Annotated in this window: 59 protein-coding genes (1 of these 59 only partly in view); 34 read left to right on the top strand and 25 right to left on the bottom strand. The window is 49.6% G+C overall.

Annotated features, from left to right (window positions below; translation table 11 throughout):
• The first annotated feature begins 2 nt into the window (after positions 1-2).
• The gene (locus tag RTW80_RS31285; protein WP_003032489.1) at positions 3-59 is read left to right on the top strand and encodes an IS1 family transposase; all 57 of its coding nucleotides are present in this window, start codon (positions 3-5) and stop codon (positions 57-59) included.
• Between the two features lie 10 nt (positions 60-69).
• On the opposite strand, the gene RTW80_RS07820 is transcribed toward RTW80_RS31285, so the two are convergent.
• The gene (locus RTW80_RS07820; protein WP_312718806.1) at positions 70-393 is read right to left on the bottom strand and encodes a DUF3302 domain-containing protein; all 324 of its coding nucleotides are present in this window, start codon (positions 391-393) and stop codon (positions 70-72) included.
• A gap of 536 nt (positions 394-929) precedes the next feature.
• Here RTW80_RS07820 and mtlA point away from each other — a divergent pair.
• The 3 genes from mtlA (at position 930) to mtlR (ending at position 4,808) form a co-directional block, all read left to right on the top strand.
• Positions 930-2,843 (top strand): PTS mannitol transporter subunit IICBA, encoded by a 1,914-nt coding sequence (gene mtlA, locus RTW80_RS07825; protein ID WP_000093247.1) that lies wholly within the window; start codon positions 930-932, stop codon positions 2,841-2,843.
• A gap of 229 nt (positions 2,844-3,072) precedes the next feature.
• A complete protein-coding gene (gene mtlD / locus RTW80_RS07830) occupies positions 3,073-4,221 on the top strand; it encodes a mannitol-1-phosphate 5-dehydrogenase (RefSeq protein WP_000645420.1) in 1,149 nt (382 codons plus the stop codon).
• Positions 4,221-4,808, top strand: a complete 588-nt coding sequence (gene mtlR / locus RTW80_RS07835) for a mannitol operon repressor MtlR (protein WP_000228269.1) — start codon at positions 4,221-4,223, stop codon at positions 4,806-4,808. Before mtlD ends, mtlR begins: the two co-directional genes overlap by 1 nt.
• A gap of 11 nt (positions 4,809-4,819) precedes the next feature.
• On the opposite strand, the gene yibT is transcribed toward mtlR, so the two are convergent.
• Positions 4,820-5,029 (bottom strand): protein YibT, encoded by a 210-nt coding sequence (gene yibT, locus RTW80_RS07840; protein WP_000517100.1) that lies wholly within the window; start codon positions 5,027-5,029, stop codon positions 4,820-4,822.
• A 283-nt stretch (positions 5,030-5,312) separates the two neighbouring features.
• On the opposite strand from yibT, the gene RTW80_RS07845 reads away from it, so the two are divergent.
• The 7 genes from RTW80_RS07845 (at position 5,313) to trmL (ending at position 16,583) form a co-directional block, all read left to right on the top strand.
• Positions 5,313-5,675, top strand: coding sequence for a YibL family ribosome-associated protein (locus RTW80_RS07845; protein ID WP_000665676.1), 363 nt, complete (start codon positions 5,313-5,315; stop codon positions 5,673-5,675).
• A 543-nt stretch (positions 5,676-6,218) separates the two neighbouring features.
• A complete protein-coding gene (locus RTW80_RS07850) occupies positions 6,219-6,902 on the top strand; it encodes a DUF3251 domain-containing protein (protein ID WP_001049550.1) in 684 nt (227 codons plus the stop codon).
• A 43-nt stretch (positions 6,903-6,945) separates the two neighbouring features.
• Positions 6,946-11,970, top strand: a complete 5,025-nt coding sequence (locus RTW80_RS07855) for a YadA-like family protein (protein ID WP_063119266.1) — start codon at positions 6,946-6,948, stop codon at positions 11,968-11,970.
• A 367-nt stretch (positions 11,971-12,337) separates the two neighbouring features.
• A complete protein-coding gene (gene lldP / locus RTW80_RS07860) occupies positions 12,338-13,993 on the top strand; it encodes an L-lactate permease (protein ID WP_032247779.1) in 1,656 nt (551 codons plus the stop codon).
• Entirely contained in the window at positions 13,993-14,769 is a 777-nt protein-coding gene (lldR, locus tag RTW80_RS07865; protein ID WP_000636500.1) for a transcriptional regulator LldR, read from the top strand. Before lldP ends, lldR begins: the two co-directional genes overlap by 1 nt.
• Positions 14,766-15,956: a quinone-dependent L-lactate dehydrogenase gene (lldD, locus tag RTW80_RS07870; protein ID WP_000586962.1), complete on the top strand. Its 1,191-nt coding sequence runs from the start codon at positions 14,766-14,768 to the stop codon at positions 15,954-15,956. The genes lldR and lldD overlap by 4 nt, the downstream gene beginning before the upstream one ends.
• A gap of 153 nt (positions 15,957-16,109) precedes the next feature.
• A complete protein-coding gene (trmL, locus tag RTW80_RS07875; protein ID WP_000932344.1) occupies positions 16,110-16,583 on the top strand; it encodes a tRNA (uridine(34)/cytosine(34)/5-carboxymethylaminomethyluridine(34)-2'-O)-methyltransferase TrmL in 474 nt (157 codons plus the stop codon).
• A gap of 52 nt (positions 16,584-16,635) precedes the next feature.
• Here trmL and cysE read toward each other — a convergent pair whose 3' ends face one another.
• From cysE to RTW80_RS07900, 5 genes are all read right to left on the bottom strand, one after another.
• Complete coding sequence (gene cysE, locus RTW80_RS07880; RefSeq protein ID WP_001277561.1) at positions 16,636-17,457, bottom strand: serine O-acetyltransferase; 822 nt, start codon at positions 17,455-17,457, stop codon at positions 16,636-16,638.
• Positions 17,458-17,536: 79 nt separating this feature from the next.
• Positions 17,537-18,556: an NAD(P)H-dependent glycerol-3-phosphate dehydrogenase gene (gpsA, locus tag RTW80_RS07885; protein WP_001076194.1), complete on the bottom strand. Its 1,020-nt coding sequence runs from the start codon at positions 18,554-18,556 to the stop codon at positions 17,537-17,539.
• Positions 18,556-19,023, bottom strand: coding sequence for a protein-export chaperone SecB (gene secB, locus RTW80_RS07890; RefSeq protein ID WP_000003377.1), 468 nt, complete (start codon positions 19,021-19,023; stop codon positions 18,556-18,558). The genes gpsA and secB overlap by 1 nt, the downstream gene beginning before the upstream one ends.
• A 62-nt stretch (positions 19,024-19,085) precedes the next feature.
• A complete protein-coding gene (gene grxC, locus RTW80_RS07895) occupies positions 19,086-19,337 on the bottom strand; it encodes a glutaredoxin 3 (protein ID WP_000024392.1) in 252 nt (83 codons plus the stop codon).
• Positions 19,338-19,478: 141 nt separating this feature from the next.
• Positions 19,479-19,910, bottom strand: coding sequence for a rhodanese-like domain-containing protein (locus tag RTW80_RS07900; protein ID WP_001156181.1), 432 nt, complete (start codon positions 19,908-19,910; stop codon positions 19,479-19,481).
• A 244-nt stretch (positions 19,911-20,154) separates the two neighbouring features.
• On the opposite strand from RTW80_RS07900, the gene gpmM reads away from it, so the two are divergent.
• The 3 genes from gpmM to RTW80_RS07915 are packed head-to-tail and all read left to right on the top strand — an operon-like array spanning position 20,155 to position 23,955.
• The gene (gpmM, locus tag RTW80_RS07905) at positions 20,155-21,699 is read left to right on the top strand and encodes a 2,3-bisphosphoglycerate-independent phosphoglycerate mutase (RefSeq protein ID WP_000116565.1); all 1,545 of its coding nucleotides are present in this window, start codon (positions 20,155-20,157) and stop codon (positions 21,697-21,699) included.
• A 33-nt stretch (positions 21,700-21,732) separates the two neighbouring features.
• Entirely contained in the window at positions 21,733-22,992 is a 1,260-nt protein-coding gene (gene envC / locus RTW80_RS07910) for a murein hydrolase activator EnvC (RefSeq protein ID WP_000196256.1), read from the top strand.
• Positions 22,993-22,995: 3 nt separating this feature from the next.
• Positions 22,996-23,955, top strand: a complete 960-nt coding sequence (locus RTW80_RS07915; protein ID WP_000483856.1) for a divergent polysaccharide deacetylase family protein — start codon at positions 22,996-22,998, stop codon at positions 23,953-23,955.
• On the opposite strand, the gene waaH is transcribed toward RTW80_RS07915, so the two are convergent.
• The 3 genes from waaH to kbl all read right to left on the bottom strand — a co-directional run bounded on the left by waaH (position 23,942) and on the right by kbl (position 27,446).
• Entirely contained in the window at positions 23,942-24,976 is a 1,035-nt protein-coding gene (waaH, locus tag RTW80_RS07920) for a UDP-glucuronate:LPS(HepIII) glycosyltransferase (RefSeq protein WP_032247780.1), read from the bottom strand. The two genes, RTW80_RS07915 and waaH, sit on opposite strands and share 14 nt — an antisense overlap.
• 238 nt (positions 24,977-25,214) lie before the next feature.
• Positions 25,215-26,240 carry an L-threonine 3-dehydrogenase gene (gene tdh, locus RTW80_RS07925; RefSeq protein ID WP_000646014.1) on the bottom strand — a complete coding sequence of 342 codons (1,026 nt, stop codon included), beginning with the start codon at positions 26,238-26,240 and terminating at the stop codon, positions 25,215-25,217.
• Positions 26,241-26,249: 9 nt separating this feature from the next.
• On the bottom strand, positions 26,250-27,446 hold the full coding sequence (gene kbl, locus RTW80_RS07930; protein ID WP_001213837.1) for a glycine C-acetyltransferase: 1,197 nt from the start codon (positions 27,444-27,446) through the stop codon (positions 26,250-26,252).
• A 213-nt stretch (positions 27,447-27,659) separates the two neighbouring features.
• Here kbl and rfaD point away from each other — a divergent pair, with 213 nt between their 5' ends.
• Genes rfaD through rfaC form a run of 3 tightly spaced genes read left to right on the top strand, consistent with a single transcriptional unit; the run spans position 27,660 to position 30,623 of the window.
• Positions 27,660-28,592 (top strand): ADP-glyceromanno-heptose 6-epimerase, encoded by a 933-nt coding sequence (gene rfaD, locus RTW80_RS07935; protein ID WP_000587749.1) that lies wholly within the window; start codon positions 27,660-27,662, stop codon positions 28,590-28,592.
• A 9-nt stretch (positions 28,593-28,601) separates the two neighbouring features.
• Positions 28,602-29,648, top strand: coding sequence for an ADP-heptose--LPS heptosyltransferase RfaF (gene rfaF, locus RTW80_RS07940; RefSeq protein WP_000699228.1), 1,047 nt, complete (start codon positions 28,602-28,604; stop codon positions 29,646-29,648).
• A gap of 3 nt (positions 29,649-29,651) precedes the next feature.
• On the top strand, positions 29,652-30,623 hold the full coding sequence (gene rfaC / locus RTW80_RS07945; RefSeq protein WP_001264572.1) for a lipopolysaccharide heptosyltransferase RfaC: 972 nt from the start codon (positions 29,652-29,654) through the stop codon (positions 30,621-30,623).
• Between the two features lie 69 nt (positions 30,624-30,692).
• Here rfaC and RTW80_RS07950 read toward each other — a convergent pair whose 3' ends face one another.
• The 9 genes from RTW80_RS07950 to rfaQ all read right to left on the bottom strand — a co-directional run bounded on the left by RTW80_RS07950 (position 30,693) and on the right by rfaQ (position 39,826).
• Positions 30,693-31,946, bottom strand: coding sequence for an O-antigen ligase (locus tag RTW80_RS07950; protein ID WP_044697709.1), 1,254 nt, complete (start codon positions 31,944-31,946; stop codon positions 30,693-30,695).
• 45 nt (positions 31,947-31,991) lie between these two features.
• Complete coding sequence (locus tag RTW80_RS07955; RefSeq protein WP_000064004.1) at positions 31,992-32,975, bottom strand: glycosyltransferase family 2 protein; 984 nt, start codon at positions 32,973-32,975, stop codon at positions 31,992-31,994.
• A gap of 84 nt (positions 32,976-33,059) precedes the next feature.
• A complete protein-coding gene (locus RTW80_RS07960) occupies positions 33,060-34,085 on the bottom strand; it encodes a UDP-galactose--(galactosyl) LPS alpha1,2-galactosyltransferase (RefSeq protein ID WP_000364795.1) in 1,026 nt (341 codons plus the stop codon).
• A gap of 25 nt (positions 34,086-34,110) precedes the next feature.
• Entirely contained in the window at positions 34,111-34,803 is a 693-nt protein-coding gene (gene rfaY, locus RTW80_RS07965) for a lipopolysaccharide core heptose(II) kinase RfaY (RefSeq protein ID WP_000633087.1), read from the bottom strand.
• Between the two features lie 9 nt (positions 34,804-34,812).
• A complete protein-coding gene (locus RTW80_RS07970) occupies positions 34,813-35,808 on the bottom strand; it encodes a glycosyltransferase family 8 protein (RefSeq protein ID WP_001001730.1) in 996 nt (331 codons plus the stop codon).
• A gap of 16 nt (positions 35,809-35,824) precedes the next feature.
• Complete coding sequence (waaO, locus tag RTW80_RS07975; RefSeq protein ID WP_001272730.1) at positions 35,825-36,841, bottom strand: lipopolysaccharide 3-alpha-galactosyltransferase; 1,017 nt, start codon at positions 36,839-36,841, stop codon at positions 35,825-35,827.
• A gap of 15 nt (positions 36,842-36,856) precedes the next feature.
• On the bottom strand, positions 36,857-37,654 hold the full coding sequence (gene rfaP, locus RTW80_RS07980) for a lipopolysaccharide core heptose(I) kinase RfaP (protein WP_001491387.1): 798 nt from the start codon (positions 37,652-37,654) through the stop codon (positions 36,857-36,859).
• On the bottom strand, positions 37,647-38,771 hold the full coding sequence (locus tag RTW80_RS07985; protein ID WP_000634264.1) for a glycosyltransferase family 4 protein: 1,125 nt from the start codon (positions 38,769-38,771) through the stop codon (positions 37,647-37,649). Before RTW80_RS07985 ends, rfaP begins: the two co-directional genes overlap by 8 nt.
• Positions 38,768-39,826, bottom strand: a complete 1,059-nt coding sequence (rfaQ, locus tag RTW80_RS07990; RefSeq protein WP_000360402.1) for a lipopolysaccharide core heptosyltransferase RfaQ — start codon at positions 39,824-39,826, stop codon at positions 38,768-38,770. Before rfaQ ends, RTW80_RS07985 begins: the two co-directional genes overlap by 4 nt.
• Before the next feature lie 412 nt (positions 39,827-40,238).
• Between rfaQ and waaA the strand changes: the two genes are divergently transcribed.
• Together waaA and coaD are read left to right on the top strand one after the other, a co-directional pair.
• Positions 40,239-41,516: a lipid IV(A) 3-deoxy-D-manno-octulosonic acid transferase gene (gene waaA / locus RTW80_RS07995; protein WP_000891564.1), complete on the top strand. Its 1,278-nt coding sequence runs from the start codon at positions 40,239-40,241 to the stop codon at positions 41,514-41,516.
• Positions 41,517-41,523: 7 nt separating this feature from the next.
• A complete protein-coding gene (gene coaD, locus RTW80_RS08000) occupies positions 41,524-42,003 on the top strand; it encodes a pantetheine-phosphate adenylyltransferase (RefSeq protein ID WP_001171866.1) in 480 nt (159 codons plus the stop codon).
• 38 nt (positions 42,004-42,041) lie between these two features.
• On the opposite strand, the gene mutM is transcribed toward coaD, so the two are convergent.
• From mutM to radC, 4 genes are all read right to left on the bottom strand, one after another.
• Positions 42,042-42,851 carry a bifunctional DNA-formamidopyrimidine glycosylase/DNA-(apurinic or apyrimidinic site) lyase gene (gene mutM / locus RTW80_RS08005; RefSeq protein WP_001114543.1) on the bottom strand — a complete coding sequence of 270 codons (810 nt, stop codon included), beginning with the start codon at positions 42,849-42,851 and terminating at the stop codon, positions 42,042-42,044.
• Positions 42,852-42,948: 97 nt separating this feature from the next.
• Positions 42,949-43,116, bottom strand: a complete 168-nt coding sequence (gene rpmG, locus RTW80_RS08010) for a 50S ribosomal protein L33 (RefSeq protein WP_001051798.1) — start codon at positions 43,114-43,116, stop codon at positions 42,949-42,951.
• Positions 43,117-43,136: 20 nt separating this feature from the next.
• The gene (rpmB, locus tag RTW80_RS08015; RefSeq protein ID WP_000091955.1) at positions 43,137-43,373 is read right to left on the bottom strand and encodes a 50S ribosomal protein L28; all 237 of its coding nucleotides are present in this window, start codon (positions 43,371-43,373) and stop codon (positions 43,137-43,139) included.
• Positions 43,374-43,589: 216 nt separating this feature from the next.
• Positions 43,590-44,258, bottom strand: coding sequence for a RadC family protein (radC, locus tag RTW80_RS08020; protein WP_001297375.1), 669 nt, complete (start codon positions 44,256-44,258; stop codon positions 43,590-43,592).
• A 171-nt stretch (positions 44,259-44,429) separates the two neighbouring features.
• Between radC and coaBC the strand changes: the two genes are divergently transcribed.
• The 3 genes from coaBC to slmA all read left to right on the top strand — a co-directional run bounded on the left by coaBC (position 44,430) and on the right by slmA (position 46,789).
• Entirely contained in the window at positions 44,430-45,650 is a 1,221-nt protein-coding gene (coaBC, locus tag RTW80_RS08025) for a bifunctional phosphopantothenoylcysteine decarboxylase/phosphopantothenate--cysteine ligase CoaBC (RefSeq protein WP_000050139.1), read from the top strand.
• Positions 45,628-46,086 (top strand): dUTP diphosphatase, encoded by a 459-nt coding sequence (gene dut, locus RTW80_RS08030; RefSeq protein ID WP_000976070.1) that lies wholly within the window; start codon positions 45,628-45,630, stop codon positions 46,084-46,086. The genes coaBC and dut overlap by 23 nt, the downstream gene beginning before the upstream one ends.
• A gap of 106 nt (positions 46,087-46,192) precedes the next feature.
• Complete coding sequence (gene slmA / locus RTW80_RS08035) at positions 46,193-46,789, top strand: nucleoid occlusion factor SlmA (RefSeq protein WP_000818601.1); 597 nt, start codon at positions 46,193-46,195, stop codon at positions 46,787-46,789.
• A 36-nt stretch (positions 46,790-46,825) separates the two neighbouring features.
• Here the strand turns inward: slmA and pyrE are convergent, their stop codons facing one another.
• Both pyrE and rph read right to left on the bottom strand, forming a co-directional pair.
• On the bottom strand, positions 46,826-47,467 hold the full coding sequence (pyrE, locus tag RTW80_RS08040) for an orotate phosphoribosyltransferase (RefSeq protein WP_000806177.1): 642 nt from the start codon (positions 47,465-47,467) through the stop codon (positions 46,826-46,828).
• Between the two features lie 65 nt (positions 47,468-47,532).
• Complete coding sequence (rph, locus tag RTW80_RS08045) at positions 47,533-48,249, bottom strand: ribonuclease PH (RefSeq protein WP_001247089.1); 717 nt, start codon at positions 48,247-48,249, stop codon at positions 47,533-47,535.
• A gap of 126 nt (positions 48,250-48,375) precedes the next feature.
• Here rph and RTW80_RS08050 point away from each other — a divergent pair, with 126 nt between their 5' ends.
• From RTW80_RS08050 to RTW80_RS08105, 12 genes are all read left to right on the top strand, one after another.
• Positions 48,376-49,239 (top strand): YicC/YloC family endoribonuclease, encoded by an 864-nt coding sequence (locus RTW80_RS08050; protein ID WP_000621336.1) that lies wholly within the window; start codon positions 48,376-48,378, stop codon positions 49,237-49,239.
• A gap of 200 nt (positions 49,240-49,439) precedes the next feature.
• Complete coding sequence (locus RTW80_RS08055; RefSeq protein ID WP_016244008.1) at positions 49,440-50,699, top strand: tyrosine-type recombinase/integrase; 1,260 nt, start codon at positions 49,440-49,442, stop codon at positions 50,697-50,699.
• Positions 50,700-50,814: 115 nt separating this feature from the next.
• Positions 50,815-51,738 carry a hypothetical protein gene (locus RTW80_RS08060; protein ID WP_016244009.1) on the top strand — a complete coding sequence of 308 codons (924 nt, stop codon included), beginning with the start codon at positions 50,815-50,817 and terminating at the stop codon, positions 51,736-51,738.
• 111 nt (positions 51,739-51,849) lie between these two features.
• Complete coding sequence (locus RTW80_RS08065; protein WP_016244010.1) at positions 51,850-52,068, top strand: helix-turn-helix transcriptional regulator; 219 nt, start codon at positions 51,850-51,852, stop codon at positions 52,066-52,068.
• Entirely contained in the window at positions 52,068-52,502 is a 435-nt protein-coding gene (locus RTW80_RS08070; protein ID WP_016244011.1) for a hypothetical protein, read from the top strand. Before RTW80_RS08065 ends, RTW80_RS08070 begins: the two co-directional genes overlap by 1 nt.
• Positions 52,503-52,514: 12 nt before the next feature.
• The gene (locus RTW80_RS08075) at positions 52,515-53,348 is read left to right on the top strand and encodes an antA/AntB antirepressor family protein (RefSeq protein WP_001565826.1); all 834 of its coding nucleotides are present in this window, start codon (positions 52,515-52,517) and stop codon (positions 53,346-53,348) included.
• Positions 53,341-53,523 carry a DUF4222 domain-containing protein gene (locus RTW80_RS08080; RefSeq protein ID WP_021548883.1) on the top strand — a complete coding sequence of 61 codons (183 nt, stop codon included), beginning with the start codon at positions 53,341-53,343 and terminating at the stop codon, positions 53,521-53,523. Before RTW80_RS08075 ends, RTW80_RS08080 begins: the two co-directional genes overlap by 8 nt.
• Entirely contained in the window at positions 53,510-54,235 is a 726-nt protein-coding gene (locus RTW80_RS31290; protein ID WP_016244013.1) for a host cell division inhibitor Icd-like protein, read from the top strand. The genes RTW80_RS08080 and RTW80_RS31290 overlap by 14 nt, the downstream gene beginning before the upstream one ends.
• Entirely contained in the window at positions 54,228-54,407 is a 180-nt protein-coding gene (locus RTW80_RS08090) for a hypothetical protein (RefSeq protein WP_016244014.1), read from the top strand. Before RTW80_RS31290 ends, RTW80_RS08090 begins: the two co-directional genes overlap by 8 nt.
• On the top strand, positions 54,404-54,667 hold the full coding sequence (locus RTW80_RS08095) for a hypothetical protein (protein ID WP_016244015.1): 264 nt from the start codon (positions 54,404-54,406) through the stop codon (positions 54,665-54,667). The genes RTW80_RS08090 and RTW80_RS08095 overlap by 4 nt, the downstream gene beginning before the upstream one ends.
• Entirely contained in the window at positions 54,664-55,290 is a 627-nt protein-coding gene (locus RTW80_RS08100; protein WP_021548884.1) for a hypothetical protein, read from the top strand. The genes RTW80_RS08095 and RTW80_RS08100 overlap by 4 nt, the downstream gene beginning before the upstream one ends.
• A gap of 14 nt (positions 55,291-55,304) precedes the next feature.
• Positions 55,305-57,135 carry the 5' portion of a TOPRIM and DUF927 domain-containing protein gene (locus tag RTW80_RS08105; RefSeq protein WP_021548885.1) on the top strand. Its footprint extends 929 nt past the window's final position, so the window shows 1,831 of its 2,760 coding nt (coding positions 1-1,831); it begins with the start codon at positions 55,305-55,307; the stop codon falls past the right edge of the window.

A 57,135-nucleotide genomic window follows, 5' to 3' on the forward strand; every position in this document is an offset into this window, starting at 1 on the left:
CGGTGGAGCTGCATGACAAAGTCATCGGGCATTATCTGAACATAAAACACTATCAATAAGTTGGAGTCATTACCCGAGTTGATGCTCCAGCCGGGAAATTCGGTCAGAAAGTACGGCGATTTCCGGGTCAGTCGCTTTCTCCTGCGACGCAACATGTGACTGCATGCCCCACCCGCGCTCCGGTTGATAGAGCGTCGCCCAGATCCACAGGAACGGCCAGATAACATGCAGAGTAAACAGGCTCACCCAGCCCGCCGTATGAATAGCGTCGGCATGGGGATGGTTGCGCTTTTTGGCAATCAGATAAGGGATGTCATGTATCGCGATGATTCCATAAAAAATCACCAGAAAGACGAAGATCAGCACTCCCAACGCGAAATAGTTTAGAAACATATCTGCCTCGGATTCACGTTTATCAGTGTTGTTTTTGGGCTGGCAGCCAGAAGGGAGTCAGGCTGATATTTTGACAATAATCCGGGTTCGCGATTCTCGCCATAACACCAAAGAATAATTTTTAGAGGTGATGAGTTGCTTAGTTACATAACGATTGTATGACGAAGGCATAACATGCTGTAGATCACATCAGGTGAACGCCGTAAGAAAATATCTTGTGATTCAGATCACAAAGATTCAACAAACCATCAAAACAAAAATGTGACATTACTCACATTTAAATGCCATTTTTAGCGAAAATCGCCGCCTTGTTGCTTTTTTACACAAGCGTTTTGTGATGAGCATCACGTCAATTACCTCTCTACCCCCTATATTTATGTGACTGATATCACACAAAAGGCCGTCGACTGGACAGTTAACCGATTCAGTGCCAGATTTCGCAGTATCTACAAGGTCCGGCTACCTCTGCCGCTACATTAACAAAAAACCTCGGGCTTCCAGCCTGCGCGACAGCAAACATAAGAAGGGGTGTTTTTATGTCATCCGATATTAAGATCAAAGTGCAAAGCTTTGGTCGTTTCCTCAGCAACATGGTGATGCCAAATATCGGCGCGTTTATCGCGTGGGGTATCATCACCGCATTATTTATTCCAACAGGGTGGTTACCGAACGAGACGCTGGCGAAGCTAGTCGGACCGATGATCACTTACCTCCTGCCGCTGCTGATCGGTTATACCGGTGGTAAGCTGGTAGGCGGCGAACGTGGCGGCGTAGTCGGTGCCATCACCACCATGGGCGTTATCGTCGGCGCAGACATGCCGATGTTCCTCGGTTCTATGATTGCAGGTCCGCTGGGCGGCTGGTGCATTAAGCACTTCGACCGCTGGGTAGACGGTAAGATCAAATCCGGTTTTGAGATGCTGGTGAATAACTTCTCCGCTGGCATCATCGGGATGATCCTCGCCATTCTGGCATTCCTCGGCATTGGCCCGATTGTTGAAGCCCTGTCCAAAATGCTGGCTGCGGGCGTTAACTTCATGGTTGTCCATGACATGCTGCCACTGGCATCTATCTTTGTTGAACCGGCGAAAATCCTGTTCCTCAACAACGCCATTAACCACGGTATCTTCTCGCCGCTGGGTATTCAGCAGTCCCATGAACTGGGTAAATCCATCTTCTTCCTGATTGAAGCTAACCCAGGTCCAGGTATGGGCGTGCTGCTGGCGTACATGTTCTTTGGTCGTGGTAGTGCTAAACAGTCTGCGGGCGGTGCGGCAATCATCCACTTCCTGGGTGGTATCCACGAAATCTACTTCCCGTATGTGCTGATGAATCCGCGTCTGATCCTGGCCGTTATCCTCGGCGGTATGACTGGCGTGTTCACGCTGACTATCCTGGGCGGTGGTCTGGTTTCTCCAGCATCTCCGGGGTCTATCCTTGCGGTACTGGCGATGACGCCAAAAGGTGCTTACTTCGCTAACATCGCGGGTGTGTGTGCGGCGATGGCTGTCTCCTTCGTTGTCTCTGCTATTTTGCTGAAAACCAGCAAAGTGAAAGAAGAAGATGATATTGAAGCAGCAACTCGTCGTATGCAGGACATGAAAGCTGAGTCTAAAGGCGCATCTCCGCTGTCTGCTGGCGATGTGACTAACGACCTGAGCCACGTACGTAAAATCATCGTTGCCTGTGACGCCGGTATGGGTTCCAGTGCGATGGGCGCAGGCGTTCTGCGTAAGAAAATTCAGGATGCAGGTCTGTCGCAGATTTCTGTTACTAACAGCGCGATCAACAACCTGCCGCCAGATGTGGACCTCGTCATCACTCACCGTGACCTGACCGAACGCGCTATGCGCCAGGTTCCGCAGGCACAGCATATTTCGCTGACCAACTTCCTCGACAGCGGCCTGTACACCAGCCTGACCGAACGTCTGGTTGCTGCCCAACGCCACACGGCAAACGAAGAGAAAGTAAAAGACAGCCTGAAAGACAGCTTTGACGATTCCAGTGCTAACCTGTTCAAGCTAGGCGCGGAGAACATCTTCCTCGGTCGCAAAGCGGCAACCAAAGAAGAAGCGATTCGTTTTGCTGGCGAGCAGCTGGTGAAAGGCGGTTACGTTGAGCCGGAATACGTTCAGGCGATGCTGGATCGTGAAAAACTGACCCCGACTTATCTGGGTGAGTCTATCGCGGTGCCACACGGTACGGTTGAAGCGAAAGATCGCGTACTGAAAACGGGCGTCGTGTTCTGCCAGTACCCGGAAGGCGTGCGCTTCGGTGAAGAAGAAGATGACATTGCCCGTCTGGTGATTGGTATTGCTGCCCGTAACAACGAGCACATTCAGGTTATCACCAGCCTGACCAATGCACTGGATGATGAGTCCGTCATCGAGCGTCTGGCACACACCACCAGCGTGGATGAAGTGCTGGAACTGCTGGCAGGTCGTAAGTAATCCAATCCCACCCTCTCCACATGGAGAAGGTGGGGTTAATTGCCTGATGCGCTACGCTTATCAGGCCTACAGGATGCATCACAATTTGTTGAATTTGCACGTTCTTGTAGGCCGGATAAGGCGCTTACGCCGCATCCGGCGCTGCCCCTCTCCTCACGGAGAGGGTTTGGGTGAGGGAAAAGCCTCACCCCAGCCCTCTCGGGTAAAAACATTGATGAAGGTTAATACTATGAAAGCATTACATTTTGGCGCAGGTAATATCGGTCGTGGCTTTATCGGTAAACTGCTGGCAGACGCGGGTATCCAACTGACGTTTGCCGATGTCAATCAGGTGGTACTTGATGCCCTGAATGCCCGTCATAGCTATCAGGTACATGTGGTTGGTGAAACCGAGCAGGTAGATACCGTTTCCGGCGTCAATGCTGTCAGCAGCATTGGTGATGATGTCGTTGATCTGATTGCTCAGGTTGATTTAGTCACTACCGCCGTTGGCCCGGTTGTGCTGGAACGTATTGCTCCGGCAATCGCCAAAGGGCTGGTGAAACGTAAAGAACAAGGTAATGAATCCCCGCTGAACATCATCGCCTGTGAAAACATGGTACGCGGTACCACGCAGCTGAAAGGCCATGTGATGAACGCCCTGCCGGAAGACGCCAAAGCGTGGGTAGAAGAACACGTTGGCTTTGTCGATTCCGCCGTTGACCGCATCGTACCGCCTTCGGCTTCGGCAACTAACGATCCGCTGGAAGTGACGGTAGAAACTTTCAGCGAATGGATTGTCGATAAAACGCAGTTCAAAGGCGCACTGCCGAACATCCCAGGCATGGAGTTAACCGACAACCTGATGGCATTTGTCGAACGTAAACTCTTCACCCTGAACACGGGTCATGCTATAACCGCGTACCTCGGAAAACTGGCCGGTCATCAGACCATTCGTGACGCGATTCTCGACGAGAAAATCCGCGCGGTGGTAAAAGGTGCGATGGAAGAAAGTGGTGCAGTATTGATCAAGCGCTACGGCTTTGACGCTGACAAGCATGCGGCGTACATCCAGAAAATCCTCGGTCGTTTTGAGAACCCGTATCTGAAAGATGATGTTGAGCGCGTAGGCCGTCAGCCGCTGCGTAAACTGAGTGCTGGCGACCGTCTGATCAAGCCACTGCTCGGTACGCTGGAATATGGTCTGCCACATAAAAACCTGATTGAAGGTATTGCCGCTGCAATGCACTTCCGCAGTGAAGATGATCCGCAGGCTCAGGAACTGGCAGCACTGATCGCTGACAAAGGTCCGCAGGCGGCGCTGGCACAGATTTCTGGTCTTGATGCCAACAGCGAGGTTGTATCCGAGGCGGTAACCGCTTATAAAGCAATGCAATAATGGTGGACCAGGCGCAGGACACCCTGCGCCCGAATAACAGATTGTCAGATATGCAGGCAACAATGGAACAAACCCAGGCCTTTGAAAACCGTGTGCTTGAGCGTCTGAATGCTGGCAAAACCGTGCGAAGCTTTCTGATCACCGCCGTCGAGCTCCTGACCGAGGCGGTAAATCTTCTGGTGCTTCAGGTATTCCGCAAAGACGATTACGCGGTGAAGTATGCTGTAGAACCGTTACTCGACGGCGATGGTCCGCTGGGCGATCTTTCTGTGCGTTTAAAACTCATTTACGGGTTGGGCGTCATTAACCGCCAGGAATACGAAGATGCGGAACTGCTGATGGCATTGCGTGAAGAGCTAAATCACGACGGCAACGAGTACGCCTTTACCGACGACGAAATCCTTGGACCCTTTGGTGAACTGCACTGCGTGGCGGCGTTACCACCGCCGCCACAGTTTGAACCAGCAGACTCCAGTTTGTATGCAATGCAAATTCAGCGCTATCAACAGGCTGTGCGATCAACAATGGTCCTTTCACTGACTGAGCTGATTTCCAAAATCAGCTTAAAAAAAGCCTTTCAAAAGTAAGCAACGTCTGCTTACTGCCCCTCTACCTGCTTCGGCCGATAAAGCCGACGATAATACTCCAGACGTTGTAGATATAACGGCACGCTTTCATCGGGTATTCCGGACGGAATCGCGTTACGGGGAGGAAGTTTTTTCAGATACTCCCGGAACGCCTGGCTTGATGCCATGAAATCTACGGCTTTATCGATAAGAAGCGGAACGTTTTCACCTAATTTGCCCATGATGATATCTCCGTATTACCCCGCGCCGGGAATGCGCGGCCGCCAATTTTAGTTTAGGTTCCCGGTAAAGATGACATTAAGGAAAACGTGCTGAATCCTCAATAATCATCCGCTGCTGTTTATTATCTTTTTTCTATAGATTTCTTAATTAATCAACGAATTGCGTAGTTTTTGAGCATGTTAATGATTACGTGCAGAACTATTACAATGTCATCAGTTGTGAACAAAGCACTTGGTCGCGCATACTAGGGGCTATAAATTTATCTTTATCAGAAGCCATCACATGAAAGAAGTCGAAAAAAACGAAATCAAACGTCTCAGCGATCGCCTGGACGCCATCCGCCACCAGCAGGCCGATCTGTCGCTGGTTGAAGCCGCAGACAAATATGCCGAGCTGGAAAAAGAGAAAGCCACGCTGGAAGCAGAAATTGCTCGCCTGCGTGAGGTTCATAGCCAAAAACTGAGTAAAGAAGCACAAAAACTGATGAAGATGCCGTTTCAGCGCGCAATTACCAAAAAAGAGCAGGCTGATATGGGCAAGCTGAAGAAAAGTGTTCGCGGACTGGTGGTTGTGCACCCAATGACCGCACTGGGCCGTGAAATGGGCCTGGAAGAGATGACCGGGTTTTCAAAGACCGCGTTTTAAGCCCCTCAGACGACTGGTACGATCGTATCAACCCGCATCTGACTTGCGTTAGCTGGTCAATGCGGGGACTCTCCTGTCTACTCGCCTAATGACCAAACAATTCACTCCCCTTACGTCGATTTACCGCTGGTTGATATTCTGAAAATGCATCTTTACCGAAATAACCACCTATAAACAATAAAAATATATAGAAGATATCATTTATTAATTAACAAGCAGTTACGTCTCTTTTTTTCGGATTTAATTGTGAAATTTTAATCATCATATTCATACAATCAATTATCTGTAAAATTTTTCCCATACATGGTTTCTTTCATATTTGACATTTATTAATAATCATCATTAGAATCCACGAAAAATATTATATTCATACAAACACAGACATCTTTTGAAACTAATGATACATTTTTATGATGAATGCTTAAAACAATATTTAATCGACACACATCACTGTCATTAATGTAAAGCAACATAGATCACCAATAATACAATGGACAACTCTACCGGCATTGATCGCTGGTCGGAGGCAATAAGGATTTTCACATGAACTTGAAGAAGATTTTTTTCAGTGCTGTCACTGTTTCAGTTCTCTGCGCATTAACGGGATGTGACTACATTCAAGAAGGCAAGCCAGAAAGTAGTTTACTGAAACAAGAAGAAGAACATAACAATAAAATTGTGCTACTTGAAAAACAACAAGCACAGCTAAAGAGTCAACTCGAAACTATTCAAAAACAACAAACTGGCATAATAAACAGCACAAAGACTTTAACTCACGTAATTAAATCCGTTAAAGACCAACAAAATACTTTTATTTTTACCGAGTTTAACCCAGCAAAAACGAAGTATTTCATCCTGAACAACGGTTCGGTGGCTTTAGCGGGCCGAGTGTTATCCATTGACGCCACAGAGAATGGCAGTGTTATTCATATTTCACTGGTCAACTTATTAAGTATACCAATCTCAAACATTGGCTTTAATGCGACATGGGGTGGTGAAAAACCTGTCGATGCCAAAGAGTTTGCCCGGTGGCAACAATTACTTTTCAACACATCAATGACATCCACATTGAAATTATTACCAGGTCAATGGCAAGACATTAATTTGACACTGAAGGGTGTATCGCCAAATAACCTGGGATATCTGAAGTTAGCCATCAATATGGAAAATATTCAGTTTGACAATCTTCCCGCTGCTGATAATCGGCAGAAAAGAAGCAAAAAATAAATGCAATTAGTACGCTTATAACAAGGAATAGCGAGCATCATTAATGAACAAAATATTTAAAGTTATCTGGAACCCTGCCACAGGGAATTATACTGTTACCAGCGAAACGGCAAAAAGCCGTGGCAAGAAATCTGGGCGCAGTAAGCTGTTAATTTCTGCGCTGGTTGCGGGTGGGTTGTTGTCATCGTTTGGGGCGCTGGCTGATAATTACGACGGTCAGGGCGTTGATTACGGCGATGGCTCAGCTAGTGACGGCTGGGTTGCTATCGGTAAAGGTGCAAAAGCAAATATTTTTTTAAACAACGCTGGTGCCAGTACCGCTTTAGGTTATGACGCTATAGCTGAAGGCCAATATAGCTCTGCCATCGGCTCAAAAACCCATGCTATTGGTGGTGCATCAATGGCCTTTGGGGTTAGTGCAATCTCTGAAGGTGACAGGAGTATCGCGCTGGGTGCATCGTCGTATTCATTCGGCCAATACTCAATGGCCCTTGGTCGTTATTCCAAAGCGCTGGGTAGATTGTCTATAGCTATGGGGGATAGCTCCAAAGCGGATGGAGCAAACGCCATTGCGCTGGGAAATGCCGCTAAGGCGGCTGGTATTATGAGCATCGGTCTCGGTGATAATGCCAATGCGTCACAAGATTATGCTATGGCGCTGGGAGCAGAAAGCGAAGCCGCTGAAAATGCGACCGCTATCGGCAATAAAGCGCATGCAAAAGGAGTGAATAGCATCGCGTTGGGTAATGGCAGCCAGGCTCTGGCAGATAGTGCAATTGCTATTGGCCAGGGCAACAAGGCTAACGGCGCTGATGCTATCGCTCTGGGTAATGGTAGCCAGTCGAGTGGCTTAAACGCTATTGCCTTAGGTAAGGCCAGTGTTGTAACTGGCGATAATAGTCTTGCGCTTGGGAGCAATACCAATGCCAACGGTATTAACTCTGTCGCGCTGGGCGCAGGTTCTATTGCGGATCAAGACGATAGCGTTTCTGTCGGCAGTGACTCATTACAACGCAAGATCGTTAATGTAAAAAATGGCACGATCAAGGCTGATAGCCACGACGCCATTAATGGCTCACAGCTTTATGCCATCAGCGACTCGGTGGCAAAACGGCTTGGCGGGGGTTCATCGGTAAACGTTGACGACGGTACTGTTAAAGCACCAACCTACAATTTAAAAAATGGTAACAAAAATAACGTTGGCGATGCGCTCACTGTACTCGATCAATTCACCCTGCAATGGGATCAAAACAGAGACAAATACAGCGCCGCTCATGGTAGCTCAACTGCCAGCGTAATCACCGATGTGGCGGATGGCGCAGTTTCAGATTCCAGTAAAGACGCGGTTAACGGTTCACAACTGAAAGCCACCAATGATGATGTTGAGACCAATACCACCAATATCGCTACCAATACCGGAAATATTGCAACTAACACTGCAAATATTGCTACCAACACCACCAATATCACTAATTTGACAGATACTGTTGGCGACCTTAAAGATGATGCCCTGCTCTGGAATGGCACTGCATTCAACGCCGCTCATGGTACGGAAACCACCAGCACCATCACCAACGTGAAAGCTGGTACCCTTTCGGATGACAGTACTGACGCGGTTAATGGCTCGCAACTGAAAGACACTAACGATAACGTGGCGACCAACACCACCAATATCGCTAGCAACACGGCTAACATTGCCACTAACACCAGTAATATTGCCGATAACACTGCCAACATTGCTACCAACACCAGTAATATTGCCGATAACACTGCCAACATTGCGACCAACACCAGCAATATTGCAGGTAACACTGCCAACATTGCTACCAATACCACTAATATCGCGGCTAACACCACAAGCATAAATAGCCTGAACACGTCTGTGGATGCTCTTGAACAGGATGCTATGCTCTGGAACGGCACTGCATTCAACGCCGCTCATGGTACGGAAACCACCAGCACCATCACTAATGTGAAAGCTGGCACCCTTTCGGATGACAGTACTGACGCGGTTAATGGCTCGCAACTGAAAGCTACTAACGATAACGTGGCAACCAACACCACCAATATCGCCAGCAATACGGCTAACATTGCGACCAACACCGCCAATATTAATACTCTCAATACGTCGATCGATACCCTTGAGCAGGATGCAATACTCTGGAACGGAACAGCGTATAGCGCCGCGCACGGTACAGAAACAGCCAGCACTATTACCAACGTTAAAGCAGGTACTTTATCTGAAAATAGTACGGACGCAGTTAACGGTGCGCAGCTGAACGCGACTAACGCGAATGTGGCGACCAACACCACCAATATTGCTACTAACACCGCCAGCATTAATACTCTGAATACATCCATTGACGCTCTGGAACAGGATGCGCTGCTTTGGGATGGCACTGCATTCAGTGCAGCGCATGGTGCAAACAAAGATGCCAGCAAAATCACCAATGTCCTGGCAGGGACTGTATCATCCGCCAGTACTGATGCCATTAATGGCAGCCAGCTTCATGGGTTGAGCAGTTCGATCGCCACCTATCTTGGTGGTGGTGCCACTGTGAGCGATTCTGGCGTATTTAGCGGCCCTACCTATAACATTGATGGTAATGATTACACCAATGTTGGTGCTGCACTTGACGCCATTAACACCTCACTTAGCGACTCACTCGGCGATGCCCTCCTTTGGGATAGCACGACTGGCGCATTTAGTGCCAAACACGGTTCTACCGCCAGCGTAATCACTAACGTCGCAGACGGTGCAGTCTCTGACTCTAGCTCTGATGCTGTGAATGGTTCACAACTGTACGATGTAAGCAACTCTGTTGTCGATGTTCTGGGTGGTGGTGCTGGCGTGAATACGGATGGCAGCATCAGTGCACCAACGTACACCATTGCTAACACTGATTACGATAATGTCGGCGATGCCCTAAACGCGCTTGATACCACTCTTGACGATGCGATGCTATGGGATGCTACCGCAGGTGAAAATGGTGCCTTCAGTGCCAGCCACGATGGCAGTGCCAGCAAAATAACTAACGTCGCGGCAGGAACAATTTCTGACACCAGCACCGATGCGGTTAATGGGGCTCAACTCCACGGCGTTAGCAGTTCCGTCGCTGAGGCTCTTGGTGGTGGTGCGGCGGTGAATTCTGACGGCAGCATCAGCGCACCGACTTACACCATTGCTGATACCGACTATACCAACGTCGGCGATGCGATGAATGCAATTGACTCAACCCTGGATAACGCCTTGCTTTGGGACGCTACCGCAGGTGAAAACGGTGCGTTTAACGCCAGCCATGATGGCAAAGCCAGTGTCATCACCAACGTAGCCAATGGTCAGATTAACGAAACCAGCACCGACGCGGTTAACGGTTCCCAGTTAAATGCCACGAATATGTTGATCCAGAATATTGCCGGTGATACCAGCGAAAGCTATATCACAGAGAACGGTGAAGGTATCAACTATGTGCGTACTAACGACAGCGGCTTAGTCTTTGAGGATGCCAGTGCTACGGGTGTGGGCGCTACAGCTGTAGGTTATAACTCCGTCGCATCAGGCGATAGCAGTGTGGCAATTGGACAGAACAGCAGCAGTACTATTGAATCTGGAATTGCTCTGGGCAGCAGTTCTGTGTCTAACCGTGTCATCCTTCAGGGCTCCCGTGATACCAGCGTAACCGAAGATGGCGTAGTCATTGGTTATAACACCAGTGATGGCGAACTGCTTGGCGCGTTGTCAATTGGTGATGACGGTAAATATCGTCAAATCATCAACGTCGCCGATGGTTCCGAAGCCCATGACGCCGTTACGGTTCGCCAGTTGCAGAATGCGATTGGTGCTGTAGCAACGACACCGTCCAAATACTTCCATGCTAATTCAACGGAAGAAGATTCACTGGCTGTCGGTGAAGACTCACTGGCAATGGGTGCGAAAACCATTGTTAATGGTGATGCCGGGATCGGTATTGGCCTGAACACTCTGGTGTTAACTGATGCAATCAACGGTATTGCTATCGGTAGCAACGCGAGTGCAAATCATGCAAACAGTATTGCGATGGGTAGTGGTTCCCAGACCACCCGTGGTGCGCAGACTGACTACACCGCCTACAACATGGACGCGCCGCAGAATTCTGTCGGTGAATTCTCTGTCGGCAGCGAAGACGGTCAACGTCAGATCACCAACGTCGCGGCTGGTTCAGCGGATACCGATGCGGTTAACGTAGGTCAGTTGAAAGTCACTGATGAGCGCGTAGCGCAAAATACCCAGAGCATTACTAACCTGAACAATCAGGTCACTAATCTGGATACTCGCGTTACTAATATCGAAAACGGTATTGGCGACATTGTCACCACCGGTAGCACCAAGTACTTCAAGACCAACACCGATGGCGTAGATGCCAACGCCCAGGGTAAAGATAGCGTTGCTATTGGTTCTGGTTCCATTGCTGCCGCTGACAACAGCGTCGCACTGGGTACCGGTTCCGTTGCAGATGAAGAAAATACAATCTCTGTAGGTTCTTCCACTAACCAACGCCGTATTACTAACGTTGCCGCAGGTAAAAATGCTACCGATGCTGTTAACGTTGCGCAGTTGAAGTCTTCTGAGGCGGGCGGCGTGCGTTACGACACCAAAGCTGATGGTTCTATCGACTATAGCAATATCACCCTCGGTGGCGGCAACGGTGGTACGACTCGTATCAGCAACGTCTCCGCTGGCGTCAACAACAACGACGCGGTGAACTACGCGCAGTTGAAGCAAAGCGTGCAGGAAACGAAGCAATACACCGATCAGCGGATGGTTGAGATGGATAACAAACTGTCTAAAACCGAAAGCAAGTTGAGTGGTGGTATCGCTTCTGCAATGGCAATGACCGGTCTGCCGCAGGCTTATACACCGGGTGCCAGCATGGCTTCTATTAGTGGCGGTACTTACAACGGTGAATCGGCAGTTGCTTTAGGTGTATCGATGGTGAGCGCCAATGGTCGTTGGGTCTACAAATTACAAGGTAGTACCAATAGCCAGGGTGAATACTCCGCCGCACTCGGTGCCGGTATTCAGTGGTAATGATCCATTAAGTTAGTGTGACTAAGGGCAAACGCCAAATTGCCTGATGCGCTACGCGCATCAGGCAAGATAAGGCGCTCTGGATCAACAACCTAAGGGCAATTCTCTGATGAGGATTGCCCTTTTCTTTACCAGACATCTCCCCCCACAAGAATTGGCCCTACCAATTCTTCGCTTATCTGACCTCTGGTTCACAATTTCCCAATTAAAACTCACATCAATGTTGCCAATACATAACATTTAGTTAACCATTCATTGTCATTATCCCTACACAACACAATTGGCAGTGCCACTTTTACACAACGTGTGACAAGGAGATGAGCAACAGACTCATTACACGATGTGCGTGGACTCCAGGAGACCTGCAATGAATCTCTGGCAACAAAACTACGATCCCGCCGGGAATATCTGGCTTTCCAGTCTGATAGCATCGCTTCCCATCCTGTTTTTCTTCTTTGCGCTGATTAAGCTCAAACTGAAAGGATACGTCGCCGCCTCGTGGACGGTGGCAATCGCCCTTGCCGTGGCTTTGCTGTTCTATAAAATGCCGGTCGCTAACGCGCTGGCCTCGGTGGTTTATGGTTTCTTCTACGGGTTGTGGCCCATCGCGTGGATCATTATTGCAGCGGTGTTCGTCTATAAGATCTCGGTGAAAACCGGGCAGTTTGACATCATTCGCTCGTCTATTCTTTCGATAACCCCTGACCAGCGTCTGCAAATGCTGATCGTCGGTTTCTGTTTCGGCGCGTTCCTTGAAGGAGCCGCAGGCTTTGGCGCACCGGTAGCAATTACCGCCGCATTGCTGGTCGGCCTGGGTTTTAAACCGCTGTACGCCGCCGGGCTGTGCCTGATTGTTAACACCGCGCCAGTGGCATTTGGTGCGATGGGCATTCCAATCCTGGTTGCCGGACAGGTAACAGGTATCGACAGCTTTGAGATTGGTCAGATGGTGGGGCGGCAGCTACCGTTTATGACCATTATCGTGCTGTTCTGGATCATGGCGATTATGGACGGCTGGCGCGGTATCAAAGAGACGTGGCCTGCGGTCGTGGTTGCGGGCGGCTCGTTTGCCATCGCTCAGTACCTTAGCTCTAACTTCATTGGGCCGGAGCTGCCGGACATTATCTCTTCGCTGGTATCACTGCTCTGCCTGACGCTGTTCCTCAAACGCTGGCAGCCAGTGCGTGTATTCCGTTTTGGTGATTTGGGGGCGTCACAGGTTGATATGACGCTGGTCCACACCGGTTACACTGCGGGTCAGGTGTTACGTGCCTGGACACCGTTCCTGTTCCTGACAGCTACCGTAACACTGTGGAGTATCCCGCCGTTTAAAGCCCTGTTCGCATCGGGTGGCGCGCTGTATGAGTGGGTGATCAATATTCCGGTGCCGTACCTCGATAAACTGGTTGCCCGTATGCCGCCAGTGGTCAGCGAGGCTACAGCCTATGCCGCCGTGTTTAAGTTTGACTGGTTCTCTGCCACCGGCACCGCCATTCTGTTTGCTGCACTGCTCTCGATTGTCTGGCTGAAGATGAAACCGTCTGACGCTATCAGCACCTTCGGCAGCACGCTGAAAGAACTGGCTCTGCCCATCTACTCCATCGGTATGGTGCTGGCATTCGCCTTTATTTCGAACTATTCCGGACTGTCATCAACACTGGCGCTGGCACTGGCGCACACCGGTCATGCATTCACCTTCTTCTCGCCGTTCCTCGGCTGGCTGGGGGTATTCCTGACCGGGTCGGATACCTCATCTAACGCCCTGTTCGCCGCGCTGCAAGCCACCGCAGCACAACAAATTGGCGTCTCTGATCTGTTGCTGGTTGCCGCCAATACCACCGGTGGCGTCACCGGTAAGATGATCTCCCCGCAATCTATCGCTATCGCCTGTGCGGCGGTAGGCCTGGTGGGCAAAGAGTCTGATTTGTTCCGCTTTACTGTCAAACACAGCCTGATCTTCACCTGTATAGTGGGCGTGATCACCACGCTTCAGGCTTATGTCTTAACGTGGATGATTCCTTAATGATTGTTTTACCCAGACGCCTGTCAGACGAGGTTGCCGATCGTGTGCGGGCGCTGATTGATGAAAAAAACCTGGAAGCGGGCATGAAGTTGCCCGCTGAGCGCCAACTGGCGATGCAACTCGGCGTATCACGTAATTCACTGCGCGAGGCGCTGGCAAAACTGGTGAGTGAAGGCGTGCTGCTCAGTCGACGCGGCGGCGGGACGTTTATTCGCTGGCGTCATGACACATGGTCGGAGCAAAACATCGTCCAGCCGCTAAAAACACTGATGGCCGATGATCCGGATTACAGTTTCGATATTCTGGAAGCCCGCTACGCCATTGAAGCCAGCACCGCATGGCATGCGGCAATGCGCGCCACACCTGGCGACAAAGAAAAGATTCAGCTTTGCTTTGAAGCAACGCTAAGTGAAGACCCGGATATCGCCTCACAAGCGGACGTTCGTTTTCATCTGGCGATTGCCGAAGCCTCACATAACATCGTGCTGCTGCAAACCATGCGCGGTTTCTTCGATGTCCTGCAATCCTCAGTGAAGCATAGCCGTCAGCGGATGTATCTGGTGCCACCGGTTTTTTCACAACTGACCGAACAACATCAGGCTGTCATTGACGCCATTTTTGCCGGTGATGCTGACGGGGCGCGTAAAGCAATGATGGCGCACCTTAGTTTTGTTCACACCACCATGAAACGATTCGATGAAGATCAGGCTCGCCACGCACGGATTACCCGCCTGCCCGGTGAGCATAATGAGCATTCGAGGGAGAAAAACGCATGATTATTTCCGCAGCCAGCGATTATCGCGCCGCAGCGCAACGCATTCTGCCGCCGTTCCTGTTCCACTATATGGATGGTGGTGCATATTCTGAATACACGCTGCGCCGCAACGTGGAAGATTTGTCAGAAGTGGCGCTGCGCCAGCGTATTCTGAAAAACATGTCCGACTTAAGCCTGGAAACGACGCTGTTTAATGAGAAATTGTCGATGCCGGTGGCACTGGCTCCGGTGGGTTTGTGTGGCATGTATGCGCGTCGTGGCGAAGTTCAGGCAGCCAAAGCGGCGGACGCGCATGGTATTCCGTTTACTCTCTCGACGGTTTCCGTTTGCCCGATTGAAGAAGTCGCGCCAGCCATCAAGCGCCCAATGTGGTTCCAGCTTTATGTACTGCGCGATCGCGGCTTTATGCGTAACGCGCTGGAGCGAGCAAAAGCAGCGGGTTGTTCGACGCTGGTTTTCACCGTGGATATGCCGACACCGGGCGCACGCTACCGTGATGCGCATTCAGGTATGAGCGGCCCGAACGCGGCAATGCGCCGCTACTTGCAAGCGGTGACACATCCGCAATGGGCGTGGGATGTGGGCCTGAACGGTCGTCCACATGATTTAGGTAATATCTCAGCTTATCTCGGCAAACCGACCGGACTGGAAGATTACATCGGCTGGCTGGGGAATAACTTCGATCCGTCCATCTCATGGAAAGACCTTGAATGGATCCGCGATTTCTGGGATGGCCCGATGGTGATCAAAGGGATCCTCGATCCGGAAGATGCGCGCGATGCAGTACGTTTTGGTGCTGATGGAATTGTGGTTTCTAACCACGGTGGCCGCCAGCTGGACGGTGTACTCTCTTCCGCCCGTGCACTGCCTGCTATTGCAGATGCGGTGAAAGGTGATATAGCCATTCTGGCGGATAGCGGAATTCGTAACGGGCTTGATGTCGTGCGTATGATTGCGCTCGGTGCCGACACCGTACTGCTGGGTCGTGCTTTCTTGTATGCGCTGGCAACAGCGGGCCAGGCGGGTGTAGCTAACCTGCTAAATCTGATCGAAAAAGAGATGAAAGTGGCGATGACGCTGACTGGCGCGAAATCGATCAGCGAAATTACGCAAGATTCGCTGGTGCAGGGGCTGGGTAAAGAGTTGCCTGCGGCACTGGCCCCGATGGCGAAAGGGAATGCGGCATAGTCGTTTGCGCCCCCTCCCCCTAACCCTCTCCCTCAGGGAGCTGTCTCTTGATCAGATCTCCTGATCAAGAGACAGGGGGAGGCCGGGGTGAGGGGAAAAGGCCGCACTGCTCACCAATTTTCTGCTATCCTGCCCCCGCACTAAGGGGGCAGTATGCTAAACATCGTACTTTACGAACCAGAAATTCCGCCAAATACTGGCAACATCATCCGTCTTTGCGCTAATACCGGCTTTCGTCTGCATATCATCGAACCGATGGGATTTGCCTGGGACGATAAGCGCCTGCGCCGCGCGGGGCTGGACTATCACGAGTTTACCGCCGTTACGCGTCATCATGACTTTCGCGCGTTCCTCGAAGCAGAAAATCCCCAGCGCCTGTTTGCCCTCACCACGAAAGGTACGCCTGCTCACAGCGCCGTAAGCTATCAGGATGGCGATTATCTGATGTTCGGCCCGGAAACACGCGGCCTGCCAGCGAGCATTCTTGATGCCCTGCCCGCTGAACAAAAAATTCGCATTCCGATGGTGCCGGACAGCCGCAGCATGAACCTGTCCAATGCGGTGTCAGTTGTGGTGTATGAAGCCTGGCGGCAGCTGGGATATCCGGGAGCGTTGTTGAGAGATTAGTTACTGTATGCCGGATAGATGATTACATCGCATCCGGCACGATCACAGGACATTAGATCCCATCCCCATACTCAAATGTATGGTTAATACCGTTGAAATGCTGGTCCATATCCATTGATGGCTTATCGCTGTCTGGTTTACCGACAATACGAGCCGGAACGCCAGCGGCGGTTGTATGCGGCGGCACCGGTTGCAGCACCACGGAACCTGCGCCAATCTTCGCGCCGCGACCAACTTCAATATTGCCGAGGATTTTCGCGCCCGCGCCAATCATCACACCTTCACGAATTTTCGGGTGACGGTCACCACCAGATTTACCCGTACCGCCAAGCGTCACAGATTGCAGAATCGATACGTCGTTTTCAATTACCGCCGTTTCACCCACAACGATGCCCGTGGCGTGGTCGAGCATAATGCCACGGCCAATTTTTGCTGCCGGGTGAATATCGACCTGGAACGTCACAGAAACCTGGTTTTGCAGAAAGATTGCCAATGCGCGACGCCCCTGATTCCACAACCAGTGACCGATGCGATAGGCCTGCAAGGCATGAAAACCCTTCAGGTATAACAACGGGGTTGAGTATTTATCGACTGCCGGGTCGCGGGTACGCACCGCCTGAATATCACAGGCCGCAGAGGCGATCATTTCCGGGTCAGCGGCGTAGGCTTCTTCCACCACTTCACGGATAGCAATAGCAGGCATAATTGGCGATGACAGCTTGTTCGCCAGCATGTAGCTCAGTGCACTTCCAAGGTTTTCGTGCTTGAGTAGCGTCGCGTGGTAAAAACTGGCCAGCATTGGCTCACAGTCCGCCAGCGTTCTGGCTTCGGCTTTAATATTGTTCCAGACAATTTCCAGTTCTTCACACGACATTGCTTACTCCACACGATGAGATAATGACCGGCCCGTTCTGCGCGGGCCGGGTCATAGCGGTAACAAAGGTTCCCTGGGGTTAGTGGCTGCTGCGCTCGTCCTTGCGTGCACGACCTAATAACGTCAATGCTGCCTCGCGCGCGTTTTTTCCGCAATATAATACTTGATAAATTTCCTCGGTTATTGGCATTTCTACGCCGAAGCGATGCGCCAGTTCGCGGACTTCTTTCGTATTGCGGTAGCCTTCCACCACCTGACCAATCTTCTCCTGCGCGCTTTGTACATCCATGCCCTGACCGAGCATCATGCCAAAACGGCGGTTACGCGACTGGTTGTCGGTACAGGTAAGCACCAGATCCCCCAGCCCCGCCATGCCCATAAAGGTGGCAGGATCGGCACCCAGCGCCGCGCCAAGACGCGACATTTCAGCCAGCCCACGGGTGATCAGCGCCGTACGCGCATTCGCACCAAAACCGATACCGTCGGACATCCCCGCACCAATGGCAATGACGTTTTTCACCGCGCCGCCAAGCTGCACGCCAATGAAATCCGGGTTACTGTAAACGCGGAAACTTTTGCCGCAGTGCAGCAGCTGCTGAAGATCATCAGCAAAGGTCTGATCGGTCGAGGCCAGCGAAATAGCTGTCGGTAAACCTGCCGCCAGTTCTTTCGCAAACGTTGGGCCAGAGATAACCGCCAGCGGAATTTGATCGCCTAACGCCTCGCGGGCCACGTCCTGTAACAGACGCCCGGTTTCCGCTTCCAGCCCTTTGGTCGCCCACACCAGACGCGCATCAGGACGCATCAGCGGTTTAATCTGGCGCAGCACTTCACCAAAGACATGGCTGGGTACGACGACGAGAATATTACGGCTGGCTGCCAGCGCAGTGGCGAGATCGCTTTCAAGATGGAGCGTATCGGGAAAAGGCACATCGGGGAGAAACGCGGCGTTACAGCGGTCGCGTTCAAGCGTTGCGATATGTTCAGGGTCATGGCCCCAGAGGACAACCTCGTGGCCATTTCTTGCCAGGGTAATGGCAAGAGCGGTGCCGTACGAGCCGGCACCGATCACAGTCATTGAAGCATTACGTTGGTTCATCAGGCATCCTGATGTTCTTCAGTACCTTCGCCAGCCTGCTGCTGCAAATAGTTCATGAACAGCGCATCGAAGTTAACCGGCGCAAGGTTCAGTTGCGGGAATGTACCGCGGGATACCATGCTGGTGATGCACTCACGAGCATACGGGAACAGAATGTTCGGGCAGTATGCGCCCAGGCAATGTGCCATCTGGGTGCCTTCGATACCCGCGATGGAGAAAATACCGCCCTGCTGAACTTCACACAGGAACGCGGTTTCTTCGCCCAGGGAGGCCGTTACGGTAACACGCAGTACCACTTCGTATACGTCATCTGCCAGTTGGGAAGATGCCGTATCCAGATCAAGTTTAACTTCTGGTTGCCAATCTTTCTGGAAAACGTGCGGCGCGTTCGGCGCTTCGAAAGAGATATCCTTGGTATAAATACGTTGGATCTGGAAAGTCATTTCAGTGTTGTTTTGTTCTGACATGTGTAGAAAACCCTTAAGTGTTGTCCTTAAATACTGCGCAATGTAATGCCAACGTTCACACGTTATTTCAGCAGGGGATCCAGTCCACCACGTGCATCCAATGCATACAAGTCATCACAGCCGCCAATGTGCTGTGCGTCAATAAAAATCTGGGGAACCGTGGTGCGACCGCTGCGTTTGATCATCTCTTCACGCTTGGCGGCATTGCCATCGATCGGCAACTCCTGAAAACTCACGCCCTTGCTGCTCAGCAGTGCTTTTGCACGATGGCAATACGGGCAGGTTTCTTTGGTATAGATTTCAACATTGGCCATAATTTAGCTCCTGTTTTTTTACCCTGAAATTTCATGTTGCAGGGCGGCTGCAAAATGGAGTGTCCCCAGAAGCTTATAACAATAAGTCGCTGGGGGCCTAATTGCAGCTAACGGCCTGCATCATGAAAGACGACAGGTAAATTATTTGCCGCGCACCAGAGGCAAGTTTTCGCCAGCCCAGCCAGCAACGCCCTCTTTCAGCACGAATACTTGCGCAAAACCAGCTTTCGTCAGCGCGTTTGCAGGCTCCTGGCACTGCATGCCAGAACCGTCTACCACGATAACCGGTTTGTCTTTGTGCTTCTCAAGCTCACCAACATTGTTGGCTTTGATTTCGCTCGGCAACAGATTGATAGAACCTGCGATATGGCCTTTACGGAAGTCATCACGCTGACGTAAATCCACAACCACAGCGTCTTCTTTGTTGATCAGACGCGTAGCTTCACCACGAGTAATCACCTTCACTTTCGAGGTCAGGCTCTTAAACGTAGTCACAAGAACCGCCACCAGTAACGCGATCCAGGCGATACTCAGTATGGGATGACGGCCAACAAATTGCATAATTTCTTGCATGGGGGGTAACAACTCCCGACGTAGTGATTAAAAAAACCAGGAAAGGAGTATACCTGCGCGGTGCGGCAAATACAGCCAGCGTGTTAACTGGAATGCAATTTTGCGGGGCACGACGAAAAAAAAGCGCAAATCTGGCATCGGCTTGCCGCGAGCGGTCGTATATTTTGATCTTCAGAGGCTATTTTATCGATTCAGCTGTAGTAAAATTACGCAAATTTTGACTCTTGAGTATGAGGTTGTCGCAATGTCGGTTTCTAAAAAACCTATGGTACTGGTGATTCTGGATGGCTATGGCTATCGTGAAGAACAGCAGGATAACGCCATTTTTAGTGCTAAAACCCCGGTAATGGATGCACTGTGGGCCAATCGTCCGCATACCCTGATCGACGCTTCCGGTCTGGAAGTCGGTCTGCCTGACCGTCAGATGGGTAACTCCGAAGTAGGCCACGTTAACCTGGGTGCCGGCCGCATCGTGTATCAGGACCTGACTCGTCTGGACGTTGAAATCAAAGATCGCGCTTTCTTTGCTAATCCAGTGCTGACTGGCGCGGTAGATAAAGCGAAAAACGCAGGTAAAGCAGTACACATTATGGGTCTGCTCTCCGCAGGCGGCGTACACAGCCACGAAGATCACATCATGGCGATGGTAGAACTGGCAGCTGAACGCGGCGCAGAAAAAATCTACCTGCACGCATTCCTTGACGGTCGCGACACCCCGCCGCGCAGTGCTGAATCCTCGCTGAAAAAATTTGAAGAGAAATTTGCTGCGCTGGGTAAAGGCCGCGTAGCGTCCATCATTGGTCGTTACTACGCGATGGACCGCGATAACCGTTGGGATCGCGTTGAAAAAGCCTATGACCTGCTGACTCTGGCGCAGGGTGAGTTCCAGGCCGATACTGCCGTTGCTGGTTTGCAGGCAGCTTATGCTCGCGACGAAAACGACGAGTTCGTGAAAGCGACCGTTATTCGTGCAGAAGGTCAGCCAGATGCGGCAATGGAAGACGGCGATGCGCTGATTTTCATGAACTTCCGTGCTGACCGCGCGCGCGAAATCACTCGTGCATTCGTAAACGCAGATTTCGACGGCTTCGCGCGTAAGAAAGTGGTTAACGTCGATTTCGTGATGCTGACCGAATACGCCGCTGACATCAAAACTGCGGTTGCTTACCCACCCGCTTCCCTGGTTAACACCTTCGGCGAGTGGATGGCGAAAAACGACAAAACTCAGTTGCGTATTTCCGAAACCGAAAAATATGCCCACGTTACTTTCTTCTTCAACGGTGGCGTAGAAGAGTCGTTCAAAGGCGAAGATCGCATTCTGATCAACTCACCGAAAGTGGCTACCTACGATCTGCAACCGGAAATGAGCTCCGCAGAGCTGACCGAAAAACTGGTTGCGGCAATCAAGAGCGGCAAATACGACACCATTATCTGTAACTATCCGAACGGCGACATGGTAGGTCACACCGGGGTGATGGAAGCGGCGGTTAAAGCAGTTGAAGCGCTGGATCACTGCGTGGAAGAAGTCGCGAAAGCGGTTGAGTCCGTGGGTGGACAACTGCTGATCACCGCTGACCACGGTAACGCTGAACAGATGCGCGATCCGGCAACGGGTCAGGCACACACGGCACACACCAACCTGCCAGTTCCGCTGATTTACGTTGGTGATAAGAACGTGAAAGCGGTTGCAGGCGGCAAACTTTCTGACATCGCGCCGACCATGTTGTCGCTGATGGGTATGGAAATCCCGCAAGAGATGACTGGTAAGCCGCTGTTCATCGTGGAATAATCCCTCCCCATGAGGGGAAAGGCGATTAATACCATGACACGGGCCGTGAAACCGCGCAGGTTTGCAATCAGGCCCATCATCTACGCCAGCGTTCTTAGCGCTGGCGTATTGTTGTGCGCCTTTTCCGCCCACGCGGATGAGCGTGACCAACTCAAATCTATTCAGGCTGACATCGCCGCAAAAGAGCGCGCGGTACGCCAAAAGCAACAACAACGCGCAAGCCTGCTCGCACAATTGAAAAAGCAGGAAGAAGCGATCTCTGAAGCCACTCGCAAACTGCGCGAAACGCAAAACACGCTCAATCAACTCAATAAACAGATTGATGAGATGAACGCGTCGATTGCCAAACTGGAGCAGCAAAAAGCCGCCCAGGAGCGCAGCCTCGCCGCACAACTGGATGCCGCATTCCGTCAGGGCGAGCATACCGGTATTCAGCTAATTCTCAGCGGTGAAGAAAGCCAGCGTGGACAGCGTTTACAGGCTTATTTCGGCTATCTCAACCAGGCGCGACAAGAAACCATTGCCCAGTTGAAGCAAACGCGTGAAGAAGTCGCCATGCAGCGTGCTGAACTGGAAGAGAAACAAAGCGAGCAACAAACGCTGTTATATGAACAGCGCGCCCAACAGGCGAAACTGACTCAGGCTCTGAACGAGCGTAAAAAGACGCTGGCGGGGCTGGAATCTTCCATCCAGCAAGGTCAGCAGCAGCTAAGTGAACTGCGTGCCAACGAATCCCGTCTGCGTAACAGCATTGCCCGTGCGGAAGCCGCGGCGAAAGCGCGTGCTGAACGAGAAGCGCGTGAGGCCCAGGCGGTTCGCGACCGCCAGAAAGAAGCGACGCGCAAAGGCACCACCTATAAACCGACCGAAAGCGAAAAATCGCTGATGTCCCGAACTGGTGGCCTGGGCGCGCCGCGTGGTCAGGCATTCTGGCCGGTTCGCGGGCCGACGCTGCATCGCTATGGCGAACAGCTACAGGGTGAATTACGCTGGAAAGGGATGGTGATTGGTGCCTCTGAAGGTACTGAAGTTAAAGCGATTGCCGACGGTCGGGTGATTCTGGCTGACTGGCTGCAAGGCTACGGTCTGGTGGTGGTGGTTGAGCATGGTAAAGGCGACATGAGTCTTTACGGCTATAATCAGAGCGCACTGGTGAGCGTTGGTTCGCAGGTTCGCGCGGGCCAGCCAATTGCACTGGTGGGCAGCAGTGGCGGTCAGGGTCGGCCTTCACTCTATTTCGAAATTCGCCGCCAGGGTCAGGCGGTCAATCCACAGCCGTGGTTGGGAAGATAAGTTTTGTTTCCATTTCGTCGTAACGTTCTTGCATTTGCCGCTCTGTTGGCGCTCTCCTCCCCCGTACTTGCTGGCAAACTTGCCATCGTCATTGATGATTTTGGGTATCGCCCGCACAACGAAAACCAGGTGCTGGCGATGCCTTCCGCTATCTCCGTCGCTGTATTACCCGATTCACCGCACGCCAGAGAGATGGCGACCAAAGCGCATAACAGCGGTCACGAAGTGTTGATTCATCTCCCGATGGCACCGTTGAGTAAACAGCCGCTGGAGAAAAATACGCTACGCCCGGAGATGAGCAGCGACGAAATTGAGCGCATTATTCGTAGTGCGGTCAATAACGTGCCCTATGCCGTGGGGATCAACAACCACATGGGCAGCAAGATGACCTCTAACCTGTTTGGTATGCAGAAAGTGATGCAGGCACTGGAGCGTTACAATCTTTACTTCCTCGACAGCGTAACCATCGGTAATACCCAGGCGATGCGCGCCGCGCAAGGTACTGGCGTGAAGGTGATCAAACGGAAGGTGTTCCTCGACGATTCGCAGAACGAAGCGGACATCCGTGTGCAATTTAATCGCGCAATTGATCTGGCGCGTCGCAACGGTTCAACCATTGCCATTGGGCATCCTCACCCTTCAACGGTACGCGTGCTACAACAGATGGTTTATAACCTGCCGCCAGACATTACGCTGGTGAAAGCCAGCAGCTTGCTGAATGAACCGCAGGTTGATACTTCTACACCGCCGAAAAACGCTGTGCCTGATGCACCGCGTAATCCGTTCCGTGGCGTGAAGCTGTGCAAACCGAAGAAACCGATAGAACCTGTTTATGCTAATCGCTTCTTTGAAGTATTAAGCGAAAGCATCAGCCAGAGCACGCTGATCGTTTACTTCCAGCATCAGTGGCAAGGCTGGGGCAAACAGCCCGAAGCGGCGAAGTTTAACGCTAGCGCAAATTAAAGGCGCTACGCGTAATGCGATGGTGCGACCGCGTTTTGTCGCGCCATTGCCATAAGCGGAAAGACCACAGTAACGCCTGGTAACCGACCTTCACGCTGCGCACATTGGTAATCAGGCGCTTATACATACCGGAAGTAAATATCTCGGCAATCATCCGTTGGCGGGTAAGAATATCCGGCTCTTTGCGCACCGCATGGCAAACACGCAATGCCTCGTAAGTTATTTGCTGATGAAATTCCGGATAAATCATAATTTTGTCGGCATAATTTCGATTTAATTTCTCCAGCAGGCGGGTAATCTTAATATAGTGACGTTGATAATTAAGGTTTTTATTCCCTTGTCTATGCAACCGACTCACTGACGTATTATGCAGATAATATTTATATAATGATTGCTCGGTATATCGCGCACGCAGCGCGTTAAACATGAATTCTGTTGTCCAGACAATATCCTGATGATGTAATCCGGCAATAAATTTAATGTTATTTTTAACAATAACATCACGGCGATAAACCCCCATCCAGACAACGTGAGTCCAACGGCGCGAAGAAAGCCCCATCCGCAGCCAGTCCGGGCCGGTTAAGACGCCGGTTGAGCGAAGGCGATCGGTGGGGATGGATTGCCAGGTTTCTCCCGTTTCACGAAAACACCAGTCAGCGTTGCACTGCGCCACGTCGAGGTCGTCCTCTAACGCCATGGTCATCAGCGTTTCGTACATGGTGGGATAGACTTCATCGTCAGCATCGACAAAAGCGACATATTTGCCCGTTGCCACTTCAATCCCACGATTACGCGCCACCGATGCGCCAGCATTCGCCTGATGCAACAAACGAACGTGCGGATAGTTTTCTGCGTAATACTTTGCTATTTTAACAGAATTATCCGTTGAACCATCGTTAATAATAATGATTTCCAGAGCAGTCCAGGTTTGCGTAATTAAAGATTCCATACAAGTGCGGAAATCATCGCCCGCATTATATAACGGAATAATAACACTAAGTTTATTGGTGCTGTTCATCATAAATTACCGACGACCTCTGAAGTTATCCTGACGTTTTACAGGCTTTGTATTAAGAAACTATTAAGCCTGTGAGATATTATTTTTACAGGTGAGAGAGTCACTTCAGGGTAGAGAGATAATGAGAGCAGCTATATAAGAGATCAGCACAATTACGAACTCTTTATTACACTGACAGGATTTTACATATTTAACAGATTATCCTCAGATAAAAGGGCTGGAATACCAGCCCTTGTTCGTGTTAATCCCAGCTCAGAATAACTTTCCCGGACTGGCCCGAACGCATAGCGTCAAAGCCCTTCTGGAAATCATCGATAGAGAAACGATGGGTAATGATCGGCGAAAGATCGAGGCCAGACTGAATCAGCGCCGCCATCTTGTACCAGGTTTCAAACATCTCACGACCGTAAATACCTTTAATGAACAAGCCTTTAAAGATCACTTTGGTCCAGTCGATAGACATATCAGACGGCGGAATACCCAGCATCGCAATACGGCCGCCGTGGTTCATGGTGTCAAGCATGGTACGAAACGCTGGCGGCGCACCGGACATTTCCAGACCGACATCAAAACCTTCGGTCATGCCTAACTCCGCCATCACGTCATTGAGATTTTCTTTGGCGACGTTAACCGCACGGGTGATACCCATTTTACGCGCCAGCTCAAGGCGGTATTCGTTAACATCAGTGATCACCACATTGCGTGCACCAACGTGTTTCGCCACCGCCGCTGCCATAATACCAATCGGGCCTGCACCAGAAACCAGCACATCCTCGCCAACCAGATCGAACGACAGCGCGGTATGCACGGCATTACCGAAGGGATCAAAAATGGAAGCCAGGTCGTCGGAGATATTGTCGGGAATTTTGAAGGCGTTGAACGCCGGAATCACCAGATATTCGGCGAAGCAGCCCGGGCGGTTAACGCCGACGCCGATCGTGTTGCGGCACAGATGGGTACGACCGCCACGACAGTTGCGACAGTGACCGCAGGTGATATGGCCTTCGCCAGAAACGCGATCGCCAATCTTGAAGCCCTTCACTTCCTGACCAATACCTACCACTTCACCGACATATTCATGGCCCACGACCATCGGCACCGGGATGGTTTTTTGCGACCACTCATCCCAGTTATAGATGTGAACGTCAGTCCCGCAGATGGCTGTTTTACGGATTTTAATCAGCAGATCGTTATGCCCGAGTTCCGGTACAGGAACGTCGGTCATCCAGATGCCCTCTTCCGCTTTCAGTTTGGATAACGCTTTCATCTCACATCCTCAGGCGATAACGCCCAGTTGTTTACCAATACGCGTGAATGCTTCTACTGCACGCGTAATTTGCTCAGGGGTATGCGCCGCCGACATCTGGGTACGAATACGCGCCTGACCTTTCGGAACGACCGGATAGAAGAAACCGGTGACGTAAATGCCCTCTTTTTGCAGCTCACGGGCAAATTTCTGCGCCACTACCGCATCACCAAGCATGACCGGAATAATGGCGTGATCGGCTCCCGCCAGGGTAAAGCCCGCCGCCGACATTTGCCCACGGAACTGACGCGCGTTCGCCCACAGACGGTCACGCAACTCGCTACCCGCTTCAACCATCTCCAGCACTTTGATGGAAGCGGCGACAATCGCTGGTGCCAGCGAGTTGGAGAACAGGTACGGACGAGAACGCTGGCGCAGCCACTCAACCACTTCTTTGCGCGCCGCGGTATAACCACCAGAAGCCCCGCCCAGCGCTTTACCGAGCGTGCCGGTGATGATGTCGACACGCCCCATCACATCGCAGTATTCATGGGAACCACGACCATTTTCACCGACAAAACCGACCGCGTGGGAGTCGTCTACCATCACCAGGGCATCGTATTTATCTGCCAGATCGCAAACGCCCTTCAGATTGGCAATCACGCCGTCCATCGAGAACACACCATCGGTGGCAATCAACACATGACGCGCACCGGCTTCACGCGCTTCTTTCAGACGAGCTTCAAGCTCCTGCATATCGTTGTTGGCATAGCGATAGCGTTTAGCTTTACACAGACGCACACCATCAATAATAGACGCGTGGTTCAGTGCGTCGGAGATAATGGCGTCTTCCGCGCCCAGCAGCGTTTCAAACAGGCCACCGTTAGCATCAAAGCAGGAAGAGTAGAGAATCGCATCTTCCATCCCCAGGAATGCCGCCAGTTTTTGTTCAAGCTCTTTATGGCTGTCCTGAGTGCCGCAAATAAAACGCACCGAAGCCATGCCGAAACCGTGAGAATCCATTCCCGCCTTTGCTGCCGCAATCAGATCCGGATGATTCGCCAGCCCGAGATAGTTGTTGGCACAAAAGTTAATGACGTGGCTTCCATCAGCCACGGTGATATCTGCTTGCTGCGCAGACGTAATAATGCGCTCTTCTTTAAACAACCCTTCCGCCCGTGCGGTTTCCAGATCGTTGGTTAACTGCTGATAAAATTCTCCACGCATTGCGATTCTCCAGACAGGGCAAATTCCAGCACATATTACCCAAACTTATAGGTCGCGACGAGATAACGCGTTAACACTTCTGCAAAATTCAGGATAAATAACGTCCATCAATCTCACTTTTGGCGAATGGCTGAAGCCAACGCCGTGTAGTGATATGATAGAAGTATTCGTGTCTGAGATTGTCTCTGACTCCATAATTCGAAGGTTACAGTTATGATCATCGTTACCGGCGGCGCGGGCTTTATCGGCAGCAACATCGTTAAGGCCCTGAATGATAAAGGCATCACCGATATTCTGGTGGTGGACAACCTGAAAGACGGCACCAAGTTTGTGAACCTGGTGGATCTGGATATCGCGGACTATATGGATAAGGAAGACTTCCTGATCCAGATTATGGCTGGCGAAGAGTTCGGCGATGTCGAAGCGATTTTCCACGAAGGCGCATGCTCTTCCACCACCGAGTGGGACGGCAAGTATATGATGGATAACAACTATCAATACTCCAAGGAGCTGCTGCACTACTGCCTGGAGCGCGAAATCCCGTTCCTGTACGCTTCTTCCGCAGCCACCTACGGCGGACGCACCTCCGACTTTATTGAATCCCGCGAGTACGAAAAACCGTTGAACGTCTACGGTTACTCAAAATTCCTGTTTGATGAATATGTTCGCCAAATCCTGCCTGAAGCGAACTCGCAGATTGTTGGCTTCCGCTATTTCAACGTTTATGGACCGCGTGAAGGCCATAAAGGCAGCATGGCGAGCGTCGCTTTCCATCTCAACACTCAGCTTAACAAAGGTGAATCACCGAAGCTGTTTGAAGGTAGCGAGAACTTCAAACGTGACTTCGTCTATGTGGGCGACGTGGCAGATGTAAACCTGTGGTTCCTGGAAAATGGCGTTTCCGGTATCTTCAACCTCGGTACTGGTCGTGCGGAATCCTTCCAGGCCGTAGCAGATGCTACTCTGGCTTATCACAAGAAAGGCCAGATCGAATACATTCCGTTCCCGGATAAGCTGAAAGGCCGCTACCAGGCGTTCACTCAGGCAGATCTGACAAATCTGCGCGCGGCGGGTTACGACAAACCGTTCAAAACCGTTGCTGAAGGTGTAATGGAATACATGGCCTGGCTGAATCGCGACGCATAAGAGCTCTGCATGAAAATACTGGTGATCGGCCCGTCTTGGGTTGGCGACATGATGATGTCGCAAAGTCTCTATCGCACGCTCCAGGCGCGCTATCCCCAGGCGATAATCGATGTGATGGCACCGGCATGGTGCCGTCCATTATTATCGCGGATGCCGGAAGTTAACGAAGCTATCCCTATGCCTCTCGGTCACGGAGCGCTGGAAATCGGCGAACGCCGCAAACTGGGTCATAGCCTGCGTGAAAAGCGCTACGACCGCGCCTACGTCTTACCAAACTCCTTCAAATCTGCATTAGTGCCTTTCTTCGCGGGTATTCCTCATCGCACTGGCTGGCGCGGCGAGATGCGCTACGGTTTACTCAACGATGTACGCGTGCTCGATAAAGAAGCCTGGCCGCTAATGGTGGAACGCTATGTCGCGCTGGCCTATGACAAAGGCATTATGCGTACCGCACAAGATCTGCCGCAGCCATTGTTATGGCCGCAGTTGCAGGTGAGCGAAGGTGAAAAATCATATACCTGTAATCAATTTTCGCTTTCATCAGAACGTCCGATGATTGGCTTTTGCCCGGGTGCGGAGTTTGGTCCGGCAAAACGCTGGCCACACTACCACTATGCGGAGCTGGCAAAGCAGCTGATTGATGAAGGTTATCAGGTGGTTCTGTTTGGCTCTGCGAAAGATCATGAAGCGGGCAATGAGATTCTTGCCGCTTTGAATACCGAGCAGCAGGCATGGTGTCGGAACCTGGCGGGGGAAACACAGCTTGATCAAGCGGTTATCCTGATTGCAGCCTGTAAAGCCATTGTCACTAACGATTCTGGCCTAATGCACGTTGCGGCGGCGCTCAATCGTCCGCTGGTTGCCCTGTATGGTCCGAGTAGCCCGGACTTCACACCGCCGCTATCCCATAAAGCGCGCGTGATCCGTCTGATTACCGGCTATCACAAAGTGCGTAAAGGTGACGCTGCGGAGGGTTATCACCAGAGCTTGATCGACATTACTCCCCAGCGCGTACTGGAAGAACTCAACGCGCTATTGTTACAAGAGGAAGCCTGACGGATGCGGGTTTTGATCGTTAAAACATCGTCGATGGGCGATGTTCTCCATACGTTGCCCGCACTCACTGATGCCCAGCAGGCAATCCCAGGGATTAAGTTTGACTGGGTGGTGGAAGAAGGGTTCGCACAGATTCCTTCCTGGCACGCTGCCGTTGAGCGAGTTATTCCTGTGGCAATACGTCGCTGGCGTAAAGCCTGGTTCTCGGCCCCCATAAAAGCTGAACGCAAAGCGTTTCGTGAAGCGCTACAAGCAGAGAACTATGACGCAGTTATCGATGCTCAGGGGCTGGTAAAAAGCGCGGCGCTGGTGACGCGTCTGGCGCATGGCGTAAAGCATGGATTGGACTGGCAAACCGCTCGCGAACCGTTAGCCAGCCTGTTTTACAATCGTAAGCATCATATTGCAAAACAGCAGCACGCCGTAGAACGCACCCGCGAACTGTTTGCCAAAAGTCTGGGCTATAGCAAACCGCAAACCCAGGGCGATTATGCTATTGCACAGCATTTCCTGACGAACCTGCCTACAGATGCTGGCGAATATGCCGTATTTCTTCATGCGACGACCCGTGATGATAAACACTGGCCGGAAGAACACTGGCGAGAATTGATTGGTTTACTGGCTGATTCAGGAATACGGATTAAACTTCCGTGGGGCGCGCCGCATGAGGAAGAACGGGCGAAACGACTGGCGGAAGGATTTGCTTATGTTGAAGTATTGCCGAAGATGAGTCTGGAAGGCGTTGCCCGCGTGCTGGCCGGGGCTAAATTTGTAGTGTCAGTGGATACGGGGTTAAGCCATTTAACAGCGGCACTGGATAGACCCAATATCACGGTTTATGGACCTACCGATCCGGGATTAATTGGTGGGTATGGGAAGAATCAGATGGTTTGTAGGGCTCCGGGGAATGAGTTGTCTCAATTGACAGCAAATGCTGTTAAGCGGTTCATTGAAGAAAACGCTGCCATGATTTAAATTACAACTCTTTAATAGATAATTTTGAAATAAAATCAGCTTCCTTGCTGATTTTATTTCACATATTCATTACTTCTCTAATAAACATTGGTCCGATTGTGCTTTAAAATAAGCACAAAGCAATATTATGGTGATAAACACAGCAGTCGGAACCGGTTTAGAAAAGAGTATTACATCACTTAGTCCTACTACCAGTAGTGAAAAAAGCAAGATTAAAATATAAGGTTCTTTAGCAGTTCTTAAGGCATATATGAGTATTGCTGAAAATGCTAAAATTGTTAATACAACTCCAGGAATACCACGCGTTGATAACGTATCTATGAGATCGTTATGCAAATGAGAATCTACATAGGGTAAAGCGCCACTCAATCTAGGCTCTTTTTCTTCTAGTTCATGTATTTTTTCCGCACGTTTTTCCAGTGATTGTCCTATTGGAGAATATGTTTTTAAGCCAACTTCATACATTGCCAGACGGGCACCGACTGAAGTTCTGGTGTTATCATGCGAATAATTAACTAAATCGTTATTTAAGTCATTCATTCTCATAAGCAATGTATCTTTAAAAGAAAATACACCTGCTAATAATGCAATCGTAATAAAACAATATAACTTATAATTAATTCGCTTATTAATATAACTATCCATTACGATTAATATTAACGCAAAGAATGGAAACACTAATATGGCTGCACGCGTCTCAGTTACTATGACAGCACATAAGCTAAGCATGAAGTTAATTGTATATAATGTTGTTTTATGTCTAAAGTCGGATTTTAAAATGAGAATTGATGCCAGTAAAGAAGGAAAAAGGATGATGTAGCCTGCTGTTGTAGCGTGGGAAGCTGATAATGCAACACGGTCGACGTTTAAATAGAAATGTTGCCACATGGCATGCGCAAAAAAAAGTAACTGCGTTGCCAGGGATGCGAACAGAATTAGTTTCCCAAATTTTATTTTTGTTCTCATCTCATTTTTAGCAAAAAGAACTAAGAAAATAAAAGCGCTACACAAGGCAATTTTTCCAGTTTCCATTGGGCCACGATATGCATTGGTATAAACAGAGCCTGAAATTTTATAATGTGAATACCAGATGATATTTACGATACCCAAAAGACATAATGAGATGAAAATTAACAAAGTAGGATTATTAGTTATTGTTTTTTTTGGTGTCACAAGAAAATACAATGCAGATATAATTCCAGCTGCATGAAGAAACTTTGTTGCAACATCATCCCATAAAGACAAAGTCATTAAAGAAAAAATACATAATATGAGAATTAAAGACTTTATACCAGAATTAATTTTATTCCAACAAAACGACATATAGTTTCAACCTATGCTACGAGGATGGGTTATTTAATGCAAGATCTAACGTTTATTCTTTTTTCTATTTACCAGTCTTACCATCCTCCAGATAATATAATTTTTTGATGCTAATATTTTTGCTCGTCTCTTATCTCTCTTGCCAGGAAGATTACAATCTTTTAATTCTTTTTCATTGCTTTCAACTAATTGATTCAATTGTTTAAAATCACCATTAAGTAGAACATTCCACAAATAACGAGTTTTATGATAAGCTCTATTTTGACTCAATAATGTATGAATTTCTTCTTTCCGGTTACCTTTGTATAACTGCATCACAGAAGAGTAGATTTTTTCGTGCGCAAATGACTCATGTCGATAATGAGTGATGGTTCTACATGAGTTCATTAAGGAATTTTCTCTATAGTTATGCTTATACATATAATATGGAACCGCATACATATCGCATGTAATTAGCAGTCGATAGATAAAATCCAGATCTTCTCCTAGTCGTAAATCTTCATCAAAAAAAAGATTATTCTCTTCCAGAAGTTGTTTTCTTATAAACAAGCACCCTATATGGAATCTAACCTTTTTATAAAAAAAGTCGAAAAGTAAAGATCCTTCATTAAACTCTGTATTTATAGGTGAGTAAGTAACACCATTTTTTATATGATGGCCATAAAGCCCACAATAAATGGCATCTCCTCCCGTCTCATGTTGTCTGGAATACATCTTCAGCAGATAGTTAGGATCTATCTCATCATCATCATCCATAAAACATATAAACTGTCCTTGCGCCTTGCGGATACCTGTATTCCTGGCAGACGAAACACCGCCATTTTCTTTATTGATAATAATTAATCGAGAGTGGGTTAACCCATACTCTCTCAAAACGTTTGATGTGTTGTCTTTAGAACCATCATTAACAATAACAATTTCAAAATTTGGGTAAGTTTGTTTTTCTAATTTCGTTAGAGTTTCAGTAATGTAATCAGATGAATTATACGTCGGTATTATTATGGATACTAAAGGGTAATCATTGCTCATCGTGTTCTCTTGCCTGAACTAATAAAATATGATAGTACTCATCCTTAATTATTATTGTAACTCAGACATCCATGATTTTTATTATTACCCAAATAGTTTTCTTTTATACTTATTTAATTTAAATTTAATGAAGTAAATAAAAGCGTTAAACGTATCACCATTTTTCTTTGCATGTTGATATTTCACTTGATACTGCTTTTCATTCGTGGCTGGAATAAACGCCACATCATTCCAGCAAGAAGCCTGATAAGCCTCATTAAAATAGTTCTGGCAGGGATAATTCGTCCAGTCGTTCCAGGGCTTCGTTACGCCAACATAATGAATCAGCTTAGTATCATCGGTAATGGTCTTTTTATAATCTTCATCGCTTTTATTTTTTAACTCATAATCGATGCCATAAAAGCAATCATAATCGCCGCTAATAAAAATACAATGACCAAAAAACAGAATATTTAAAATATCCTGATCAAGGCATTTATACTTCGTGTGCTGCGGGTCACTTGCCAGCATAGCAATGGCTTTATTCATAAAATCATTTTTCGCCCATGCTTCAAGCTGCAGATATACTACACCGGCGTTGAAATAATTCCCTGGAAGTCCCTCTATAGCCAGACGCTTCGCTGGTTTTTCCTGCATAAAAGGCACATCTTTAATAACAGCTGCAAACTTATCCCCATCAAAATTAATATCAAGCAATCCAGCTAATGAGCCTTTACAGATGACATCAGCATCGATATATAACAGATTTTCAATAGTTTCACTCAGATACTGGAACGCAACTAAACGGAAGAATGTTGCATAAGACCACTGTTTCAGGCTGGGGAAGATATCAATAAAGGCATTGGAGACTTTATAAATTCTTACTTCAACGTTAGCATTTTTGCTGGTAAAAGCATTAACACGTTGTAGATAATCTTCATCAATGTAGTCGGTAAAGAGATGAAACTTAACCGCAAGGTCCGGGTTATGCATAACAACTGATTGCATAGATACTGCCGCACCAAATAAAAAGTTACGGTCAATACCGTAAGCGATATTTAACACACGATCGGTGTTAGCAATTTCCCCAGAGACAGCGACTTCAGTAATACTCTCAGCTAATAAATCCATGTTGGTTCCGTTTTGACTGTGTGGTTTACGCTTTGCCTTTTAATTTTTTAATAAATTTGCGTAGTTTGGTTCTGTAGATTACTGAATAGTAGCCATAATCTTTTATTTCGTTGGCAATACCCAGGTGACGTTCCATGGCCAGACGATCACGAGCTTTACGCTCTGCCGTACAGCTTTTACCGGATAGGTCAATTATCCTGACACCATCTTTACTAACGATAAAATTACCCCGGTGTGGGTCGCCCGATAGCATATTTAAGGCATGCAATTTTTCCATTGAAGCCTTAATTTCTGCTTTAACATTTTCTGGAATAATCGGCATATCATTGAGCTCTACGCCCTCGACATACTCGATAAGCATGATAAAAACACTGGCATAGTTGAAAATTTTACGCTCAGCCAGAAAATAAAAATCATTAGGAAAAGTAAGACCTGCACTTCTGACACGATCGGTTTCAACGATCAAATTCTGATAGTAGTCACCTTTTACAAAAGATTTTAAAAAACGTTCATTCCTTTTCGTTTTCGGAGCAAAGACTTTAAAAACATAGCGACCATATTTCGTATCAATCAACGATACTTTGGTATCATCAATATTACGTAATACTTTTACTGTTTTAAAATTATAGGCCAGTATTTCATCAAAGATTTCTTTATATTTATTATCGTTATCTTTGTAATAAAATGAGAAGCCGCGATAGCGTATACTTGTAATCATAAGAGTAATTTATTTCTTAAGCTTGTACTTAATTAATGAAGTTATACCTTTAATATACTCACCATGGGCAAACAGATGCTTATATTGTTTCTGCATTTCTGCAACAGTCCGCGCCTCTTTAAGAGGATATTTCTTCCAGGGAGATTGTTCACGCGCGATATTAAAGTATGATGCAGACGGATATCCAGCCCAGCTATGCCATGGTTTAGTTATCCCTGTATAGTGAATCAATACTGTTTTATCAGTAATGGTTTGCTGATACTTTCGATGACTACGATCATGAAGTTCGTTTTTCAGGGTATAAATAGTATCAAAATCCTTCGCGAGGTAGATATTATTCATATTAAATGCGATATTCAACGCATCCTGATCTAAATATTTAAGAGAGCCATATTTAGTTTCCCCTCGTAAAAGCGTGAGTAAATACGGTGTCAAATTTGCTTCATGCCATTTTTTAAGATTGACATAGATAACGCCTGCATTGAAATAACGTCCATTCATTTCGGGAATGTTGAGGCGTTTTGCACATGCCGCCTGAGTACTATCATTGTCAGGAATGACCGCAGCAAACTCATCTTTAAATATAATTTCTGTGAGAGGTTTCAGGCTTCCTTTACAAACAACATCGGCATCCAGATACAGCAGTGTGGAAATACTTTCACTCAGATATTCAAAAGACAATACCCTGAAGTATGTCGCGTACGACCAAAACTGTGACGTCGGCAGATCAGCAAAGTATTTGGGGTCAATTAAATATACAATAATTGAGGTATTAAATTGTTTTGCTGTTTCATTAAATGACTTTAAATAATTATCATCCACATAATCAGTGAAAACATGAAAGACAAAATTAATATCTGAATTATTAATCAAAACAGAAGAAATTGAAACGCCAGCACCATACAAAAAATTCTTATCGATACCGTAGGAAACATTTAGCTCTGGGGCGTTTTCTTTTTTATTATCTGCTAAATACGAAAACCGTTCTTTTATAAATTCATTCATTTAACTTTTCTCAATTTCATTTTATTATCTTTAAATAAAAATAATAAATATAATTCATTATCCCGTTAATTGGTTTATTTTGTTTAAAATTATGCTTGGCGCAATAACGAGCATAGTTTGAGTTAACTGGCCGCATTAACGGTTCATTTTTCCAGGGCGATGCTTCTTTGGCTTTGATAAATGGTTGCGCACTTGGATAACTGGCCCAGTAATGCCAGGGTTTTGTCGGGCCGACATAATGAATTAATACGATTTCATCATTAATTGGACAAACAAATGATTTTTTTAATTCATAATTTAAACTAAACTGCGTATTGTATTTAGCATCAATGAATTTAACTTTCCCTAACAGGATAAGATTAAGGATATCTTGATCCATATAGGTTAAATGGGAAACGATGGCTTTATCAGCAAGCATCGACATCGCTTTAGCAGAAACGGACTCCTGCGCCCACGCTAGTGTATTAATTAACAGGACACCTGAATTAAAGTAACCCTTTTCAAGTTCATTACACTGCAGACTTTGACCCCGTAACGACCACCAGTTAGCATCGCGTTCAGTAACAACAGCAGCAACGTTATTGGCAAGATCCATTGTTATCAGCGGCTTTAAGTTTCCCTGACAGGCGATATCAGCATCCAGGTAAAGGATCTTATCTTGTTGATCAATAAAGTAATCTGCAATTACAAAACGGAAATACATGGCAATAGACCAATTTTTGGTCGTCGGTAATGCCTTAAGCCGTTCACAATTTACCAGATGGATCTGGATACAGGTACGATAGCTTTTCGCCAATTGGGCTAAACGCTGGATATCGGCTTCAGGGATATCATCAATAAAAACGTGGAAAACAAAACTCACGTCGTTGTTATGTAACAAAACTGACGTGATTGAAACACCACAACCAAAAAGAAAGTTTTTATCAATGCCATAAGCAACATGGAATGATGATGCCACTGACGCCGCTGGCCTTTCATCGAAGATGATTGTCTTATTGATCATCTCTTGTGGATTAAAATAGTGGGCACTCATATTTCTCTCCGGAAATTACAACGATTTTCGAATCGTTCTTTCCCTGATTTTTGTGGCTTTTGCTTCTGCTTGCGACAGCAGTCCTTGTTCCTGCTTGAGAATGTCTTTAAGCGGGGCGGCAAAATACACTTTCATAAACCGCCAGATATCCCGCTGAGTCAGGCCGATATTCATCGAAGAAAAATAAAGCCCAATAAGATCTTTATCGCGCCAACGACGTGGAACGCGCGTGCGAAGCTGCGCCCGGTGCAGGTCAATTACCGAAATTTTTAACTCCTCTTCCTTACCGGAAAAAGGCAAGTGCAGCAGGAAATGACAGATATAACAGTCACGGTGATTAATGCCCGCAGCATGCATATCGCGCACCATCGTCGCGACACGCTTAATAAGCATACGCTTTACGCGAACATCTGGTGGGTTGGTCGCCCAGTCAGCACAGTAATCTTCCAGACTTATGGTTGGTGTCAGATCTTCGGTAATAATAAACGAGGTTCTGGTCAGCGGATTCATGCCTTTTTCGCCGAATGCCACCCCATACATAGTATCAACGCCGACATCCCGCAGTCGATGAATCGCATTCCATTCGCGGTCTGCGCCTAATACTGGCATCCGCAATGAGAGTAAATTTTTGATTATCTCTTTCAGGGTCGTGCCGCGATGCCATTTGAGAAAATAGCTTTTTCCCGCCATTTCAAAGCGCAGAGTACGGCGAGTTTCCAGTTCACGAAATATCTCACCCTGCAAGGTTTTAACTTCCTCAAAAGGATCTTTACCGCGCCATAACGTGGCAAACGGCTCTTTAAGTTCAACCATCCAGACCACCCGTTATGATATCCGCCGCTTTCTCTGGCAGACTGTATAAATCTTGTGTATCAGCATAATGTCGCGCATTTTCCGCCCAGGCCTGGCGCAATGAAGATTGCGTTAACGCTTTGCGTAAAATCTCATTCAATGTTTCCTGGCGGAATGGCTCAGCAATAGCCTCGCCGCAATTGGCCTCGACAATATAAGGCGCATAGCCACAAACGGCTGTTGTTAGTACCGGTAATCCTGCAGTAATCGCTTCCAGCAGCACAATTCCCGCCGCTTCCTGGTAGGCAGGATGCAGTAATAAATCCGCCGCCGCCATTAATTCCGAGACATCATTGCGCCCCGAGAAGAAGTGAACATTACTGCGCACGCCGCGTTTTTCTGCCAGCGCCTCAAATTTTCGCGGTTTATCCTGCCCAACAACATATAGCAATGTGTTGTGGCGCAGCGAATCCGGTAAAGAAGCAAGTGCTTCAATGGAACGATCGACACCTTTACGCGTGAAGTCTGAACCGACCTGCAACAATAAATATTGTTGTTCGGTTATTCCATTCTTCTTACGGAAGATTTCACGGCTATTGGCTGGCTGCTGGCTATATTTACGATCAGGATAAATCCCCGGTGGCAGAATATGAAAACGCTCCGCTTCAGTCTGATAATGTTTCTGGAAATCGGCGATTTGCTTATCTGTCAGCATCAGCAGCTGTGTCGGCTTGCCCTGTTCGAAGGTTGCCCGCTCAAAGGCGGCATAATGGCGATAACGTGACGTCAGGCGATAGAAAAAGCCTTTCTCCTGCGCTACTTTCTCGGCATAACAAACATCAGCGGCATAATAAACGTCCAGCCCCGGCATTTTGTTGAATCCAACGACTTTATCGACGGGATGTTCGCGTAAATGTTTTTGCACCCAGGTAAAATACTCCGCATTGCGCCCGTGATTGGTATGCGATTTAACCGGCACTTTGATCAGTTCAAATACATCAGGGCATTCGCCTTCCCACGACTGGGTATAAACCCGAACATGATGACCTCGGGCGGCGACTGTCTGAGCAATACGCATAAAATCGCGCTGCAAACCGCCAAAGGGAAAATATTTATATAAACAAAAAGCAACGATCATAACGACGTACCTGTCGTGGAGGAGGGCAGTAATTTATCGACAGCAGCAATGACATCTGCCGCCGGAATAACCGAAAGATACATCTCATTTCGGTCACGCTGATCGCGCGTTGGCATTTCCCGGTAATCTCCCGCCCAGAATTGAATCATGTTATTTGACCAGGGACGCCAGAAAATATGGTCTGTCGCACCAAACAGCGATATCAGCGGCGTATTAACTGCAGCGGCAATATGCGCCGGTGCGGAATCAACGCCAATAAACAGCTGCGCATGATCGATTAACGCACCAAGTTCCGGGAAGGTCACCTTTCCAGCCAGCGCCGTTACTGGTGGCGTCTGGCATCCCTGCGCAATTTCATTGACGCAGGCCAGATCGTCTTTATCCGGGCCGGACGTCAGAACGACTTCATAACCACGAGCATGTAAGGCATCAATCACAGCGGAAAACTTGGCGTTGTCCCAGCATTTGAAGATTTGCCGCGCCGTAGGTTGGATAACCACATAATTTTGTCCAACACCAGCGTGATCAAGTTCGCGACGCATACGTTTCCAGCTTGCAGGCGGGTAACTCATGGTTGTCTGCTTCACCAACGAATCAAGTCCCAATGGTGTCAGCACGGATAAGTTACTTTCCACCACATTTCCACCCTGCAACGGCACCAAATGGGTGAAACTTTTACGCCAAAAAGCAGACTGCCGATGATGATAATCCTGGGAAATTTTCACACGAGCATTTAATAAGCGAACCAGTATAGCAACCATCCATTGATCGGTAAGATTGACGATAAGGTCATACTTATTGGCACGTAATACCTTGATGAGATGAAAAAAGTTGGCAATTTTTTCTGAGGCTTTTGCTTTTTTATTTTTTATGCCGTAGAGCGCGTTAATCTCTGGATTTTCAGACAGGATCGGGATGGTGTCCTGATAAAGCAGCACATCGATTTTTGCGTCAGGGTAATTTTTTTTCAGCGAACTAATGACGGGAGTAGTTAATAACATATCCCCATGAAAACGCATCTTAATGAGCAAAATTCTTCGAAATGGCTTATCCACAAGTAACTCTTTTTGTTGAGATTATCCGATTAAGGTGAAGCAGAAAAAGCACGCTACCGCCCCAGGCTCAACAGCTACCTGAATACTGATACCGCACTGATATTGACGCGCTAGTGTATCACTTCTTTCGCGGCAATCCGACCCGAATGATTTTTAAGCACATTGTTGATTTTCAATAAAGAAATCAATCAAATAAAATCATTAGCAACCATATTCTTTCACTGTTGCTCTGCGATTCCTTCCTGCACGTACAGCAGAAATCAATGAATCGCATAAAAATACAAAAAAAGTATAGATGTTCAGCAAGAATTGGCGGGTAAATTGCTATTTAAGTCAAAAACGGGAAAAGTAATGGTAAAGCCACAGCTAAATACATAGAATCCCCAGCACATCCATAAGTCAGCTATTTACTATGCTCGAATTGCTTTACACCGCCCTTCTCTACCTTATTCAGCCGCTGATCTGGATACGGCTCTGGGTGCGCGGACGTAAGGCTCCGGCCTATCGAAAACGCTGGGGTGAACGTTACGGTTTTTACCGCCATCCGCTAAAACCAGGCGGCATTATGCTGCACTCCGTCTCCGTCGGTGAAACTCTGGCGGCAATCCCGTTGGTGCGCGCGCTGCGTCATCGTTATCCTGATTTACCGATTACCGTAACAACCATGACGCCAACCGGTTCGGAGCGCGTACAATCGGCTTTCGGGAAGGATGTTCAGCACGTTTATCTGCCGTATGATCTGCCCGATGCACTCAACCGTTTCCTGAATAAAGTCGACCCTAAACTGGTGTTGATTATGGAAACCGAACTATGGCCTAACCTGATTGCGGCGCTACATAAACGTAAAATTCCGCTGGTGATCGCTAACGCGCGACTCTCTGCCCGCTCGGCCGCAGGTTATGCCAAACTGGGTAAATTCGTCCGTCGCTTGCTGCGTCGTATTACGCTGATTGCTGCGCAAAATGAAGAAGATGGTGCACGTTTTGTGGCGCTGGGCGCAAAAAATAATCAGGTGACCGTTACCGGTAGCCTGAAATTCGATATTTCTGTAACGCCGCAGTTGGCTGCTAAAGCCGTGACGCTGCGCCGCCAGTGGGCACCACACCGCCCGGTATGGATTGCCACCAGCACTCACGAAGGCGAAGAGAGTGTGGTGATCGCCGCACATCAGGCATTGTTACAGCAATTCCCGAATTTATTGCTCATCCTGGTACCCCGTCATCCGGAACGCTTCCCGGATGCGATTAACCTTGTCCGCCAGGCTGGACTAAGCTATATCACACGCTCTTCAGGGGAAGTCCCCTCCACCAGCACGCAGGTTGTGGTTGGCGATACGATGGGCGAGTTGATGTTACTGTATGGCATTGCCGATCTCGCCTTTGTTGGCGGTTCACTGGTTGAACGTGGTGGGCATAATCCGCTGGAAGCTGCCGCACACGCTATTCCGGTATTGATGGGGCCGCATACTTTTAACTTTAAAGACATTTGCGCGCGGCTGGAGCAGGCAAGCGGGCTGATTACCGTTACCGATGCCACTACGCTTGCAAAAGAGGTTTCCTCTTTACTCACCGACGCCGATTACCGTAGTTTCTATGGCCGTCATGCCGTTGAAGTACTGTATCAAAACCAGGGCGCGCTACAGCGTCTGCTTCAACTGCTGGAACCTTACCTGCCACCGAAAACGCATTGAGGTTGTTATGCAAAAACGGGCGATTTATCCGGGTACTTTCGATCCCATTACCAATGGTCATATCGATATCGTGACGCGCGCCACGCAGATGTTCGATCACGTTATTCTGGCGATTGCCGCCAGCCCCAGTAAAAAACCGATGTTTACCCTGGAAGAGCGTGTGGCACTGGCACAGCAGGCAACCGCGCATCTGGGGAACGTGGAAGTGGTCGGGTTTAGTGATTTGATGGCGAACTTCGCCCGTAATCAACACGCTACGGTGCTGATTCGTGGCCTGCGTGCGGTGGCAGATTTTGAATATGAAATGCAGCTGGCGCATATGAATCGCCACTTAATGCCGGAACTGGAAAGTGTGTTTCTGATGCCGTCGAAAGAGTGGTCGTTTATCTCTTCATCGTTGGTGAAAGAGGTGGCGCGCCATCAGGGCGATGTCACCCATTTCCTGCCGGAGAATGTCCATCAGGCGCTGATGGCGAAGTTAGCGTAGCGTTTATGCCGGATGGTATGCCATCCGGCGCGCATGAATTACTTCTGGCACTGCCGACAATAAAACGTTGCCCGCTGCGCATGTTTAGTCGCCACAATCGGCGTACCGCACACCCGACACGGCTCACCTTTTCGCCCGTAAACCTGCAATTCCTGAGCGAAATAGCCCGGTTTACCATCACTTTGCAGAAAATCTTTCAGCGTTGTACCACCCTGCTCAATCGAACGCAGCAACACCGCTTTAATCACCCGAGCTAACAATTCACACTCTGCCAGCGACAGTGATGACGCCAGCCGATCCGGATGGATCCCCGCCGCAAACAGTGATTCGCTGGCATAGATATTCCCTACCCCTACCACCAGCTTGTTATCCATCAGCCACGGTTTAATCGCCGTTTTTTTCTTCGCGCACTTCTGATGCAGATACTCACCATTGAAATCGTCGCTAAGCGGCTCCGGTCCAAGATGGGTCAGCACATTATGCCCTTCCAGCTCTTTGGTCCACAGCCAGGCACCAAAGCGGCGCGGATCGGTGTAGCGCAGCACTTTGCCGTTGCTCATCACCAAATCCACATGGTCATGCTTTTCAGGGGGAAGTTCTTCTGGAAGGATGCGCAGGCTGCCAGACATCCCCAAATGAATGATAATCCAGCCCTCAGGCAGCTCCAGCAGCAAATATTTAGCCCGCCGCTGCACGCTAAGCACTGGTTGGTCGCTTAAACGGTAGATCTCTTCTGAAACCGGCCAGCGCAAGCGTCCGTTGCGCACCACTGCATGAAGAATGGTTGCACCAACGAGATGCGGTTCTATGCCGCGACGGCTGGTTTCAACTTCGGGTAATTCAGGCATAGCATCTCCAGGAATGAACAGATGCAATCAATATGGGGGCAAGCAGATAACAAAAAACCCCGCCGGAGCGAGGTTTTTTGTTACATCAAAGCGAGAATTATTTGATTTTCGCTTCTTTGTAGATCACGTGCTGACGAACAACTGGATCGAATTTTTTCAGTTCCAGTTTTTCCGGCTTAGTACGTTTGTTCTTCGTAGTGGTATAGAAGTGACCAGTACCAGCAGAAGAAACCAGCTTGATTTTCTCACGAATACCTTTAGCCATGATTTATTTCCTCTAAGTACTTAGTACTTTTCGCCACGGGCACGCAGTTCAGCCAGAACTGTATCGATGCCTTTTTTATCGATTACACGCATACCTTTAGCAGATACGCGCAGGGTGACAAAACGCTTCTCGCTCTCAACCCAGAAACGGTGAGAGTGCAGGTTCGGCAGGAAACGGCGTTTAGTCGCGTTCAGTGCGTGGGAACGGTTGTTACCGGTCACCGGACGCTTGCCAGTAACTTGGCAGACTCGGGACATGTCTATTCTCCAAAAATCAAATTAGCTCGAGCTTCGTATGGGGTATTGGCGCCTCGTCAGGCTTTACAGCCCGGTCATCGCAGTTCTATGTGAACTCTCGATTGCCAGGCCCAAATGCCAAACCCGAGATTCTCAAAGGTGGCGTAGTATACGCTGACTCAGCGATGTGCTCAAGTCCCGAACAGACAAAGATCCCGAAGGATCGCGCATAGCGGGTTAAATCCAGCCGCGTTCGGCAAAAGAAACATACTCTCCACGCCCAATCACGATATGGTCGAGCACGCGTAAATCCATGAACTGACAACTCTTTATTATCCGTTCAGTAATGAGTTTATCCGCTTTACTGGGTTCAGCACAACCCGAAGGGTGATTATGTGCAAGGATCAGCGCCGAGGCGTTTATTTTTATCGCTTCGCGGATAATTTCCCGAGGATGGACTTCAACATGGTTTAGCGTGCCGGAAAAAAGACGGCTATGCGTTATAACCCGGTGTTGTGAGTCGAGAAAGATCACCATAAAGATCTCCCGCTCCTCACCCGTGAGCTGGCTTTGTAAAAATTCCCGCGTCATCTCCGGGCTGAGTAAAGGGCTTTCTTCACGCATCCGCACGTTGTAGTAACGCCGCGCCAGTTCAGCAATCCCCTTTAACTGGGCAAATTTCGCTACGCCAATTCCATGAACGCCACTAAATTGTTCATATTCAGAGGTTAACAAGCCATAAAGAGAGCCGAAATTCTCCAGCATCTCTTTTGCCAGGGTTAATACATCTTTACCGCGCGTTCCGGTACGCAGAAATAACGCCAGCAGCTCGACATCCGTTAAGGCGCTAATACCAAACTTCAGCATTTTTTCGCGCGGCATCAACAGCTGTGCATTGTTTTTCACCTTCACCTCCTTTGTGGTGCTCGCATCCTGTCATAGCCGTTCCGTTAAATCGACGGCCAGTTTTCAATCCTGGAAAGCGCCTCGCAAAGTGAATCTCAGGTGAAGGCACGACAACAAAAGTATTGTGATAAAATCGCCAACTTCTGGTGTCACCCTACAGGAAAAATCAACATGAGCCTGGCCGGTAAAAAAATCGTTCTCGGCGTTAGCGGCGGTATTGCTGCCTATAAAACCCCTGAACTGGTGCGTCGTTTGCGCGATCGCGGGGCCGACGTCCGCGTAGCCATGACCGAAGCGGCAAAAGCCTTTATCACCCCACTTAGCTTGCAGGCGGTTTCTGGTTATCCCGTTTCCGACAGTTTGCTGGACCCGGCAGCCGAAGCCGCTATGGGCCATATTGAGCTGGGTAAATGGGCTGATTTAGTGATTCTCGCCCCTGCCACGGCAGATTTGATTGCCCGTGTTGCTGCCGGAATGGCGAATGACCTGGTATCGACGATTTGTCTGGCTACACCTGCGCCTGTAGCCGTGCTCCCCGCCATGAACCAGCAGATGTACCGTGCCGCTGCCACGCAGCATAATTTAGAGGTGCTTGCTTCCCGTGGTTTGCTCATCTGGGGGCCAGACAGTGGCAGTCAGGCTTGTGGTGATATCGGTCCTGGGCGAATGCTCGATCCGTTAACCATTGTGGATATGGCGGTGGCGCATTTTTCGCCCGTCAACGACCTGAAACATCTGAACATTATGATTACCGCCGGTCCGACGCGTGAACCGCTCGATCCGGTGCGTTATATCTCTAATCACAGCTCCGGCAAGATGGGTTTTGCTATCGCCGCCGCCGCTGCCCGTCGTGGCGCGAACGTCACGCTGGTATCAGGTCCAGTTTCACTACCGACGCCACCGTTTGTTAAACGTGTTGATGTGATGACCGCGCTGGAAATGGAAGCCGCCGTGAATGCTTCTGTACAGCAGCAAAATATTTTTATCGGTTGCGCCGCCGTGGCGGATTATCGCGCAGCTACCGTGGCCCCAGAAAAAATCAAAAAGCAGGCCACGCAGGGTGATGAATTAACAATAAAAATGGTTAAAAACCCCGATATCGTCGCAGGCGTTGCCGCACTAAAAGACCATCGACCCTACGTCGTTGGATTTGCCGCCGAAACAAATAATGTGGAAGAATACGCCCGGCAAAAACGTATCCGTAAAAACCTTGATCTGATCTGCGCGAACGATGTTTCCCAGCCAACTCAAGGATTTAACAGCGACAACAACGCATTACACCTTTTCTGGCAGGACGGAGATAAAGTCTTACCGCTTGAGCGCAAAGAGCTCCTTGGCCAATTATTACTCGACGAGATCGTGACCCGTTATGATGAAAAAAATCGACGTTAAGATTCTGGACCCGCGCGTTGGGAAGGAATTTCCGCTCCCGACTTATGCCACCTCTGGCTCTGCCGGACTTGACCTGCGTGCCTGTCTCGACGACGCCGTAGAACTGGCTCCGGGTGACACTACGCTGGTTCCGACCGGGCTGGCGATTCATATTGCCGATCCTTCACTGGCGGCAATGATGCTGCCGCGCTCCGGATTGGGACATAAGCACGGTATCGTGCTTGGTAACCTGGTAGGATTGATCGATTCTGACTATCAGGGCCAGTTGATGATTTCCGTTTGGAACCGTGGTCAGGACAGCTTCACCATTCAACCTGGCGAACGCATCGCCCAGATGATTTTTGTTCCGGTAGTACAGGCTGAATTTAATCTGGTGGAAGATTTCGACGCCACCGACCGCGGTGAAGGCGGCTTTGGTCACTCTGGTCGTCAGTAACACATACGCATCCGAATAACGTCATAACATAGCCGCAAACATTTCGTTTGCGGTCATAGCGTGGGTGCCGCCTGGCAAGTGCTTATTTTCAGGGGTATTTTGTAACATGGCAGAAAAACAAACTGCGAAAAGGAACCGTCGCGAGGAAATACTTCAGTCTCTGGCGCTGATGCTGGAATCCAGCGATGGAAGCCAACGTATCACGACGGCAAAACTGGCCGCCTCTGTCGGCGTTTCCGAAGCGGCACTGTATCGCCACTTCCCCAGTAAGACCCGCATGTTCGATAGCCTGATTGAGTTTATCGAAGATAGCCTGATTACTCGCATCAACCTGATTCTGAAAGATGAGAAAGACACCACAGCGCGCCTGCGTCTGATTGTGTTGCTGCTTCTCGGTTTTGGTGAGCGTAATCCTGGCCTGACCCGCATCCTCACTGGTCATGCGCTGATGTTTGAACAGGATCGCCTGCAAGGGCGTATCAACCAGCTGTTCGAGCGTATTGAAGCGCAGCTGCGTCAGGTATTGCGTGAAAAGAGAATGCGTGAGGGTGAAGGTTACACCACCGATGAAACCCTGCTGGCAAGCCAGATCCTGGCCTTCTGTGAAGGTATGCTGTCACGTTTTGTCCGCAGCGAATTTAAATACCGCCCGACGGATGATTTTGACGCCCGCTGGCCGCTAATTGCCGCGCAGTTGCAGTAATATGACGCCGGATGACTTTTCATCCGGCGAGTTTCTTTAAACGCCAAACTCTTCGCGATAGGCCTTAACCGCCGCCAGATGTTCCGCCATTTCCGGCTTCTCTTCCAGATAGGCAATCAGATCTTTCAGGGTGATGATAGAGATCACTTTGCAGTTGTAATCACGCTCAACTTCCTGAATCGCCGAAATCTCGCCGCGCCCCCGTTCCTGACGATCAAGCGAAATCAATACGCCAGCAAGCGTCGCGCCATTAGCCTGAATAATCTCCATCGATTCGCGAATCGCCGTTCCGGCGGTGATCACATCATCTACCAGCATTACGCGTCCTTGTAACGCGCTACCAACCAGATTGCCGCCTTCACCGTGGTCTTTTGCCTCTTTGCGGTTAAAGCAGTACGGCAGGTCAAGGTCATGATGCTCCGCCAGCGCCACGGCGGTAGTGGTCGCAATCGGGATCCCTTTGTAAGCAGGGCCAAACAGCAGATCGAACTCAATGCCAGAATCCACCAATGCTTCAGCGTAAAAACGGCCTAACAGTGCCAGGTCGCGCCCGGTATTAAACAGCCCGGCGTTGAAGAAATAGGGGCTTTTGCGCCCGGATTTCAGCGTAAACTCGCCAAACTTTAACACCTGCTTGCTAAGCGCAAATTCAATAAACTGGCGCTGATATGGTTTCATGCCTTCGCTCCTCATCTTACTTTTCTACAGACAAAAAAAAGGCGACTCATCAGTCGCCTTAAAAATCAGTTTGCCAGCGCCGCCTTCTGCGTCGCTACAATGGATTCGATTCCCCCTCGGGCCAGCGCCAACAAGGTGAGTAGCTCTTCATGGGTGAACGGCTCGCCTTCTGCCGTCCCCTGCACTTCAATGATGCGCCCGTCTTCGGTCATCACTACGTTCATGTCGGTCTCTGCGGCTGAGTCTTCAACGTATTCCAGATCGCAAATTGCTTCACCGTTTACAATACCGACAGAAACTGCGGCTACCATCCCTTTCATCGGGTTGGTTTTCAGCTTGCCGTTTTCCACCAGCTTCTGTAGCGCATCTGCCAGCGCCACGCAGGCACCCGTAATCGACGCGGTACGCGTGCCACCATCAGCCTGAAGCACGTCGCAGTCCAGCGTAATGGTGAACTCACCCAGCGCTTTCAAATCTACTGCCGCGCGAAGAGCACGGGCGATCAGACGCTGGATTTCCATTGTGCGTCCACCCTGCTTACCTTTCGCCGCTTCACGAGCGTTACGGGTGTGGGTAGAACGTGGCAGCATGCCGTACTCTGCGGTGATCCAGCCCTGGCCCTGACCTTTCAGGAAGCGCGGCACGCCTTCTTCAATAGAGGCGGTACACAACACTTTGGTATCGCCAAATTCGACCAGCACCGAGCCTTCTGCATGTTTTGTATAGTTACGAGTCAGGGTAACGGGACGCACCTGATTATTGCTACGGCCTGCTGGACGCATATTGAAATCTCCGGCTTGAAACAAATGTGGCTGCGCATTATACGGACTTCCGGCGGTTATTCCTATCCTGACAAGGCATCGATGGCTATAATCCTTCCACCTCTCCTTTTATAAACAGGAACGTCTATGATCCGCAGTATGACCGCCTACGCCCGGCGTGAAATCAAGGGTGAATGGGGGAGCGCAACCTGGGAAATGCGCTCGGTAAACCAGCGTTATCTGGAAACTTACTTTCGTCTGCCGGAGCAGTTCCGTAGCCTTGAACCTGTCGTTCGCGAGCGTATTCGTTCTCGCCTGACGCGCGGTAAAGTGGAATGTACCCTGCGCTATGAGCCAGATGTTAGCGCACAAGGTGAGCTGATCCTCAATGAAAAACTGGCTAAACAGCTGGTAACTGCCGCGAACTGGGTAAAAATGCAGAGTGACGAAGGGGAAATCAACCCGGTTGATATTCTGCGCTGGCCGGGCGTGATGGCAGCCCAGGAGCAGGATCTCGACGCCATTGCCGCTGAAATTCTCGCGGCGCTGGATGGTACGCTGGACGACTTTATTGTCGCGCGCGAAACCGAAGGTCAGGCACTGAAAGCATTGATCGAGCAGCGTCTGGAAGGCGTCACCGCCGAAGTGGTCAAAGTCCGCGCCCATATGCCGGAAATCCTGCAATGGCAGCGTGAGCGTCTGGTCGCGAAGCTGGAAGATGCTCAGGTTCAGTTGGAAAACAACCGTCTGGAGCAGGAGCTGGTTCTGCTGGCACAACGAATTGACGTTGCCGAAGAACTGGACCGCCTGGAAGCGCATGTCAAAGAGACCTACAACATTCTGAAGAAAAAAGAAGCCGTTGGTCGTCGTCTGGACTTTATGATGCAGGAATTCAACCGCGAGTCGAACACTCTTGCGTCGAAGTCTATCAATGCCGAAGTGACAAACTCCGCGATTGAGCTGAAAGTGTTGATTGAGCAGATGCGCGAGCAAATTCAGAATATCGAGTAAATATTTAAGAGCTATCACAAAGACGCACGAAACCAGTAAAGCCCGCAATCCAGCGGGCTTTTTTGTTATCATCGGCTATCATAAAGACGCAACAAAGCGCATGATTGCCGTGTACACAAAGGTGTACCCAATGAGGTTTGTGTACATCAATTTGGGTACACCCCCTATTAAAAGTTTGGAATAGTTTGGATATTCGCAAAATGCCAAAACTCACAGACATGCAGATCCGCGCGTGGATAAAGGCCGGAGAGCGATTCGAGGGACGGGCGGACGGGAACGGCTTATACCTGCGTTACCGTGAAGCCGACAAAACCCCCACATGGAGATTCCGCTATAAACTCGCAGGGAAGTCCCGCGCAATGCTAATTGGTTCGTATAGCGAGCTATCACTATCAAAGGCCAGAGAGACAGCAAAGGAGCTTTCGGCGCGTGTTGCGCTGGGTTATGACGTTGCCGGGGAGAAGCAGGAGCGGAAATCCGAAGCACTGGCGAAGATGGAAGCAGAAAAAAACGCCATGCGCGTTTCAGAGCTTGCCGCTGAATACTTTGAACGTCAGATACTGCCCCGCTGGAAGCACCCCGATATACTCCGCCGCCGTATCGACAAAGATATAAACCCCTGCATTGGCAGCATGAAGGTAGAGGACGTGAAGCCGCGCCATATCGACGACATGCTGAAAGGTATTGTTGACCGTGGAGCGCCGACCATAGCAACGGACGTGCTGAGATGGACGCGCCGCATATTCGACTACGGAATCAAACGGCACGCGCTGGAGATTAACCCCTGTTCAGCCTTTGAGGTGGCAGACGCTGGAGGGAAGGAGGTTAGCCGCGACCGCTGGCTAACACGCGATGAGTTAATCCAGCTATTCAAAGCCATGCGCACGGCTAAGGGTTTCAGTCGCCAGAATGAAATCACGTTCAAATTACTGTTAGCGTTATGCGTCCGCAAAATGGAGTTATGCGCCGCCCGCTGGGAGGAGTTCGATCTTGATAAAGCCGTATGGCGCTTGCCAGAGGAACGCAGCAAAAACGGCGACGCTATAGACATTCCATTAGCACCGCCAGCAGTCGAATGGCTGAGAGAGCTTAAAACGTTCTCATGCAACAGCGCATGGGTACTGCCAGCCAGAAAGATGCAAAACCGCATGATCCCCCATATTCAGGAAAGCACCCTGCCCGTTGCGCTGGCGAAGGTTCGCGCTGAAATGCCGGACGTGCCGAATTTCACTATTCACGACTTCCGGCGCACGGCCCGCACCCATTTAGCCGCGCTGGGCGTTGATCCTGTAGTCGCAGAAAGATGCCTTAACCACAAAATTAAAGGCGTGGAGGGTATCTATAACCGCCACCAATACTTTGATGAACGCCGGGCCGCGTTAACACAGTGGGCGGGATTGCTGGTGGCACTGGAGCGCGGCGAAGAGTACAACGTTACACCGCTGAGAAAGGCGAAGTAACCAAGATATGTAAAGAATCAGAGGACAGATTGAGCCTAGCCCGACGGGGCGAAAAGCGGGAAGCCTTACCGCCTGGCTCAATCACTCTTTAAGGCACAGCGTGAAAGGTGACGCGATGACCAAAAAAGAAGCCCACAGCAGTATTAAAATCCCACCTATGGAATACTTTAAGCTCGACAGGGCAGCTAGTATTTTGCAATGCGATACAGATGATTTACTTCACTATGGAGTTATTGGGGCTATACCGTTGTGTATAATGATGAGAGGATTTTCTTCTACTTTGGCTTTTATAGGCGGTAAAGATATAAAAGACCCAATTGAGTTTTATCACGAACACAAAGGAAACTCATCATTTCTTTTTCGTGAGGGCAACTATATATCTCATTTTAATTCCACGCTCACCGAACATGACGCATACAAAACAGATAGTGGGCTTATTTTATTTAGAGGATTGGCGAACGGGCTATGGTGTCTGGGACACAGTGAAATAGAAAGTCTTCTTTATTCTAAGAGGGCAAGGGTGATAGACACGACAATTTTCAGGCCGTTCGGATGGGACACTTTCCGCGAGAAGACTGGCCTTTCGTGTCAGATAATTAGCGATAGATATTTTAATCAGAGCTGGCTACCTACGCTAAACAGACAACTAGCCGAAAGCATAGGGTTTCAGTTAAGTGAGAGCCGAAAACCTGCGCTTAATGAGACTTTGACAACTTCCGATCTATTTATTGCCAGAGATACCATTTTAAAACTCAAAGACGCAATAGACACAGGCGAGCCGATTAAAAGCATGATTAACGGAGGTGTTATTCCCTTACCGCCGACGGAAATGAATGTAGGAAAACCAGTAAAAACAACAGAAAAACAGATGAGACTAATTGTCGCATTACTTAAACGTATAGGCTTAACCGATAGTGATTTAAAAGGCAGCATTACACAACTGAGAAATAAAGCTAACAATAAAGGTGAGGAGCTACCACTCCCGGATGATGATAAGACGCTTATAGATTGGCTGCGAAAAGGGGGAGTCAACCGATAACGGAATTATGAAAATTCCGGGGAGTTTTCTAATAATTCCGATACATTACAATCTATTGCTCCCATCATACCCGTAACGAAGCAACAACCATCAAAAGAGGTTACGGGACATATGGCAACACATAACGCAACAACCCACACAATCCCCCAATCTGGCTATATCCGACGCTTCCGCCTTGCTGAATTGCTGGGCGTTAGCGTTTCCACCATTGATCGCAAAGTTCGCAATGGGGTTCTGCCGCGCCCGGTAAAGCTGGGCGAGAAGATTACCGCCTTTGATGCGGTAGAGATTAACAACTGGCTGGCAGAGCGTCGCGGGAAGGTGGCCTGATGAAAAAAGAAAACCGCCCCGGACAGCAGGCGGCTAACATAGATATTCGCGGATCTGATGTTACGCCACCAGCGCCCACCACACAAGCGCCACGCCGCACACCGAAGAAGCACCGCGCCCGCGTCTATATGCTACGCACTGGGGTAGAGGGATGGACAGAAAACGACATTCTGCGCTACTGCCGCCTTTCGTCTGGAAGGAACTACGCCAGCGAGTTAGAACGCAGGCTTGATATTCAGTTAGAGCGTATCGACGAAAAGAATCCCGACGGGATCGGGTCACATTTACGCTATCGCTTTACCGGGCGCGGTGACGTTCTAAAAGTTATTCGGCTTGTGAACCATAACGCCGACGCTGGGGGCTATCAGGGACTTTCTCAGCCTGAAATTGCCGACATTCTCAATCTATACCCGGACAATCTCACCGCCGCCTAACGGAGACTGAAAATGAACATCGAAAAAAGCAGATTAATTTCTGAGGCCGCCCCTCATCTGAACGCCTATCAGGGCACAATTAACGGTAATGAATTTGCCGCAATTGTCCCGGTTATTCCTGGTCATATCGGTGGGCGTGAAACCAATATTGTTAGCGCAAAAGCGTTACACAAAGCGTTGGGCGTGGGAAAAGACTTCTCTACATGGATCACTGATCGCATCTCTGAATATGACTTCACCATTGGGCACGATTACTCAGTCCATAAAACTATTTCCCCAAATTTGGGGAAAAGCCCGAATGGCGCGGCTTACAGCAAGATTAAGCACTCTGGCAGACCCGGCAAAGACTATCTGTTAAGTGTCGGAATGGCGAAAGAACTGGCAATGATCGAACGCACCGAACAGGGCCGCGCTATCCGCCGTTATTTCATCCAGTGCGAGGAAGAATTACAGCGTAGCGTGCCTGAAATCGCCGCCCGCTATCGTCGCCAGCTAAAAGCCCGTATCAGTGCCGCAAACAACTTTAAGCCGATGTGCGATGCGCTGAATATGGCCCGTGCCGAGATGGGTAAAACGACGCAGCAACACCACTACACAAACGAGAGCAATATGATTTCTCGTATCGTTCTTGGTGGGCTAACTGCTAAGCAGTGGGCGCGGATAAATGGCTATTCTGGCGAACCTCGCGACCATATGAACGCAGAACAGCTTGAGCACCTCTCATATCTCGAAAGCACCAATATCACGTTAATTGATATGGGCATGGAATATGAGCAGCGCAAAGGAGAACTCACCCGCCTGTCGCAACGCTGGCTCGCTAAACGTCTGGAGGTAAACCATGCGTAACCATAATCCGATGCCGGGAAGCCGTTACAAGGATTCGCACGGGGCTGTAGTGACCGTACAGCGCGTCGAGCATAACCGAGTGACCTTTTACCGCGAGGGCTATCAGTCGCCATGTGTTCAGCCTTTGGAGAGATTCGTTAAGGAGTTCGTGGAGGTGCGCCGTGATACTGAATGAACCTGCCGCCCAGAAAGAAGCCTTTAATCTGGCTAGCCTGTTAACAAATGTTAACCCTTACAACCTGTCAAAACCTGACATTCATCGCCGCGCCGTTGCGACAAATGACGACATTTTAGAGGCGTTTTCTGGGCTGAGAATTGGGCTGCGAATCCTAATAAATCCTAAGTTTTTTTCGAGTTTTGCGACCAGTACGCGCACGCGCGAAGGTGAGTTTTGCGAGTCCATAAAAAAGGGCTTGCCGACTATCGCCAACCCGGTTTATGGTTATAGCGCACCTGCAAAATCAGGTGCCGGGATTGGCGTCCCGATAACCTGTATAGTGCCGACACGCACTAAGCGTGTTTTTTTGTCGGCAAAATTCCTGCGCACCCAAATTATGGTGGGCTGGATGAGGCTTCCGAAAGGAAGGCCGGTGTCTATACAGGCCGGTTACGCCAACCTTGTTCAGCTCACCACCAGTCTGAGATTGGCGTCTCTTGGTGGTGAATTCAAAATTCACTGTATAGAGGCTGCCATCATGGCTACTACCCCTACCCAAAATCCACAATTTATCTGGTTAATCGCAGCCGTTCGCCGCGACATGCCGACAATTACCGCCAAAATTCACCATATCGCCGCAGAAACTGAGCAGGAAGCCCGCCGCATTCTGGCGCGGGATCACGTTTGCTTTTTTGCCGGACGTATTCGCACAGGGGGCGCACATGCTTAATTACTTCCGTGTTGCAGGATGCGCCACCGCCCGGAGCGGCGAATTAGTCGAGTTCGTTTATATCGTTGACGCCCGCAGCGCGATCAGCGCCAAAGCTGAGGCGCTAAATCAGGCCAGAAATGAACGCCTTTCCCACATCCAGATTACCCGCATTCGTGAGGTGGCAGCATGAACATAAATACCATCTACCGCCACCCGGCAGAGCTGGAAGCCGAAGCGATGCTATCTCGCAAAGAATCATACCCGGATGATTTTACGCTGGCAGACCGAACAGCAGAACGCATGACCCGCGCCCGCAATGGGCTGGCTCACGTTATGACCGATTTATTACCACTCCTCGAAGTTGAGCAAGCAGCCATCGCGTATTGCTGGCTGAGTAAAGTCCTGACGATTGTCGATATAGCCAGAATTGATGCGGAGGGCAGCGCATGAGCAACGCACCGACCATTAAATCGGGAAATGCCGACTTATTACACGCCGAAGCCACACCGCACGGCGTCAATATCATGACCCGCAATGATGCCGGGGGATATGAGCAGGTTGCTCTTATCAGCTACGAGAGCGCGGTAAACCGCCTTGATGCCGGAGAGTACGACGATACGCCAAATATCGGATACGCCATACATTTTGCCGTTGCTGATGGCGGGGCGCGTGGCTGGTTCGACTTTACCGCGCAGCATAACGTCACTATGTGGCGCTGGCTGATTGCTACCACGTTCATTTCTGAGATGAAGCGCGAAAACGGCACAACCACCGTCACGGAGGCTGACGGCACAACGTCAAAAGTAGCGATTTACTCCAATGGCACGGCGGGGATTGTGGTTTACCCGTTCGCGGAACGTCTGGCGATGGCGAATAACATCGAGGGCGCAATGATTGAGCGCTACGGCATTGAGCAGGGAACGGCGAACGCCATTGTTTTTTATCAGGCCATGATCGACACGGAGCGCGGCGAGCTGACCCCGTTCGGACGTGAAACGCTGGCAGAGCTGCATGATGGATTCATTGCTGATCTGAATGAAAACGGCTTGCCTGAAATGCCAGCGGCGCACTGAGGGAGGTAATACGAATGCGTAATATCGACATTATCCGCGAAGTGACCAGCGCCGCCGCTGGTAAATGGCCTTATGTGCTGGCTGGCCTGTCTATCGACGTTCCTGATTCATCGCGCCGTCATGCCCCCTGCCCTGCATGTGGTGGGAAAGACCGTTTCAGATTCGACGACAACGGGCGAGGTAGCTTTATCTGCAATCAGTGCGGCGCGGGCGATGGGCTGGATTTAATCAAACGGGTTAACAACTGCGACACCACGGAGGCGGCGCACCTTGCCGCTGATGTGCTGGGTATTGATTACCGGGCCGCAGAACCAGCACCAGACGCTGCCAGCCAGAGACAGACGCAGTTAGCTGCAGACCGCCAGCGGCATGAGCAGGAGCGACAGAAAAAGGCCGCAGAGGACGCAGAGCAGCGCCGGGCTACGTTTTCCCGTCTGTATGCCGGAATGCGCCAGAGAGCCATACAGGGCGAAGCTGAGTACCTGCAATCAAAAGGGCTGACCGGGTTTAATTACCCGCTAATGCCAGATGGTTCGTTATTGCTGGAGCTGGTGGATGAATCCGGCGCAGTGGCAGCAGCGCAGACCATTACACCGCATGGAGAAAAGCGACTTCTGACGGGTTCGGCAAAGCGCGGGGCATATCACGCCGTAAACGCGCCAGAATCGCCGCAGAGCGTTTTAATTGCCGAGGGGCTGGCGACGGCCCTTTCAGTTCACCTGATGCGCCCGGACGCGCTGGCAGTGGCAGCAATTGACGCGGGCAACCTGCTACCCGTTGCCGAAGTGATGCGCCGGAAGTATCCACAGGCACAAATAATCATCGCCGCAGACAACGACCACCACCAAAACGGAGAAGCCAATACAGGCAGGGAGGCCGCAGAGAAAGCCGCCTTGTCCGTGGCTGGATGGGTGGCACTGCCGCCGACAGACTACAAAGCCGACTGGAACGACCACCACCAGCAAAACGGGCTGGAAGTCGCTACGGCTGCGTTTAACGACTCGATGTACCAGATTCAAGGGGAAGCCGTTAAACCACGATTGCAGGCCATTGAGGGCGGTAAAACTGACCATCCAGAGAAAGACCCACTAAAACCCCACATTGAGAGCCGAAAAGATGGCGTTTTCTGGGTAACGCCGAAGGTGGACAAGGAAAGCGGGGAGATCATCAACGCTGAAAGCTGGTTATGTTCACCGTTGGAGGTTATCGGCACGGGACGCGACGACAAAGATCAGTATCTTATTATCTCATGGCTGGCATTCGGTGCAGGCATACGGACAACAGCGGCTATCCCGCTGGCTGATATTGGCGAGCGTGAAGGCTGGCGCACCCTGAAAGCTGGTGGCGTCAACGTCACAACGAAAAACAGCCTACGGGCGATTCTTGCCGACTGGTTACAGCGAAGCGGCTCGCGTGAATTGTGGCGCGTTGCTCATGCTACAGGCTGGCAGTGTGGGGCATACATCATGCCGGACGGGGAAATCATCGGCACACCTCAGCGGCCTGTTTTGTTCAGCGGGCGCAGTTCAGCCGCTGCCGGGTATACCGTAGCAGGAACGCCTGAAAGCTGGCTTAACAGTGTTGCGCGGCTGGCATACGGCAACTACGCGATGATGACAGGCATCGCCGCAGCACTGGCAGCGCCATTAATCGGGGTGGCAGATCGTGACGGATTCGGGATTCATTTTTATGAGCAATCGAGCGCCGGGAAAACAACCACGCAGAACGTGGCGAGCAGTCTTTACGGCAACCCTGATGCCTTGCGCCTGACGTGGTATGGGACGGCGCTGGGGCTGATAAACGAGGCCGCCGCCCACAATGACGGGCTGATGCCGCTGGATGAAG

Source organism: Escherichia sp. AM3 (assembly GCF_032029835.1).
GTDB classification, from domain to species: Bacteria; Pseudomonadota; Gammaproteobacteria; order Enterobacterales; family Enterobacteriaceae; genus Escherichia; species Escherichia coli.

What these genes read in the sequence shown, in the direction of transcription:
- RTW80_RS07820 (WP_312718806.1), bottom strand. Translation starts at nt 393, where the DNA reads ATGTTTCTAAACTATTTCGCGTTGGGAGTGCTGATCTTCGTCTTTCTG.
- mtlA (WP_000093247.1), top strand. Translation starts at nt 930, where the DNA reads ATGTCATCCGATATTAAGATCAAAGTGCAAAGCTTTGGTCGTTTCCTC.
- mtlD (WP_000645420.1), top strand. Translation starts at nt 3,073, where the DNA reads ATGAAAGCATTACATTTTGGCGCAGGTAATATCGGTCGTGGCTTTATC.
- mtlR (WP_000228269.1), top strand. Translation starts at nt 4,221, where the DNA reads ATGGTGGACCAGGCGCAGGACACCCTGCGCCCGAATAACAGATTGTCA.
- yibT (WP_000517100.1), bottom strand. Translation starts at nt 5,029, where the DNA reads ATGGGCAAATTAGGTGAAAACGTTCCGCTTCTTATCGATAAAGCCGTA.
- RTW80_RS07845 (WP_000665676.1), top strand. Translation starts at nt 5,313, where the DNA reads ATGAAAGAAGTCGAAAAAAACGAAATCAAACGTCTCAGCGATCGCCTG.
- RTW80_RS07850 (WP_001049550.1), top strand. Translation starts at nt 6,219, where the DNA reads ATGAACTTGAAGAAGATTTTTTTCAGTGCTGTCACTGTTTCAGTTCTC.
- RTW80_RS07855 (WP_063119266.1), top strand. Translation starts at nt 6,946, where the DNA reads ATGAACAAAATATTTAAAGTTATCTGGAACCCTGCCACAGGGAATTAT.
- lldP (WP_032247779.1), top strand. Translation starts at nt 12,338, where the DNA reads ATGAATCTCTGGCAACAAAACTACGATCCCGCCGGGAATATCTGGCTT.
- lldR (WP_000636500.1), top strand. Translation starts at nt 13,993, where the DNA reads ATGATTGTTTTACCCAGACGCCTGTCAGACGAGGTTGCCGATCGTGTG.
- lldD (WP_000586962.1), top strand. Translation starts at nt 14,766, where the DNA reads ATGATTATTTCCGCAGCCAGCGATTATCGCGCCGCAGCGCAACGCATT.
- trmL (WP_000932344.1), top strand. Translation starts at nt 16,110, where the DNA reads ATGCTAAACATCGTACTTTACGAACCAGAAATTCCGCCAAATACTGGC.
- cysE (WP_001277561.1), bottom strand. Translation starts at nt 17,457, where the DNA reads ATGTCGTGTGAAGAACTGGAAATTGTCTGGAACAATATTAAAGCCGAA.
- gpsA (WP_001076194.1), bottom strand. Translation starts at nt 18,556, where the DNA reads ATGAACCAACGTAATGCTTCAATGACTGTGATCGGTGCCGGCTCGTAC.
- secB (WP_000003377.1), bottom strand. Translation starts at nt 19,023, where the DNA reads ATGTCAGAACAAAACAACACTGAAATGACTTTCCAGATCCAACGTATT.
- grxC (WP_000024392.1), bottom strand. Translation starts at nt 19,337, where the DNA reads ATGGCCAATGTTGAAATCTATACCAAAGAAACCTGCCCGTATTGCCAT.
- RTW80_RS07900 (WP_001156181.1), bottom strand. Translation starts at nt 19,910, where the DNA reads ATGCAAGAAATTATGCAATTTGTTGGCCGTCATCCCATACTGAGTATC.
- gpmM (WP_000116565.1), top strand. Translation starts at nt 20,155, where the DNA reads ATGTCGGTTTCTAAAAAACCTATGGTACTGGTGATTCTGGATGGCTAT.
- envC (WP_000196256.1), top strand. Translation starts at nt 21,733, where the DNA reads ATGACACGGGCCGTGAAACCGCGCAGGTTTGCAATCAGGCCCATCATC.
- waaH (WP_032247780.1), bottom strand. Translation starts at nt 24,976, where the DNA reads ATGATGAACAGCACCAATAAACTTAGTGTTATTATTCCGTTATATAAT.
- tdh (WP_000646014.1), bottom strand. Translation starts at nt 26,240, where the DNA reads ATGAAAGCGTTATCCAAACTGAAAGCGGAAGAGGGCATCTGGATGACC.
- kbl (WP_001213837.1), bottom strand. Translation starts at nt 27,446, where the DNA reads ATGCGTGGAGAATTTTATCAGCAGTTAACCAACGATCTGGAAACCGCA.
- rfaD (WP_000587749.1), top strand. Translation starts at nt 27,660, where the DNA reads ATGATCATCGTTACCGGCGGCGCGGGCTTTATCGGCAGCAACATCGTT.
- rfaF (WP_000699228.1), top strand. Translation starts at nt 28,602, where the DNA reads ATGAAAATACTGGTGATCGGCCCGTCTTGGGTTGGCGACATGATGATG.
- rfaC (WP_001264572.1), top strand. Translation starts at nt 29,652, where the DNA reads ATGCGGGTTTTGATCGTTAAAACATCGTCGATGGGCGATGTTCTCCAT.
- RTW80_RS07950 (WP_044697709.1), bottom strand. Translation starts at nt 31,946, where the DNA reads ATGTCGTTTTGTTGGAATAAAATTAATTCTGGTATAAAGTCTTTAATT.
- RTW80_RS07955 (WP_000064004.1), bottom strand. Translation starts at nt 32,975, where the DNA reads ATGAGCAATGATTACCCTTTAGTATCCATAATAATACCGACGTATAAT.
- RTW80_RS07960 (WP_000364795.1), bottom strand. Translation starts at nt 34,085, where the DNA reads ATGGATTTATTAGCTGAGAGTATTACTGAAGTCGCTGTCTCTGGGGAA.
- rfaY (WP_000633087.1), bottom strand. Translation starts at nt 34,803, where the DNA reads ATGATTACAAGTATACGCTATCGCGGCTTCTCATTTTATTACAAAGAT.
- RTW80_RS07970 (WP_001001730.1), bottom strand. Translation starts at nt 35,808, where the DNA reads ATGAATGAATTTATAAAAGAACGGTTTTCGTATTTAGCAGATAATAAA.
- waaO (WP_001272730.1), bottom strand. Translation starts at nt 36,841, where the DNA reads ATGAGTGCCCACTATTTTAATCCACAAGAGATGATCAATAAGACAATC.
- rfaP (WP_001491387.1), bottom strand. Translation starts at nt 37,654, where the DNA reads ATGGTTGAACTTAAAGAGCCGTTTGCCACGTTATGGCGCGGTAAAGAT.
- RTW80_RS07985 (WP_000634264.1), bottom strand. Translation starts at nt 38,771, where the DNA reads ATGATCGTTGCTTTTTGTTTATATAAATATTTTCCCTTTGGCGGTTTG.
- waaA (WP_000891564.1), top strand. Translation starts at nt 40,239, where the DNA reads ATGCTCGAATTGCTTTACACCGCCCTTCTCTACCTTATTCAGCCGCTG.
- coaD (WP_001171866.1), top strand. Translation starts at nt 41,524, where the DNA reads ATGCAAAAACGGGCGATTTATCCGGGTACTTTCGATCCCATTACCAAT.
- mutM (WP_001114543.1), bottom strand. Translation starts at nt 42,851, where the DNA reads ATGCCTGAATTACCCGAAGTTGAAACCAGCCGTCGCGGCATAGAACCG.
- rpmG (WP_001051798.1), bottom strand. Translation starts at nt 43,116, where the DNA reads ATGGCTAAAGGTATTCGTGAGAAAATCAAGCTGGTTTCTTCTGCTGGT.
- rpmB (WP_000091955.1), bottom strand. Translation starts at nt 43,373, where the DNA reads ATGTCCCGAGTCTGCCAAGTTACTGGCAAGCGTCCGGTGACCGGTAAC.
- coaBC (WP_000050139.1), top strand. Translation starts at nt 44,430, where the DNA reads ATGAGCCTGGCCGGTAAAAAAATCGTTCTCGGCGTTAGCGGCGGTATT.
- dut (WP_000976070.1), top strand. Translation starts at nt 45,628, where the DNA reads ATGATGAAAAAAATCGACGTTAAGATTCTGGACCCGCGCGTTGGGAAG.
- slmA (WP_000818601.1), top strand. Translation starts at nt 46,193, where the DNA reads ATGGCAGAAAAACAAACTGCGAAAAGGAACCGTCGCGAGGAAATACTT.
- pyrE (WP_000806177.1), bottom strand. Translation starts at nt 47,467, where the DNA reads ATGAAACCATATCAGCGCCAGTTTATTGAATTTGCGCTTAGCAAGCAG.
- rph (WP_001247089.1), bottom strand. Translation starts at nt 48,249, where the DNA reads ATGCGTCCAGCAGGCCGTAGCAATAATCAGGTGCGTCCCGTTACCCTG.
- RTW80_RS08050 (WP_000621336.1), top strand. Translation starts at nt 48,376, where the DNA reads ATGATCCGCAGTATGACCGCCTACGCCCGGCGTGAAATCAAGGGTGAA.
- RTW80_RS08055 (WP_016244008.1), top strand. Translation starts at nt 49,440, where the DNA reads ATGCCAAAACTCACAGACATGCAGATCCGCGCGTGGATAAAGGCCGGA.
- RTW80_RS08060 (WP_016244009.1), top strand. Translation starts at nt 50,815, where the DNA reads ATGACCAAAAAAGAAGCCCACAGCAGTATTAAAATCCCACCTATGGAA.
- RTW80_RS08065 (WP_016244010.1), top strand. Translation starts at nt 51,850, where the DNA reads ATGGCAACACATAACGCAACAACCCACACAATCCCCCAATCTGGCTAT.
- RTW80_RS08070 (WP_016244011.1), top strand. Translation starts at nt 52,068, where the DNA reads ATGAAAAAAGAAAACCGCCCCGGACAGCAGGCGGCTAACATAGATATT.
- RTW80_RS08075 (WP_001565826.1), top strand. Translation starts at nt 52,515, where the DNA reads ATGAACATCGAAAAAAGCAGATTAATTTCTGAGGCCGCCCCTCATCTG.
- RTW80_RS08080 (WP_021548883.1), top strand. Translation starts at nt 53,341, where the DNA reads ATGCGTAACCATAATCCGATGCCGGGAAGCCGTTACAAGGATTCGCAC.
- RTW80_RS08090 (WP_016244014.1), top strand. Translation starts at nt 54,228, where the DNA reads ATGCTTAATTACTTCCGTGTTGCAGGATGCGCCACCGCCCGGAGCGGC.
- RTW80_RS08095 (WP_016244015.1), top strand. Translation starts at nt 54,404, where the DNA reads ATGAACATAAATACCATCTACCGCCACCCGGCAGAGCTGGAAGCCGAA.
- RTW80_RS08100 (WP_021548884.1), top strand. Translation starts at nt 54,664, where the DNA reads ATGAGCAACGCACCGACCATTAAATCGGGAAATGCCGACTTATTACAC.